Source organism: Methanothermobacter sp. THM-1, assembly GCF_009914355.1.
GTDB classification, from domain to species: Archaea; Methanobacteriota; Methanobacteria; order Methanobacteriales; family Methanothermobacteraceae; genus Methanothermobacter; species Methanothermobacter wolfei.
This window is the reverse complement of record NZ_CP044013.1, coordinates 320722-370000: the sequence shown is the minus strand read 5'-3', so window position 1 is coordinate 370000 and position 49279 is coordinate 320722. Positions and strand designations below refer to the sequence as shown.

The window sequence follows — 49279 nt, the reverse complement described above, 5'->3', positions numbered from 1 at the left end:
AATTCATGAAAATAATCAGATTAAACGCCGGGGACGGGATTTGAACCCGCGAGATCCAAAGGATCATTGGCTTAGCAGGCCAACGCCGTACCAGACTGGGCCACCCCGGCCTTGAGTTAATCTATCTGTGTTCCCTGTTATAAATTTTTCCTTCAATAAATAGTTTGCCCTTAATGAATGGGCACGTCCAGGGGTTGACTGGCCTTCCATTCGCCGGTGATCCTGAAGACCAGCTCCACCCCGTTAATCCACAAGCATCGGCTGTCCATGGTAGAGCTGCTCCTTTCCAGGCCTGACCCGTTCCCATGGCTAAGATGGTTTACCCTGACCCTCCAGTCAGGGCCCCATCACCACCAATCCTGTGGGACGAGGCTTCGACACCAGCCTCCAGGGCCGGCGAACGGTTAGCCAGCCGTCCCCTGAACTTCGACCGCGCCGTATAGGGGATTTGCGCTTACAGAGGACCCCTAACCCTCCAGTCTAGCCCATTCTATTCATTGGATAAACTGGTATTTTAATGTTTCCCTGGTAAAGACAATCATATGAACAATATCAGCCACCTAAAAGAGACTTGACTGATGAGATATGTAATTTTAATCCTTAAACAGAACCAATAGTTCAGTGTACTTCCAGTAACAGCACATCCCTCATCCATGAGAACAGAATTATAATACGGGATCCAATAATAATTTATGGATACCTTGATGATCATAAGTGTTGTTTTAAGTCTTTACATGGCATTCAACCTTGCTGCAAATGATATAGGTAACTCTGTGGGTACCGCTGTGGGGAGCGGCTCCCTGAAAATGAGAAGGGCTCTCCTGATTGGTGGCATATTTGTCCTTATAGGTGCCCTCTTCTTTGGAGGTAATGTAATAAAGACAATCAGTGAGGGGATAATTCCCGCTGGCCTTTTCAGTGCACGTGCAGCCCTTGTGGTTGTCTTAACCTCTTCGATCTGGATAACCTTCACGTTAATGAAAAAAATACCGGTTTCAGGTTCTGATGCCATTGTGAGCTCAGTCCTTGGAACCGGGATAGCGAGTATTGGGCTAAGCAACATCAGGGTTGATGTCCTTGGATTCATAGTTCTAAGCTGGGTTTTATCTCCCATCCTGGGTTTTTTATCGGGATTTATAATCTATTATTCTCTTAGAACCATTTTACTTAAACCCGCCAATAATATCGGCTTCAGGGATCGTCTTGAAAAGGTCTTTTCGTATCTGCAGATTTTCAGCTCAGCGTTCTCAGCCCTTAACCTCGGCGCCCTTGACATAGCCGTTGCAACGGGTGTGGTATTTGCAGCTGGAGGTTTCGGTGGAAATGAAATCCGTTTGCTGGGTGCTGCAGGCCTCCTGACCGGGATACTCATTGCAGGTAATCGGGTTACAGAAACAGTTGGGAGAAGAATAACCGATCTTACACCCAGCAGGGGCTTCTCAGCCCAGATGGCTGCAGCTACTGTTGTATATTTATTTCTGGGTTATGGTATGCCCATATCCCCCACGCAGACCCTCGTTGGATCCGTGATAGGTGTTGGGATTGCCCATGGAACATCAACCGTCAAATATGATGTTATAAAGGATATAGCCTATACCTGGATCGTAACCATACCTGTATGCCTTGTTATGGCAGCGGCCATCTATACACTGACAGGTATCCTATGATACCCTCCTAAGGGAAGGCAGTCAAGTTAAGGACCACGAAGACCGATACAGGTATCCTCTGATACCATCTCAAGGATCATGCACCGTACCATGATCCCTCAAAACCAGGGAATCATATATCTCTGAGGGCCCTTATTATGTCCCCATCAGAGATGATGCCCATCATTTTTCCATCCTTTACCACAACAAGCTGGTTGATGATACCATCATCAGCGTATTCATTCATTTTTTCAATGGCATCTGCAAGGGTTTCTGATGGCTCCACAGTCGCAACATCCTTAACCATAACCTCACCGACTGTTGTTCCAAGTTCATAGTTGTCAAGTATGAGGTTATGGCCGAGATCCGATGCCGTGACAATCCCAACAAGCTCATCATCCTCAATTACTGGAAGTGCACTTATCCTGTGCTTCATCAGTTTTTCGAATGCGAACACGACATCTTCAGATGGTTCGACAGTTATAACATCATCTGTCATCACTTCTCCAATACTAATCTCATTCAGTTTCTTCAGCAACCTCTCTGCCTCCTTTAACACTGGTTTTTGTGAGTGATTTTATGATCGAATCAATCGTCGTAACAACATCTATGTTTTCGATGACAGGCACATTGTGTTTCTTTGCCTGACTCTCAATGTATCTGTGGATTCTTCTAATGGCCCAGAAGTAACTTATATACCTCTTCAAGGGCCTCCTGGCCCACATCTGCCTGCAGCGGGAATAGAATCTGCCCTTATGTATGTTCTCATCCGAAACTGTCAGGACAAACATTGCAACGTTTTCCTTGTTAACAAGATCCTCCCTTATGAAACCGGGCACTATGTGGACTCCTTCAATAACTATGCTTATGCCCTCTGTAAGGGCCCTCTCAATTACAGCCTCAACACCTATACTTACACTGTCAACATGGTCCCTGAAGCCTATGAGCACCTCGTCCAGTTCGGGTGGTGGGGGTATGCGCAGGGACTGGTATGCCGTGTAGCTGGATTCATAGATTGATGGGAGAAGTTCCCTTGAGACTATCTTACGCATAACCTCCCTTATCATGTCGGTACTTATCATGTTCCTTATGCCAAGACGGTTTGCCACCTCAAAGGCGATGGATGATGTTCCAACACCTGAAGCACCGCCTATAAGTATTATGAGGGGCTCCTTGCACTGTCTTATCCGTCTCCAGAGCATGTATTTCTCTACGACCTCAGGGTCCTCCTCCTTGAGGTGCCTTGATACAACCTCAACGAGTTCATCTATTGTGATAAGATCGACCTTCTTCTTTTTAAGGTGAGCCTCTATCATTGAAGCGAAGGTGTATGCCTTGTTGGGATCCATTTCTGCTCTGGTCAGTGAACGTGCCAGCACACCCTTTGAGAAGGGTTCTGTGTATTTTTTTCCGCTTACCTCTCCCTGAACCATTATCATTTTTACTCACCTCAAAAAGAGTCCGGTAATAATCTGAAATCAGAGTTTTATATATTTAACTGGACTTAAGGTTGCATCTTTAGAGGGACCTTCAACCCCTGCCATGGTTCTATACATTTAACTGGACTTAAGGTCCAGGATTTCGGCCGTCACAGAGCCGTCTTCTGAAATTTCAATAAGGGCTGCTCTTCCATCTGAGAGCTGTCCCGGGTTTACGATGACCGTCCTCCCAATTCTGTCCACCCCTGGAGATTCATGTATATGTCCGCAGATATTGACACATGGCTCATGTTTTTCTATTATATTCCGTACAGCGGTGCTTCCCACGTTATCGCCTGATGGTATCCTGTCAACTTCCGTGGCGTGGGGTGGTGCATGGGTTACAAGTATGGAGATCTCATCATTCATGCCGGGCAGGAGGTTATCCAGCTCCCTCTGGATCTCATCCTCACTGAATTCAAAGGGTGTGTTGAATGGTGTGGGATTGGATCCCCCGAGACCGCAGATCCTCATGTTCTTTATGTTAAGAGCCCTTGCATGGAGGTTAAGGGCCTTTGAATTTTCTATCTTCTCCAGGGTGCCGTGGGGATCACAGTTCCCTGGCACTGCCAGAACCGGTATATTGTGGGATGCCAGGTCATTAAGCAGTTCCTCAACAAGTTCGGAAGGCCCGAAGTTTGTTATGTCCCCTGCAACGACTATCAGGTCCACCCTGTTGTTTCTGAGGTACCTGTGGAGTTCCGGGATTCCTGAGCCATGGAGATCACTAACAGCAAGGATTTTCATTTGAATTCCCTCCTTTTATTCCCTGAAAAAGGAGCCTATCTCTTTCAAACCCTTCTTTATATCCTCTGAATCGCCGTAAACAGCTATGAGGTCATCTTCTTCAAATTCTATTATCAGGCTGTGGGTTTCGGCGATGTCCTGAACCCTGTCTTCTGCAAGGGGTTCCTTAAGATGTACCCTTGCTGCTGCAAATCCTGGTGGAGCACCCACAATGAACCTGGATTTTGTTTCGGGTGGTTTATGGACTTCCTCTCCGCGCGCGGCTCTCTTCAATTTTTCAATCCATTCCCCTGGATAGTCAGGATCAAGGTTCTCGGCAAGGTCAAGGAGCTCTTCTTGAATTGAGTTCAGCATGTCATTTATCCTTTTAAGCTCCTTAATCATTTCAGGGTTTTCTGTGTCTGTCTTGTAAAAGTTTATTGATGTCCTGACAAGTCTTATGTCCTCTGTTACAGATACCGGGACTTCCACGTCCCTCTTTCTCAGGTCAGTTAAAAGTTCAACAAGCACAAACCATGTCTGTTCAACAGGGAGTGTCATAGGTGTCCTTCCAGAATTTTTAGGGTTGTGTGGTTTATCTTAGCACCTGCTTCTTCAAGTTCCCGGCGAATTTCATCTACGCTGCTGTATGAGTCCAAGAAGAGTACATGATTACTCTGGGTGCCCTTTATGGATATTATGGCTATCTCATCGTCATCTGATAACTTCTTTTTTTCAAGGCCTGCCTTATAGTCCACAAACGGGCGGAATTCTTCAGGAAGATCCTTCAGGGTGAATATTCCCTTTAAGGTAGCTATAAACAAAAAAACACCTCAAAAAATTTATTTACGGGAGATGGTGCTCCCTCTAAAAATGAATAAACTGGTTTATCCGCTTCCAGGTGCAAGGCGGTCGAGTTCCTCTAGTTTTTCAAGGCACTCGTCTACACATACCTGGTGTGCGTCAACCACAAGGTCCTCCTTCGGAAGACCCATTGCAAGTCCAAGGAGCTGTGCCAGGTGAAGCACGGGGATGTCGAATTCTTCGCCGAATTTGTCCTTGATTTCCATCTGTCCAACGTCAAACTGTAGGTGGCAGAATGGGCAGACGTTCACTATGGCGTCGACACCTGCTTCCTTCATGTTGGTGAGTTTTTCCCTTGTGAAGTCAAGGGCAACGTCAAGGTCCCTTGATCTTACTCCACCACCGGCACCGCAGCACATCATCTTGTCTTTGTAGTCAATGGATTTTGCGCCGGTAACCTCGACGATTTCATCGAGGATTGTTGGTCTTTCAGGGTTGTCTATGTTTATTTCGTCGCTTGGTTTGAGGAAGTGGCATCCGTAGTGCACTGCCACGTTAAGGTTGAGTGGTTTTTCAACTATCTCTGCGAGTTTGTCAAGGCCCACATCGTTGTAGAGGACTTCTGCAAGGTGTCTTACGTTGACTTCGCCCTTGTATTCCCTTCCTGCTTCTTTGAGGATCTCGTTGATCTTTGCCTTCATTTCCTCGTCTTCTTTGAGGAGGTGGTTTGTTTCGAAGAGTGAACCGAAGCATCCGTTACATTCTGTCATGATGTCCATGCCCATGTCTTCGGCGATTGTTATGTTCCTTGCTGCTATTGCAGCCCATGTGGTCTTGTCGAATGACCCGAATACACCGGGTGCCGGGCAGCAGGATGCTCCTTCCATGTCCTTGAGTTCTATTCCGAGTTTTTCAAACAGCACCCTTGTTGCCTTTTCAATTCCAGGGTACCTGTTGTTCATGATACATCCTAAAAAGTATGCGATTTCCATTTCAATGCCTCCTTATTCAAGTTCACCTGTTTCCCAGTTGTATCCTATTAACTGGTCAAAGCCTGTTGCCTTGATGATCTTCTGGACCTCTTCGAGGGCTTCAGGGAACTGATGTGTTGTTGGTGGTAGTTCTCCAAGACCAACAGCCTTCCTTAATTCCATTGTGGCATCGTTTATTGGCACGCCGTGACCTGTTTTTATAACGAAGGATCCGACTGCCTTGTGGGCCGGTGCCATGAATCCTGCCTTAGCTGCCTCGTTCCTTGCAAGTTTCACGACGTCCACGATTTTAACCTTACGGGGACATCTTTCCTGGCAGGAGTAGCAGGTTGTGCACATCCAGAGTGTTGGGTCTGCTATTATTTCATCCTTTAATCCCACGTTTGCCTTTCTTATTATCTGACGCACCCTGTAGGGTGTTCTCCTTCCGGATGGGCAGGATCCTGTGCAGGTACCGCACTGGAAACAGTATTCAAGGCTGTCTCCACCGGCTTCCTTTATTTTTTCAGAGAATTCCTTGTCAATATTACCCTTTCTGATTATGTTTTCTTCTCGCTCTAGTAGGGTCATTATACCACTCCTTTCACCTTTATCCTCTTCCTCTGATTCATCCTCAGAAGTTTCTGATTCATCTTCAGAAGAGGGTTCGTCCTCAACAATCTCCTCGGTTTCATCGGAGGTTCCTTCAGTTTCTTCAGACTTAACATCCTCACCTGCAGACTCCTCTGATTCATGAACATCAGCAGCCCCTGAAGGTTCCTGAACACCAGGAACATCGACTGCGTCATCTACGGGTTCTGCAGGTTCCGGAGGTTTTTCTGAAGTTTTTTCAGGTTGAGGTTTTTCACTTTTCTCAGCTGGTTCGGTTGTAGTCTCAGTCTTCTCTGCTTCACTGTCCTCTTCCTTCTTTTCACCCATCAGGATTTCTTTTAGGCGCTTTAGAACTGACATTGTTTCTCACCCTGAAAGATCGCTGGTTTGTTAAACCTCAGATTTTTCTTATTAGACTGTGACCCTTATGGATATATAAAGATTCCTAAAAATTGCCAAAGTGTAACCTTTTAGGTGACACAAATGGTTAGTAATTCCGCAGACTAACCTAATCAGCAGACGGTGTTAAGATGAAGGTTGATGACTACCAGATAAAAATCCATGATGGACCTGCAAGGTACGGGATGGTCGGAGGTGCGGAGACACCCCTCCTCCTTAAACATGAAGAGATGGAAATTGCAGAATATGAGACACTCCCCTACAGCATCCCCCGGGAGCTTGCAGAATGGGGTGTTGCCGAAACCCTGAGGATGGCTTCAGGCTCAGATGCAGAATATGCATTCATCCATGGCTCAATGTACAGGGACCTCAGGGTAAAATGTGCCCTTGAACTTGAAGATCTTGGTTTCAGGAGACTCATAGTGGCAAACATGGATGAACTTCTGCAGAGGCCCAGGGACCTCGTTGAAACTGTCACATCACTCCGTGAGGCCCTTAAACCCGACACACTCCTCTGTTCAACATTTTCACACCCTGCATTCATTCCCCTCCTTGCCTACATGGGGATGGATATATTTTCCGATGCCCTGGCAGAGTTCTACGGAAGGTTAAACGTGTTCCTTACAGAGACACATACCTACCCCCTCAATGAGTACCGTTTATATGAAATGGGCGCTGAAGAACTTGTGGAGGAGAACAGGAGGACCCTTAACCTTGTCATTAGAGAGGTCCGTGAACGTATAAAGAAGGGGACCCTGAGGAACCTTGTTGAGGAGCGCGCCGCATCATCCCCTGTGAACATGTCAGCCCTCAGGATACTTGACCATGAAAAACAGGATTTTCTCCAGAAATACACCCAGCTCTACTGAATTATCCTGAAAAAATCCCTGAGGCCCCACCCACCGTCCGAAAAAATACACCCGGCTCTACTGAGATCATCCTCAGGGAACAGGCGATGCAATGATCATGTAATGGTAGGGGCCCGCATCAAGGACATCACGTACATTGAATCCATGCTCCTCAAGTATCTCCCTGACCCGGTCCTCAGATAGCCTTATATCCATAGGGGGTCCTGGAGTATCGGGTATCCTCTTGAAGTCAACGATTGCAAGTTTACCATCCCCCCTGAGGAGCCTCCTTATCTCAGCCATGAGGGGTTCGACCTCATCATTGGCCACCGTACCATGGAAGACATTTGCCATGAAGTAGAGGTCAACCGTTGAATCATCAATGGGCATTTTCCGGGTTATATCAGCAACTAGAGGTGTTATATTCGTCCTGTCCCCTATCCTGGCCTTAAGTTTCTCAACTGATTCAGGGTAGATGTCAACTGCAATGACCATCCCTCCGTCACCAACCACCCCTGATGCCTCAATTGAAATGAATCCATCTCCACAGCCAGCATCAAGGAAGGTGTCTCCACTTCCAAGTGGCAGGAGCTTCATAAGATCCTCTGCATCAATAAGGTCCCTTGTTGATTTTCCTGCATGGACATGGCCCATTACTTCACCTCCCCTAAGTTTATACCCTGTATCATGGGACTCCCTGTGAATCCCCTGAAGGATATATAGGGAGGGAGAGAGATATAATACTGTGGTGTTTTTTATGATTGATAAGATGGAGCTCACCATGACAAATGGAACGGTTCATCACTTCAGGAGGGGTGAATTCGGGGTGGAGGCCATAATGGTTGATAAGGATAAATGCTTCATAAAGGTTAGTTTTAAAGAGAGAGAATTCGGAAAAAGGGAGATGATCATACCCCTCCAGAATGTTGAAAAATGCGACTACATCATCAAATAATTGAAATAAGGGGTTCGCTGGTGTTTAAAGTATCATCCCCTTAACAAGATCCTCGGGGCTCCCGCAACCTCCACCAGGTACTCTGCCTCCACGAAGTGAAGTCCCGCCGGGATAACAAGGCAGTGGAGAGGATCCCCTAAGTCCTCATCAATGAGGTCCATTATACGGTCAGCCCTCACAAGAGGTTCCTCTGAACCAGCCCTTGCAATTACAACTGCAAGGGTGTCCCCCCCGATGGTGTCATCATCCAGTTCCCCTGATGCCTTCATCAGATAACTGAGGCCCTCATTTGCAGTCATGTACCTCTCCCTGTGGGCTTGTATATCCAGGAGGACAAGGGAATGGGAGCTGTTTTCAAGGTTAGCCCTGATGTTAAGGTAGGGGGAGAGGGGGAAGTAGTTATCCTCTGTGAAGGGTATGGTTATTATCCTCCCGAACTTGTAGGCCTGGAGCCCTGCAAGGCCTGGTGCTGCTGAGATTATCGATGATGAATGGATCACCCTTGTCTCAATACCCCTCCTCCTGGCATCCACCAGAATCTCCGTGTGTGTTGTGGCAATCAGGGGGTCCCCGGGGACAAGGAGGGCTACATCAACCTCCTCAGCCCTCTGAAGGGGTACCCTGTCCTCCTCAACCTCTTCCCTCCTCAGGACCCTTACATCCTTCCCTGTTAATCTTTCAATCGCCGAGAGGCTGGAGCCCTGAAGCATTGCAGTGTAAAATTCTGCGTAGACCTCATGGCAGCCTTTAACTGCTTCAAGTCCCTTCAGCGATATGTCCCTTTCATCGTAAAGTCCAAGTCCAATTATGTAGAGCATATATAAGACCTCTCATGATGGTGTAAGTAAATTTAACCCAAACAGCGGCAGATCTCCTTCCAAGGGGGAGCCGAAAATTTTTACATCAGTTATAATAGTAAATGTACTGATATATTATCCTTGCAGTAACCGGGCGGGTATGGAGAACACTGAACCTCAGGTAATTTTACAGCCTTTCCATACTTACAGCACCGGGAGTATGGGAAAACACTGAACCCAAAAAGGTCCCCTGCAGTTCCTGCAGATGGTGAATATCAGCGGACAGACAGCATCAGCCCCCCCCTTAAGTTAAACAGGGGGTTAAAGGGGCTGCGGGAAGATTCATGGGGGCCAGAAAGCCATGGTTTTCCCGTGATCATACCGAAATTAGAGGCAATAAGCGAGAGGGAAGTTCTCATTATGAAGGGATTGAAGGTTCCGAAGAAGATGGCCAATGAAATAATAAAGCTTCTTGTTGAATCATCGGTGATTAACCGGGACTACAGGATCAGGAGGGATGATGAACACGTCTACATACCCATCCTGGAAGATGCCGATGTCCCTGAAATTGATGGTGTGACAGTCATAGATGATTCCTTTGATGAAAGTAAAAGGTCGCCGAGGAGTTTTATTGACATACTCAGGGATGAAATTCCAGCTGAACTCCTTGAATCCATAAGGAGGTCCTTTGATATCATAGGGGATGTTGTGATCGTTGAGATACCCTATGAACTTGAGGATTACAGGTTCAGAATCGGGGAGGCCGTGCTTGAGTTCACAGGGAGAAGGGCCGTTTACATGAAGAGGGGGAGTGTAAGCGGCGTTGTGAGGACAAGGGAACTTGAGCTCATCGCAGGGGAGCCTGTATCCGAGACTGTCCACAGGGAGTACGGTAGCAGGATCCTTGTTGATGTCAAGAAGGTTTATTTCAGTCCCAGGCTGGCCAATGAAAGGGAGATTGTGGCGGGTCAGGTCAGGGATGGTGAAGTTGTCCTTGACATGTTTGCAGGGGCGGGGCCCTTTGCCGTTGCCATTACAAGGCACGGAAGGGCCTCAAAGGTGTATGCTGTAGACATAAACCCTGACGCGGTCCATTACATCAGAAAGAACGCGGAGATCAACCCCGGAGGGGACCGTATAGTTGCCATTGAGGGTGACGTCAGGGAGTTCCTGAGGGGAAGGGAGTCCTTCGCAGACCACGTTATCATGAACCTCCCCGGGACGGCCTGCGAGTTCCTTGATGATGCCGTGAGGGCTGTGAAGGATGGCGGGATAATACATTACTATGAATTCGCACGGGACTTTGAAACTCCCATGAAGCGTCTCAGTAAGGCCGCTGAACCCTTCAGTGTGGAATTTATTGATAAAAGAAGGGTGAAGTCAAGAAGCCCGGGGGTATGGCATATGGGAATTGATGCCAGAATAAAGAAAACTGAGAAATGAAAACACCATACAGGGATTAATTAAAAGATGGAGAAATAAAACCCCAACACAGGGAATTGATGCAAATAAAGAAGAGAAAGACCACTATAATGGATCAATAATACCATTCTCTGTTATTATCCCGGTTATGAGGTCTGATGGGACTATGTCAAAGGCCGGGTTGATGGCCCTGGTGCCCTGTGGCGCGATCCTGCAGCCGCCATAATACAGGACCTCTGAGGGATCCCTCTCCTCTATCTCAACATCGTAGATGGAATTTTCCCTGTCAAAGGTGCTGAGGGGTGCTGCAACATAGAAAGGAACCTCGAAGCGTTTTGCTGCAAGGGCGACCATCAGGGATCCTATTTTATTCGCCACCCCGCCGGTGGCAACACGATCAGCACCTATTATGACCTTGTCTATCCTTCCTGTCTGCATGAGGTACCCTGCAGCGACATCAGCAATGAGCCTGACGGGTATGCCCTCCTGCTGCATCTCCCAGACACTTAAACGTGCTCCCTGTCCAACGGGGCGTGTTTCATCACATATTACGGTTATATTCTTTCTCTGATCCCTTGCAGCCCTGACAACGCCCAGTGCTGTCCCGTAATCAACACAGGCAAGTGCACCTGCATTGCAGTGTGTCAGGATGGTGTCACCGTCATCAATGACCCCTGCTCCGTGTCTTCCTATTGCCATGTTCGTCTCCACATCCTCCCTGTACATCCTTAGGGCCTCCTCAAGGGGGGATTCAGAGTTCATGGCACGGTCAACAGCCCAGAACAGGTTGACTGCTGTTGGACGGGACGCCTTTATCTCATCTGCGGCCCTGGCGGTATCTTCTCCTGCCAGGTGGGCAAGTGCAACCCCAAAGGCTGCTGAAACACCGATGGCTGGAGCGCCCCTCACCACCATCTCCTTTATTGCGTATATCACGTCCCTGTACGTCCTGCATTCGAAGTATTCAAGGGAATCCGGGAGTTTTCTCTGATCTATAAGTACAAGCTTTCCGTCCTTCCATTCAAGGGTCTTCACCGTTACTCACCCAGGGGCTTCAATTTATCAGTAGTGGCTTGCTGGTGTCATGTCAAGGTGTTTGTCCGCGCCCTTTTTGCCGGGTATTCCATAGGCATCTGCACGGCACTGTGTGCAGGCCCGGAAGACGGGTATTATCTTCTCAACCTCTCCCCTGACCCTTTCAATCTGTTCACAGGTGGGTCTCGGGTAGTCCTTCATCTCCCCCATGGGTATGAGGGGTATTATGTTCATGAGGGATGCTCCCCTCCTTTTAACCTCCCTTGCAATGTCAACTATGTGTTCATCGTTGAGGCCTGGTATGAGGACGCTGTTGACCTTAACTATTACTCCCCTTTCGGCGAGTTTTTCAATACCCTCAAGCTGGTTCCTTGAGAGTACCTCAAAGGCTTCCCTTCCACGGTAGACCTTACCCCCGTAGATGACGAAGGAGTAGATCTTCTCGCCTATTTCAGGGTCAACCGCATTCACGGTTACCGTGACCGTGTTAACCCCCATCTCGGCAATTTCATCTGCCTTGTCAGGTAAAAGCAGCCCGTTCGTGCTCATACATTTAAGGAGGTCGGGGAACTCCTTGCTGGCCTTCTTGAAGAACTCGAAGGTTTCTTCATTTGCAAGGGCATCACCTGGCCCGGCAACCCCAATCACACTGATTGGCATCTCTGATCTGACCTTCTTTACATGTTCCACCGCGTCATCAGCCGTCATTACCCTTGCAGCGACGCCGGGGCGCATTTCACACTCATTTATGTCCCTTGTGCAGAATTTGCAGTGTATGTTACAGCGTGGAGCGATTGGCAGGTGGATTCTACCCACCTTATCATGTATTTTTTCATTGAAGCAGGGGTGAGCCTTTGTTATATGGGCAAACCTTGTCTGTCTCGGATTTGCGGGCATTAGGGGTGCCTCCTGATAGGTTTTACTGATATCATAATCTTCACCTTTTCGAGAAGTTCAGCTTCTCATATCCTTAATTATCTCCCTGGCCTTCATTATCCATTCATCCCTTATTGTCTCATCGGTGCATACCATGGCGATTATGCCATCCTCTGAGAGGTCCCTTATAACACGGAATCCCTCAGGTATTATCCGGAATATGGCGTCGTAGACCTTCTTGCGGAGGTTCATGGAGGGGTCATGGATTATCATGCCGCTTATATCTGATACAGGATCCTCAACCACAACCTCAAACCTTGATGGCTGGCGGACCCTTCCACGACCCTGTGTCTCCCATAACTTCTCCAGGAGCTCCGGCAGATATGTTTCATCCTTTATTCTCAGGTGAATTGCCCCTGTGGCTTTATCGGTTTCTGGTTCAGCCATGTCCTCAAGGTATACGGGTTCGGATGCCCTCTGGGTTTTAACCGCTATTATGAAGACGGGTCCCCTTGGATCCGCCCACACCCTGAGATCCTCCACTGACCTTACAAGCTGAAGGTCCTGGAGCACCTGTCTGGCGATTATTTCATAGACCGCAGCACCCTCGGGGTCATAACACTCAACCTTTATTCCCATCTGCTACCCCTCACCGGCTCCTCTCATTCCTGAAACAAGGAGGGCTGCGCCAACTGCTCCGATGTGCTGTGAGTACGGCGGTACTATCACATCGATCCCGCCGAGGATTTCGCTGACTGCACTTACAAGGCCCTCTATGAGGGATGTTCCTCCAACCTGTATGAGGGGTTCCCTCACGTCTATCTCCTGGAGCTGCTGCTCATAGACCTGTTCCGCCACAGAGTGGCATGCTGCAGCTGCGGCGTCCTCCCTTGATGTTCCTGCTGCCAGGGCCGTTACAAGGTCCTGTATACCGAATACTATACAGTAACTGTTAAGGAGGGCCTTCTTGTAGTCCCCCTTCATGGCCAGGCTTCCAAGTTCATCGATTTCAACCCCGAGCCTCCTGGCGGTTATCTCAAGGAAACGGCCCGATGCACCTGCACAGATACCTCCCATGGTGAAGTTGTCGGGTATGCCATCGTTGACCGTTATGACCTTATTGTCCATCCCACCTATGTCAAGGACCGTTGCCTCACCCTTCTGGTGGTCTGCAAGGAACACTGCCCCCTTTGAGTTAACACTGAGTTCCTCCTGTATGAGGTCTGCATTGTAGTGCTTTCCTATTGTGAGCCTCCCGTAGCCTGTGACGCCTATCCCTTCAAGGTCCTTCATCTGATAACCTGTTCCTGTCAGGGCCTCCTCTATTCCCTTCTCTGCTGACCCCAGCACATCCGTTGTTGGAACCCATCCGGTGCCTATAACCTCATTGTCCTCCATGAGGACCACCTTGGTTGTGGTTGAACCCGAGTCAATGCCCAGGGTCAGGCCCTCCTGTTTTTCCCTTGCAAGTATGCTCTTCCTTGCAACTATTGTTGCCAGTGCCTCCATTCGTATGAACAGCTCATCGGCCTTTGTCCGTTCTGTGAATGAATAGGTTACGACGGGCAGTCTCGTGTTCTGCTGTATGAATCTCCTTATCTCGTTCCTGACAAGGGCCCCCTCAGCGCATCTGAAACAGGTTGCTATGAAGACCGCGTCTGCATCTGTTTTACCCTCCACAAGGGACATCGCCCTTGCTATCATGAGTCTTATGCTTGAACTGGCGCAGTTGAATCCGAACTTTTCATAGGCCTCGTCTATGTAATCAAGGTCAGCCTCGGGGATCACTATCTCGGCGCCGAAGGTGCTTGCCGCCTTCTCTATTTCCTTCTGAACACCACTGTAGTCGGTTCCGCATGATATCTGGGCTATTTTAACCATTTTTAGCCTCCAGTTCATCAAGGAATTTGTTTATCCTGTTAACGACCTCTATCGTCTCCTCACGTGTTGTGGGATACTTGAGTTCGAGGGTTGGTATCCCCTTCTTACGCAGGTGGAAGACGCATAATTCATTGGTCCGTGCGCATCCGATGCATCCGAACCCGAAGGGTGCTTCCTCCATTATTATGGCTGCGTCTGCCTCCTCAATGAGCGGTCCGAAGATTGACATCCTCCCCCTGACTCCTGAGGGGACCTCTATGGCGGCGTACTTCAGGCCCTTTATGGGGTCCTCCTCTGTTATGTTGAAGGGTGGTGAATCTATCTCCGGATCGGTGACCTTCTTTTTTATCTCCTTCTGGATCACCAGGGGCTCATGTCCCCTTCTCTCAACAAGATCAGCCAGTATGAGTGAATTTGGTGGGAATATGGCTATCTTCAATAGAACTCCCCCCTGTCAACATCCTCGGGTCTTCTGGCTATTTCAACCATGTCTGTGAAGAGGCCCTTGGTGACGTCCACTATGCCTACGGCGCAGATCACCTCACCCTTCTCCTTGAGGGGGACCACGATCACTGGTGTGCCTTTGTAGGGGCCGCTTTCAGGTGTCTCACGTGCTATTTCCCCTGATTCAAGGACCTTTTCAAGGACTGGTCCGGTGTAGCTGTCATCCACCACCTTACCGTCCTCTATTCTGAGTCCAGGGGAATTTTTACTCCTTATTGTGAGGGGGAGGCGATTTACGAGTTCATGTATGCACATTCCAAGGTCCCTCAGTTCATCTCCACCTGATGATGCTGTTATTTTCATTTTATCAGTCCTCAACATTCTCCTTTGATTTTTTTCTTTCTTCTGCTATCATCCGGAATTCTTCTACCGGGACTTTGCCCTTCCTCTTTACGGTGACCTCAGCCGGTCTTTCTAGGGCTTCGCTTACATGGCCCAGGAGTTTGAATTCCTTCTCAAGCTGGTGGTATCCTTCACGGGCAGCGCCCCTGTGTCCCCTGCATCTCCTCGGGTCCCCTGGTGGGAATCCCCTCTCCTTGGTGAATATGTTGGCCGGGTCGATGCTCCTTATTTTTTCAATGGCTTCCCTAACGTCTTCTGTGTTTCCATGGATGAGGGCGCCGTAGCATGTTGATTTTATTGTAAGGGGAAGGCCGAGGAGGTGCAGTTTCTGGACAAGTTCAGATGAGCTGATACTTGCAGATGGGCTCAGGATTATCATCCTGGTTGAAGTTTCATCATTTTTTTCTTTCTCTGACATAAACCGTGTCCCCCTCCTTGAATTTTTCCACATTCTTAATGCCCCTTGTGATCCTGCCTATTATGTTGGTGCCGTTGAAGGGCTCCCCTGTGGGGCCGTATTCATCGTTGTCCTCAAGCCTCACACCAACCATTCCGATGTGTCTTCTTGACATGTTTGTTATGCCTATCTCCCCCTTCTTCACGCAGCCTTCAGGTGTGTTTTCAGGTACCAGACCCTTTGCCATTGACTTTTCACCCTCAAACATCACGACCTTCATCCCGGGGAAGGCGAAGTGCACCTTCATGGATCCTATTGGTGTGTCCAGGAGGCCCGTCATCCTCCTGAAGTACCATGAGGATCTCGGAGCCTGTGGATCCATCTCTATCTCAATGATCCTTTCAGGGTCTATGCCCACTGTTTTAACCTTTCCTTCCCTGAGTATTTCCATGGTGTATGCTGGGTCCTGGGCAACGACTATGGCTTCATCGTCCATGAGGCCTTCCCTTACCTGCTCTATACCGTAACTGCTGAGGTATTCCTCTGCTTCCTTCTGGGTCATTGAGACCGTCATTATCCTTCCGGGTTCGCTCTGGATGGTGATGCTGTCCCCTTCACCGGCTATGTCCACGAGTTCCATGCCCTCTGTAACATTCCCTATTATGTTATGGGATGGTGTTGAAACCCTGTCCTCCCTGTAGATGTAGACCCTTCCGGCTCCCCTACCTGTGTTTCGGAGCGTTACCGTGCCCCTCTTCCTTTTATCTATCCTTTCAGGGTCCTTCTTTATTCCCTGTAGTGAGTAGAACCCTATAAAGGAGTTTGCCTCATAGTCAACCCTTAATTTACCATCCTCCAACATTGTGAAGAAGTGTTCAACCGACTGGGGTGAATCCATTGATGCCTTAACCTTCACATAGGTGAATAACTGGTTACCGTCCTCAAGGGGTGTCTGGAGGTCGGTTACCGCGGCACTCTTCACTATGCTCCTTCTCTTAACAACAGGTTCCACGGATTTTATAACGTCTTCATCGGTTAATCTTTCAAGGGTTCTTCTTCCACCGGTTATCCTTGCAAAAACACCCCTGTTTTCATCTGGTGCACCGTAGACTGCCCTGTGATCCTCCTTTGAGAGTATTATATGGGTTGAATCCGGACTGAAACCTGAAAGGCTTATTACAACCTCGTTTTCATCGTAGCTGAACTCCTTCCTTGTTGGTTCAAGGTCTGTCTTCAGGGGGCCCATTGAAACCTCAGATGGGGTGGTCCATCTTATACGCAGATTTTCAAGTTTTCTGTAGATCCGTCTCCAGGTATCCACAAGTAGGGGTGCTTCATCTGGCAGGACCTCTATAAGGACACTTCCTGCTGTTGTCCTGATCCTGTAGGTGTCTATGGTCTCTTCAAGCTCCTGGGTACCCTTTATTACCCCTACAAGGGTCCTCTCCATGTGGGGTGCATCTGTGGCCCTTATTGCATCCTCAACGGTTGATCCATCCGGAAGCTCAACCTCAACTCCATTAACCTTAACTAACATCAGGTCTCCCCCATGATTTTTCTTCAGTCACACCCATTATCCTCTCCCTTTCAAGGTCAAAGAGCACTCCCTCCTCATCACCTGATCTTAGATAGAGTTTTCTTTCACCTATTATTTCACCCGCATCTGATGCCTCTATTCCCACGGATTCCAGGAGCTCCATGCATTCAGCCACCCTTTCCTCCTGTGCTGTGAGTACAAAACCTGAACCAGGGTACATCCTGAGCCAGTCCACCCAGTCCACTGAACTGTTCCTGGGGATGGATTCCATCTCAACCCTTGCCCCCACCTCCGATGCTTCAAGGAGCATTCCAAGGGTCCCCAGGGTCCCCGGGTTGCTTATATCCTTTCCTGCTGTTACAAGACCCCTTTCAGCAATCAAGGCCATTATCTCTATCTGGGCCTGCACATCCTCCGGTGTCTTGTGTGTTGTTGTATCCCAGTTTAGGGGGAAGGATGGGTGTGGCCTTCCATCAAGGTCTATCCCTATTATAACCCTGTCGCCGGGGCGGGCATCACAGCTTGTTATTATGGCATCCTCAGGGGCTATTCCTGCAATTGAAACATCCAAGGCATCGTAGGGTGTGTCGGGGTGGACGTGTCCCCCCACCATCGGAACCCCGAACTTCTCTGCACCGTCCCTTATGCCCTCCATTACACTGTAACAGGTCTCCCTGCTGTTTATTGAGAGGACGTTAACCATCCCTATGGGTTTACCCCCCATTGCTGCAATGTCATTCACGTTAACCAGCACCGAGCAGTAGCCGGCCCAGTATGGGTCCGATTCAAGCAGCCGCCCCCATATCCCGTCGGCTGCAAGTAGAAGAAGTTTTCCATCACCAATCCTTATGGCGGATGCGTCGTCGTCAAATCCAAGGTAGGTGTTGCCTGAAACATTGTATGCGTCGTTTAAAATAGAAACTATGTTCCTTATGGGTCGCTTCCTTGTTACACCCTCAAAATTCTTAAGGGAATGGATGATATAATCTAAATCCAATTCCACACCTCTTTTTATCGATTCAGGTGGATCTTATAGTGTAGCTGGCACCTATATTATCTATAATCTGTAGGAGATCCCTTTTAAAACTTTCCACATCTTCAGTTTCAAGGCTGTCTCTGCCCCTGAAGAGTTCCTCATGTATTTTCTTACCGACTATATCGTCCCATCCGCCTTCAAATTCTATTATCAATGAGCCCAGGCACCTGAAGCCCTCCCTTACCACCCTGTCTATGTCGCCATCGGTGATGCCTATTATGGGTACATCGAATCTGTAGAGGATATCCGCGGCTACAAGGGTGGTGTCATCGCCAACGGTCACGACGAGGTCGGAGCTGTGAAGCCGGTATATGTCCTCGGCTGCATGGTTCAGGAATGATACCCTGAATTTTTTCTTTTCTTTTTCCCTCCTTTTAACCTTCCTTGGTTTTACACTCGCCCTCCTGAGGAGTCCTGTCTTTACTACGGCTTCGCTGAGGTTTATCCTTCCAAGTTTTTCAACACCGTGCTCCTTTATCCTGCCCCCGATTATCTCTGTGATTACACCGTCCTCTGCCACCAGGGTGACCTCATCTGATGTTGAAACCCCTACAACGATGCCGTTGACAAAGATGTTCTCATTCTCAGAGACCCCCACAAGTCTGCGGTATTCTGTGCCGTTGGACTCCGTGTCCCTGCAGGGTTCGTCATGGAAGAGTTCACGGCATATCTCATCAGGATCTACGAGTTCCAGGTGGAGTTCCCTGGCAATTTCCCCTGCAAGTTCATGCACGGATTCTGTCCAGGGTACAACGCTTCCATCATCCTCACCTGGTCTCTCTATCTGGATGAGATCTGGTTTCCTCTTTGATCTTCTGAACACCTTGTATCCGAATCCATGCCCTGTCACACGGGATTTTCCATAGTTCATGAGGACGACAAGGTCAGCGCCCTCCTCTGCGAAGAGGTCCGCTGATTCGCTTGGTAGTCTCTTTTCTGATATGTCTATGGTGTCCTCAAGGTGGGCGTCGTAGACAGCGGTTCTGCCCATGGTTCCGCCGAGCCTTGCCCTTACTTCACCGTATTTTTTGAGGAACTCTATGAGTTCCGCTGCATAGCCAGAGTCCACTATCTGTGGTCCGTGCACAACCACGCCTATCTTCATATGATCCCCTCGTCATCTTCTTCTTTTCCGGACTATCCCGGACCCGCATACCTCACATTCTTCATGGGGGTAATCATCGGAGTATTCCCTTTTACATCCCCTGCATGTCCTGATCCAGGTGTAGGTCTCCTTTATCCCCTCTGTAAGGACGCTTCTGAACCTTATTCCAAGGAGCTTCAGGGTGTTCTGTATCGTGTAGTCATCTGTTATTACAGTAACATCATCCCTCCCTTTGAGTGAAACTGCAAGTCCTATGACCCTTTTATCCGTCTCTGAAAGCTTCAGTACGTCTCCTGATTCCCGCACCGCCTCCTGGACCATTTCCATACTTTCAGGGTCTGGTTCTTCTATCCTTAATTTACCCTCTTCAATGGCTTTTTCAAATACCATCCTGGATTTGAAGTCCTTAATCTCTTCAATAACCTGGTTGACCGTGTAATTATCCCTATCAGAGGGTATGTAACCGTTTATGAATGCCGATGCATCAAGAACCTTCTTCATGGAAATCACTCTACACTTGTTATGAAGGCAATTATCATATCTAATTTTCTGAGCCAGTTAGGAGGGTATGGGTCCAGGTTTTTTAAGGTGGCCTTCATGGTGAGCTGGCTGATGAAACCTCATTGATGACACCTGAGATCCAGATTAGAGTAGCCGTCGGGGATCAGGGGTACTGCACGGATGTCACAGGATAATCAGGGGGACCTTCAGGGTGGTAGCCTTCATGGATAATATCCGTGGCATGTTATGGATAATCTGTCGCCGGTTAAAAAGTATTACTAAAAAATTCAGTGAAATGGATCGGAACCTTCTTTTTTAGAAATTAAGGTTTTTCAGCCCATTTAAAGGTAATAGGATGCCATTTGATCCGTTTAAATTAACTGGCGAAAACTTTATAAATGGTGTTAATCATATATACTACTCGGGTAGGGTCCAGGACTTTTAAACTCATTCTGGTCTTTTAAATTGGAATTGAAACCGCCTCCAATCCAATATCAAACCCTACCCCAACCAAACTGTCACAAATTTTTATTACTTTTCTCCGGGTGTCAGAAAACCAGATATAAACCTTTTCAGTGACAGAAAAATCAAAAGACTTATAAACAGTGGCTGCAATAAATACTGTGTTACATAGAACATGTATTATTAATAAAGTGGCTGGTTAATATGAAAAGTCCGAGTATGGAGGAACACCGGAGGGATGCCCCCAGGAGCATCAGGTGCGGGGTCATAACCCTCAGCGACTCAAAGTATTCAGAATTTATGAAGAAAGGTGGAATCCCTGAAAGTGACATCTCAGGAAGAACACTGGTTGATGTCCTCTCTGAAGATTATTCTGTCATGGACCATATAATAATACCCGACGATGCAGACAGACTGGTGGCTACCATCAACCAGCTGATAGATGGTGGTGCCTCGGTTATCTTCACCACAGGGGGCACAGGTATAGGGAGCAGGGATATAACCGTTGAAACCCTTAAGGAACTCTTTGAAAAGGAACTTGATGGTTTCGGTGAGATATTCAGGCACCTCACCTTCAGGGAGCTCGGGGCCGGTGCAATACTTAGCAGGGCAACTGCAGGGGTCTACAGGAGGACCCTCATATTTGCACTCCCCGGCTCCCCAAACGCCGTTAAACTGGGAATTGAACTTGTGGTCTCTGAACTGCCGCACCTTGTAAAGCACCTGAGGGAATGATCATCTGAAATCAGAGACAGAAAGCAGGGGTACAAGTTCCAGTCCCCTCTCCCTGAATTTCTCCAGTGCTCCCTCCTCACGGTCCACCACAACAAATGCCCTTTCAACGATACCTCCGTTTCCGGTGATTGCATCAATGGCCTTAAGGAGGGATGCTCCTGTCGTTGTCACATCCTCCACAACAGCAACCCTGTCACCCTCCACAAGTTCGCCCTCAATGAGTTTTGATGTGCCGTAACCCTTCTTCTCCTTCCTTATCATAAGGAGGGGTTTATCTGACTCAAGGGATACTGCCGTTGCAATGGGCACCGCGCCAAGGGCGGGTCCTGCAACCCTGTCTATACCAATGAGTTCCAGGGCTATCATGCGGGCTATTACCCTGAGAACCTCAGGGTCCGTGACCGCCCTCTTGATATCAACATAGTAATCGCTCTCCCTTCCTGACGAAAGAATGAACTTCCCGTGTTTTATAACCTCCCTTTCATTGAGGAGTTTTATGAGTGTCTCTCTGAGCTTCTCTGAATTTTTGACCGGCATATTCTACAGACTCCCATATCTGCAATGTAACATTCTGAACACACGTTTGCACCGCAGAGGCGGCATGTGTGAAGAAAATCTGCCCTCCCGCAGAGGCTGCAGATACCCTTAAGATGCAAATTTCTTCACCCTTAAAAAAGATAAGGTTCTATTCCTCTCCTCCCTTGAGGAGTATCTTGTCACCTATCTTCTTAACCATCTCATAGGGCACTATTGTTTCACCCTTGGAGATGCCAAGACCCTCTGATATTCCACCCTTACCAAGAACCAGCGCCTCTATTGTCTGGGATTCGATGTCAACCTCAACATCCTTTACCTTGCCTATAACAGTTGCAGCACTGTCAAGAACCTCTTTACCTACTATATCTTCAACTATTCTCATGGTACCACCATCCAGATAACTAACTCATAATATTACTCTTGGTTTTCTGAGTATAAAAATCTAAGTCAAACCCAAGAGCCGTCGGGGTTCCTGAAAGCATGAGCTCCTCCTGAGGGAAACCTTTATATAGGTTGATGACCCTTAAACTTTTTCTTACAAAAATAAACTTTATTTTTTGGAGGCAGAGAATCCATGAGAAATGCCCTGAAAATATTCAGAAATGACCTGAAAACGGTAAAGAACAGTCCGGTTGTTCTCTTCGTCATTGCAGTTATAATATGTATACCGGCACTCTATGCTGTCTTCAACATACAGGCAACACTTGACCCCTACTCAAGGACATCAGATCTCAGTGTAGCTGTTGTAAATGAGGATCGCGGCGCGGTTCTAAACGGTGAACATATAAACATAGGCACAGAGCTTGTAGACGAACTCAGAAAAAACAGGAACTTCGACTGGCAGTTCGTTGACAGAGGAAAAGCAATGGGGACTTAAAAGCGGAGAATACTACGCTGTACTGATAATCCCTGGAAACTTCAGTTCAGATATCCTTTCAATTAAGAACGGCACCCCCAGACAGGCCAAGATCGAGTACATAGTAAACGACAAGCTGAACCCGGTTGCTCCGAGGATAACAAATGCCGGTGCAGATGCGCTCCAGGCAAAGATAAACAGTGAGATCGTTAAAACCATAGACGGCATCATATTCGGAAAGATAAGCAGTGCAGGTGAACTTGCAAGGGCAAACAAGGCCCAGTTCCTGAAGACAAAGAGTTTCATCAACGAACTCAATGGAAACATTCAGAATATAGATGAAACACTTAAAAGGGCCAATTCTGACCTTCAGACCGGGCAGAGCTTCTGGTCAGGTTTGAAGGGATATCTACCTGAAATAAGGGACAATTCAAACTTCGTAAGGGAAAAGTACAGTCTGCTTGAAAGTTACATTGGAAAGGACCCTGAAAAGGCACTTACCACAGTAGAGAACATGGAAACACACCTATCAGAGGCCATAACATCATTGAAGTACCTTAAAGCAGTTTTAAGTAGCCTATATTCTGCCACAGGCGATCCTCAGCTAAAAACAGCCATAAATCAGATAGACACCAATATACAGAAGGCCAGTGAAGTTCTGGGCATACTCCAGGCCATTGAATCCGACCTCAAAACAAAGAAGACAAGCAACCGTCTTGTGCAGCTTAAGGCATCGCTTGACAGGATGGACAGCGCCATCAACATGCTGATGGCAAATGAAGACCGGATCGACTCTTCAATGCGTGAAGCATCAGCGAAACTTGGCATTGCAAATTCAAAGTGGCCTGTTATCAGATCAGCGATCCAGGAGGCAAATCAGAAGCTGAACTCAATCAGCGAGGATGACATCGACAGCCTCATAAGGCTTGCAGATACGTCACAGAGTCCACTGTGAAGCCCCCCCTCCATTCAATCCCCCATCGACAGCCTCATAAGGCTTGCAGATACGGATCCCTCCGCAGTCAGGGAGTACTTCAAGAGCCCGGTTAAAATGGAGAAACAGCACATATATCCGGTTGAGAACTATGGATCAGCACTTGCACCATTCTATGTACCCCTATCACTATGGATAGGTGGTATAATCGCGGTTGCCATGATAACCATGCGTGCAAGAGGTAATTACAGTAGCATAGAGGTTTACCTTGGAAGGATGGGTCTCTTCCTGATAATCTCCATCTTCCAGGCCCTTGTGGTTGCAGCCGGCGCCATGCTCCTGAGGGTGCAGCTTACCAGCAGGTTACTCTTTGTACTCACAACCGTCTACATCAGTATCTGCTCCATGCTGATAGTCTACTCCCTGACATCAGCCTTGGGTAACGCGGGTAAGGCCATATCAATAATACTGCTGGTACTCCAGATCACAGGTACAGGCGGGATATTCCCTGTGGAACTTTTACCGCCATTCTTCCAGGCAATACACCCCTACCTTCCACTCACATATGCCGTTGGCGCCCTGAGGGAGGTTGTTGGGGGTGTGATCTGGAGCAGCTACTGGATGAACCTTGCCCTTCTCAGTGTCTTCCCGGTGATGGCCTTCTGCATAACGGTACTTGTCAAGGAGAAGATGGATAAAAGAGCCCACTGGATGGAAAGCAAACTCGAAGAAAGCGGTCTCTTCTAATTTTATTTTTTTTTATAGGATACTGAAAAATGTAAAAAACCGAATTTTACTTATCTCAAAAAAACTCAACCACATCATATGAAAAGAAAAGAACAGCACTGTCCAGAATATATGGATAGGCCATGCCTAGAGGCCCAGCTCATCCTCTTCCATTTTCCTCTCCTCTTCCTCCCATCTGATTTCTTCCATTATCTGTTCTTCCTCATCCTCCCCTCCACTGTTCCAGTTAAGGACTCCATAGATAACACAGAAGAGGGTTATGAGGATGCAGAGCAGATATGCGCTCCACACCCAGGGGTCAGGTATTCCAAGAACCATCCTTAACCACCACGCTCCCTTGAATTAAACTCCCTTTATTCCGTTGAAACATTTATCAAGGTGTTCCCTGGATGGTGGCTCAGTCATCAGACTCACAACCACAAGCATAAGAGCAGATACAGGAACACCCACCAGTATAGGATCCACAACAGGCCAAGGCATTGAAGATATGACAGGGCCTCCAAATATGACCCTGGTAACCCCCAGGGCCATTGCAGTCTTCTTGTATTCGAAGAGCAGCCAGAAGAGGCTTACAAGGGCGCCTGAGACCATCCCTGCAATAGCACCCTCCCTTGTAGCCCTCTTCCAGAACAGCGCCGCAGCATACACTGAAAGGAAGGACGCTGCACATATACCGAAGAAGAGGGCTGTTCCCTGCGCTATTATACTTCCAGGGAGGATGTACCCGAGGACAACCGCTATCAGGATGGCGATGATGATACCAACCCTTGTTATAAGAACTGACCTGTCACCCTTCCTCCTCATAATGGTCTCGTAGACGTCCCTTCCAATGGATGTGCCCTGAACATGGAACTGTGAACTGAGGGTTGACATGGCAGCAGAAAGAAGGGTGAGCATGAAGATGTATGAGAACCACTCTGGCATGGCGGAATTTATAAAGACAGGTATTGTCTTATCAGCATTTCCACCGGCAGCCTCAACAGCAATCATCCCCGCCTTTCTGAAGAAATACACATTCGACAGGGCTCCGACAACATAGGCGCTCCAGGTCATTACGAATATGAAGAGGGCCCCTATCAGTACACCCCTGTTGAGTTCCCTGTTGGACTTCACCGTCATGAACCTCACAATGAGCTGTGGCTGTGCAAGAACACCCACACCCACACCCAGGATTATCGTTGACAGAAGGGTCCACCAGTATGGACTGCCATAAACCGGCATACTGGTCCATCCAGTTGCACCAACAGCCTTTGCCTCCGCAGGTATGAGATTTGAAATCCCTGTGAGTGCCTGGTGGGCTTCAACAACCCCTCCCAGTATATAGTATGTTGAAACAACAAGGAATATCATTCCAAGGAACATTATGGTCCCCTGGAGGGCATCAGTATACATAACACCCTTTATACCACCCATAACCACATAAACGGCAACTATAAGTGCTATCAGTATAAGGGCTATCCCGAAGTCTATTTTCACCGTCGTCTCAAGGAACCTTGCAGCTCCTATGAGGACCACAGAGGCGTAGAGTGGCATGCCCAGAAATATTATCGCCCCTCCAAAGTACTGGAGAAAACGGCTCCTGAATCTTCTCCCGATAAACTCGGGGAATGTTAGGGCGGACATGTTATGCCCCATCTTCCTCGTGCGCTTACCAAAGAACACAAATGCTATGAATATACCGACGAGTATATTGAGGAACACAAGCCACAGGATACCCATCCCGAAGACACCGGCCATCCCGCCAAAACCAACTATCGCCGCGGTACTGATAAAGGTGGCGCCATAGCTCATGGCCATAATATAGGGGTGGGCCTTCCTATCGGCAACCATGTAGTCCTCAGAGGTCTCCGTCCTCCGCCAGGCAACATAACCCACATACCCGGTAAGAAGGAAGTATATGAGAACCACGATTGATCAGTTCGTCCAACAGGTAAGGGAGGTGGAGACACGGTAAGAAGGAAGTATATGAGAACCACGATACCAAGTATTAAAAGATCCATCCTAAATCCTCCTTCAGTCCATTAAATTATAATTAATGATGATGACAATTAGCATATAAGTCTTTATAAACAGATTCCAGAGAAAGTTGATTTAAGGCGATTGAAATGATATGGAACCCTGAAGCAGAATGCATGGACCCTGAAGAAAGACAGGAACTACAGCTTAAAAGGCTCCAGAAAACCGTTAAAAGGGCCTATGAGAATGTTCCTTATTACCATAAGCGCTTAACAGAAGCGGGCGTGTTTCCTGAGGACATAGAGACCCTTGAGGATATCTCTAAACTGCCATTCACAACAAAGAATGACCTGAGGGAAGCCTACCCCTTCGGTATGTTCGCGGTGCCTGATGAGGAGATAGTGGAGGTGCACACATCATCAGGGACCACCGGAAAACCCGTTGTCTCAGGGTACACGAAGAAGGACCTTGAGATATGGTCTGAGGTGATGGCCAGGGCCCTTACAATGGGTATGGCGACGAAAAAGGATCGTATACAGAACTGTTATGGTTACGGATTATTCACCGGTGGTCTTGGAGTTCACTACGGTGCCCAGAGGATCGGGGCGACTGTCATACCCATATCTGCAGGGAACACGAAGAGGCAGATTGAGATAATGCAGGACTTTGGCACAACGGTGATAACATGCACACCATCCTACGCCCTCTACCTTGCAGAGGTCCTTGAAAATGAAGGTGTCGACATAGGGGCCCTTAACCTGAAGTCAGGGATATTCGGGGCTGAAATGTGGACAGAGGAGATGAGAAATGCTATAGAGGAGAGGCTGGGCCTTACCGCCCTCAACATATACGGTCTTACAGAGATAATAGGGCCCGGGGTTGCTCAGGAATGCCCTGAAAAGAACGGTCTGCACATATTTGAGGACCACTTCTACCCCGAGATCATAGACCCAAAGACCCTTGAGAAACTCCCCTACGGGAGGAAGGGTGAACTGGTACTCACAACACTCACAAGGGAGGGTATGCCCATCTTGAGGTTCAGGACAAAGGATATAACCGCCCTGAGGAATGAAGCATGCGGCTGCGGACGTACACTCGTCAGGATGGACAGGATTACCGGTCGAAGCGATGACATGCTGAAGATAAGGGGTGTTATTGTATTCCCATCCCAGATCGAAAGGGCGCTGCTTGGAGTGAAGGGCCTTGAACCCCACTACCAGATAGTTGTCACTAGGCCAGAATTCCTTGATGAACTGGAGGTCAGGGTTGAAGCGTCACCGGAGCTCTTCTCTGATGAGGTCAAGCATGTGGAGGAAGCCAAACGCATGATAGAAAAACATATCCACAACGAAATCGGTTTAAGGGTCAACGTGACCCTGGTTGAACCGGGAAGCCTCCCGAGGAGTGAGGGCAAGGCTGTCAGGGTTATAGATAAAAGGAAATTTGATTAAATAAATATATGAGGTGCTCTCTATGAAACTCAAACAGATATCTGTTTTCCTTGAGAATAAAAAGGGGAGACTGAAAAACGCTATACACACCCTTTCAGAGGCCGGGATAAACATCCGGGCACTTTCAATCGCGGATACCTCCGAGTTCGGGATACTCCGCATGATAGTCTCAGACCCGGTGAAGGCAAAGGAGGTTCTGGAAGAAAACAACTTCGTTGTAAGGGTCAATGATGTGATAGCCGTTGAGGTCCCTGATGAACCAGGGGGACTTGACGGGATACTGGCTGTCCTGACAGACCATGACATAAACGTTGAGTACATCTATGCCTTTGTTGAGAAGAAGGGTGAAAAGGCGGTTGTTGTCATCAGGACAGAGAACGTGGATGATGGCATAAACGCCCTTGAGGATGCAGGAATACCGGTACTCTCATCAGAGGATATATACATCCTCTGATGCTCTTTTTTACTGTTTCCGTATCAGAGAACCACAGCCCCTGAAACCAGACAGAATGGAAATAAAAAATCATAGACCCTGGAATATGGATCTGGAGGAATGTCTTTATCCTCCAGACATCAAACCATTTATTCTTCATTTCATCATTTCACCGAAGCCCTCATTGAAGGCCCTCACGTTCACATCAAGCAGCCCTGAGGGAAGGTTCTCCTTCATTGAATCCATGATCACATCCCTATCAATGGGGAGTTTCCCTGTGGCTGCCGCCGCACCCAGCATGACCATGTTGAGTGACATTATATGGCCTGCCTCCACAGCTATCCTTTCAGCATCGAAGGCCCTGACGGTCCCTGCCCTTTCATTCAGGGCCCCAACTATCTCCTCAACCGGGGGGTAAGGGTGTAGGCTGTTGACCAGGTTGAAGGGAGGTATCATCGATGTGTTCATGATGACATCTGAGCCACCTGAGATCTTTGGAATCGCCCTCAGGGCCTCCAGTGGCTCGAATGCTATCACAAGGTCCGCCTCTCCATCGGGTATGATTGACCCCTTAACATCACCTATCCTGATTTCGGTGGAAACTGCGCCACCCCTCTGGGCCATTCCATGTATCTCACTCATAACCACGTTCATGCCTTCCTTCATGGCTGCCTCGCCGATTATCACAGATGTCTTTATGATTCCCTGACCGCCAACTCCACATACGTATATGTTGTACATTCTAATCCCTCCCTGATGGTCTTATGGCTCCCCTCTTGCATATCTGGAGGCAGACACTGCAGCCACGGCAGTAGAGGGGATCTATAAACACCCTTCCATCCCGGCTGACAATGGCGGGGCATGCCAGTTCCCTGAGGCAGTCCATGCAGAGGTCACACCTCTCCTCATGGACCTTCATTGGCCTTCCGCGCACAGCTCCCCTGGAGAGCATGCATGGATACTTTGATATCACCACGGCAACTGATTCATGTTCAAGCGCCCCTTTAATTGTCTCCACCGATCTCTTGAGGTTCATGGGGTTTACCGTTTCCACGAATTCAACCCCCGAAGCCCTTACAATGTCATCTATGGATATCTCCGGCGCCTCATCACCCATCCCATCAACGGGCAGTCCAGGGTGTGGCTGGCCCCCTGTCATTGCAGTTGTCCTGTTATCAAGGATGACCACCACGAATCTCCCCTTATTGTGGACCGCGTTTATGAGAGGAGGGATACCCGCATGGAAGAATGTTGAGTCCCCGATAAATGAGATTATCCTCTGGGATGTTGCGGCTGAAAATCCGCAGGCGGTCCCTATGCTTGACCCCATGCTTAGTAGGTAGTCCGCTGCAGAGTATGGGGGCTCTATCCCCAGGGTGTAGCACCCTATATCTGTGGGAAAGATGAGTTCATCGGGACCCATGCCAAGCTCACCGGCGGCCCTTCTGACAGCATAATATACCGCCCTGTGAGGACACCCCGGGCAGAGTGCAGGGGGCCTTTCAGGTATCTGAGGTGCCTCAAAGGTCTTCTCATGGACCTTAATGCCTGTGAAGCCTCCTATGGCCCGGCGGAGTATGTCCTCGTTGTACTCGTATATCTCAGGAAGTGTGCCGTCAAGTTTTCCATGGACATCCACATCCAGGCCCTCAGAACCGGCAACCGCAACCACCTCCTTCTCCATGACAGGGTCAACCTCCTCCACAACGAGGACATGGTCCCGTCCTGAGATGAACTCGGAGACCTTCCCTGAAGGGAATGGGTAGGTGAATCCAAGTTTGAGTATGGGTACCTTCATGCCCAGGCTCTCAGCCGCATCATATGCATAGTTAAAGGCTCCCCCTGATGCTATTATACCGAACCCTGAACTGCTTTCCCCATTGAACACCATGTTAAGATCTGAGTCGTTAACAGTATCTTCCAGGGCCTTCATCTTCTCAATGAGTTTCCTGTGCATAACCCTTGCTGTTGCAGGTACGGGCACGAAACGTGAAGGGTCCTTTCTGAAGAATCCCTTCTGAGGTTTCATCCGCCTTTCACCAACCTCCACAACGCCCCTCATATGGGACACCCTTGTGGTGGTTCTTAAAAGGACCGGTACCCCGTACTCCTCCGAGAGTTCAAAGGCGAAGTTCATGTAATCAAGCACCTCCTGGGGGCTGGAGGGTTCAAGAAGGGGGACCCCTGCAAGTCTTGCGTAGTGTCTGTTATCCTGCTCATTCTGGGATGAAAACATTGAGGGGTCATCCGCAGAGAGGACAACCATACCTGCCCTGACACCCGTATAGGCTGCGCTCATAAATGAGTCTGATGCCACATTGAGTCCCACATGCTTCATGAAGGTGAATGATCTAACACCGGAAGCTGCAGCAGCAGCCGCCACCTCCAGTGCAACCTTTTCATTGATGGAGAATTCAAAGTATATCCCTGCATCCCTTGCAATTTCTGATAAAACGTTACCTATTTCAGATGACGGTGTGCCAGGGTAGGTGCTTGCAACACCCACACCTGACTCTACCGCAGCCCTCACGGCAGCCTCATTGCCAAGGAGGAACATTCTATCGCCCTTCCGGGCATCTACAATATCCTCTAATTCCATGATAAATCACCTTTAATTCATCGTATTGTCCTGCTGATTATGTGAAAATTCAGAGAATTTCCCTTCATTGGAGGATACTCCCACACTTTTATCTGCTGTGTAATGTGAATCTACTGGGCGGACCTTAACCCACTAATTCACCTCCAATCTACAGACCTAAGGCCTTAAGATACTTTGCATGGATTCTATAAAATATATTTTGCAAGAACCATCACAAACCTTAATATATACTGTGGACAATAAGAATTTAGTTCCTTCTAAGTTTTTCATATGAATCAGCATGGAGATGGAAATGATAAAGGTCAGGGTTTTAAGATTTGAACCAGGTGTAGATGAGAAACCACACCTTGAAGAGTACACCATACCCCACAGGAAGGGTATGAAGGTCCTTGACGCTCTGAACATGATAAATGAGAAGTACAGGGCCAACATCGCATTCAGGAGTTCATGCAGGGCAGGGCAGTGCGGTTCATGCGCCGTTAAGATGAATGGGAGGGTTGTCCTTGCCTGTAAGGCTGAGGTGGAGGACGGTGCAGTCATTGAACCGGTTGACCTCCCGGTTATACGGGACCTCATGGTTGACAGGAGCGAAATAGAAAACAAGGCGCGTTCGATGCGCCTTTACCTCGAATCATCATCCGAGGGCATCCAGAAGATTAAACCAGATGATTACCTTGATTCAAAAAAACTGAGGGGCTGTATAGAGTGTTTCTCCTGTATAAGTTCATGTCCGGTTATAAAGGAGAGCACGGAGTACGCGGGTCCCTACTTCATGAGGTACCTCTCCAAATTCGCCTTTGACCCCCGTGATGAGTCAGACAGGGCCCTTGAGGGCTTCAGGGAGGGCCTCTACTGCTGCACAACATGCGGGACTTGTGCAGAGGTCTGTCCAAAGGAGCTCAATGTTCCAGGGGATGCCATTGAGAAATTGAGGGCACTCGCCTGCAGGGAGGGTGTGGGTCCCCTTGAAGCCCACAGGAAGGTTAAAGAGTTAATCTCAGGGACCGGAAGGTCAGTTGAGAAATTAAGGGAGGGTTTCATTGAATCAGTGAAGGCAAAGCCAGGGGCCAGTATAGGGTTCTTCACAGGATGCCTTGTGGATTACAGGATGCCAGAGGTTGGATACGCACTTCTCAGGGTCCTGGAGGAGGAGGGGTTCGATGTGGATGTCCCTGAGGGCCAGGTATGCTGCGGATCCCCCATGATAAGGACCGGGCAGCTCGACATTGTTAAGGACCTTGTGGAAAGGAACAGGGCAGTCCTTGAAAAATATGACACCATAATAACCGTCTGCGCCGGCTGCGGGGCCACCCTGAAAAAGGATTACCCCCGGTACGGGGTTGAACTCAATGTACTTGATATAAGTGAATTTCTGGCAGATAAGCTCGACAGCACCATGATGAAGCCAGTTAAGATGAGGGTAACCTACCATGACCCCTGTCACCTTGCCCGTGGCCAGGGTGTGAGGATTGAACCCCGGGAGATACTGGGGAAGATACCGGGCCTGGAATTTGTTGAGATGGAGAAACCCGACCAGTGCTGTGGATCCGGTGGTGGTGTCAAATCCGGGAAACCAGAGCTGGCCGGAGCCCTTGGTAAGAAGAAGGCCCGTATGATAGGGGAACTGGATGTGGATGCTGTGATAACAATATGCCCCTTCTGCCAGCTTCATATAAGGGAATCCCTTGAAAGGGAGGGTTTCGGGGATGTTAAGGTTATGAACATCCTGGAACTCCTGGATATGGCCTTCTCCGAGGACTGAACCGGTGATATCCATGGATAAATATGGGATGCTCTGTGAAAACATCATGGTTGTCTTCGTTGAACCGGAAACCCCCGGGAACATCGGTTTCCTTGCAAGGACCATGAAGAACTTCGGGATGGAGAGGCTCATACTAATAAACCCTTGCAGACTGGAGGATGAGGCCTACTATCATGCCATGCACGCCAGGAGCATCGTTGATAACGCTGAGGTATACCCCTCCCTCAAGGAGATGCTGAAAGCCCTGAATCCTGACTTCCTTGTGGGGACAACCGGTGTTCCTGGTGGAAGCTACAACGTTGAAAGGATCCCGCTAAGACCATCCCAGCTTTCAGAGTCCCTGAATCCCTCTGCATCCACCGCAATACTCTTCGGACGGGAGGGTGACGGGCTTTCAAACAATGAGATTGACCTCTGTGACGTGGTTGTGAGCATCCCAACATCCAGGGAGTACCCTATAATGAATATAACCCATGCCGCAGCCATAATATTCTATGAAATCTTTCGTGGGAGGGAATTCCCCTGCGAGGGTCTTGAAGAGGCGTCGGGACTGGAAAAGAACCTCCTTATAGATGAAATGGATAATGTTCTATCACTTGTTGATATGCCGGAGCACAAGAGGCGTGTTGCAGCAAGGGTCTTCAGGAACATCCTTGGAAGGGCATTCATAACTGCCAGGGAGGCCCACACACTTAAGGGTGTTCTCAGGAGGATCAAAAACCATCTGAAGGATGTTTAAAGTTTAGGGAGGGTTCTATCTGGTTTACGGGTTGAGGATTATTGATATTGCCGGTGTGCTCATCTTCATCATCCTCATAATATTCCTGCCCATCATCATGAGGATGCGGATCTATGCATCCATTGAGGGCGCCATAGCCGAACTTACCGGTATGGTGGGGGACGCTGAGGAGCTGATCCTTGAGCTCAGCCAGGTTAAGGAGAGGGAACTCCTTGAAGGCTGCCTTGAATTCTTCATCGTGCCCCCGGCAGACGTTGACCCCCATGGTGTTGCTGAGAAATTCCGCAGACTACTGGAGATGGGTGATGAACGCCTTGAGAAGATGGCCGGGAAACTGGCCCCTGGAGCTGACCCTGAACTGAGGGCAAGGATAGTCATGTGCCTGAAGATAGGCACCGGCCTTAGGGGTATCCTTAAGTTCCTTAATCACAGCCTTGAAACCGCAAGAAAAACCGGTAACCTCCAGATGCTCCTTGCACTCCAGATGAACCTTGCACTGATAATGAGAACTGCAAGGGCCTACATGGATGGTTTAAGGGCCATCTCATCCTGTTTACCCATCGGTGACGGTGCCGGCCCCCTTACCGCGGGTATGCTAATAGATGAGGGGGATGAACGTGAATACATCCATGACATGGTACATGTGCGGAAAAGCTACCATGGGAAGGATCTGAGCATCCTGAGGCCCCGCGGACCCGGGCCACGCCTTGGGAAAATTGTCAGGGCCCTTGAGGAGATACTTGATGAGAGGGAATTTGACAGAATAATAATGGTTGATGCGGCAGCAAAACTTGAAGGAGAGGAGACAGGGACCGTTGCAGAGGGTGTTGGTGTTGCCATTGGAGGAAGCGGTGTTGAAAAATGGTTCATCGAAAACATGACCCTTTCATCGGATGTCACTGCTGTCATAATAAAGATGGGTCCTGAGGAGGCCCTTGGACAGATGACCGGCAGGATACTTGAAGCATGTTCAGCGGCCCTTGAAACCATAAAAAGGATCATGGATGAATCAGATGCCGGTTCCGTACTCTTAATAGGTGTGGGTAACAGCAGCGGGATACCCAATGCTGTGGAAGACCCCCTGAAATTGAAGATAAAGAAGGATAAGGAGAGGAATTAATGGCCATACTCAGTGACAGGGATATAAAAAGATACCTTGAGGAGGGACTTATCACAATAGACCCCCTCGATGATCCTGAAAGACAGATACAGCCTTCATCAGTTGACCTTAGAATAGGGAACGAGTTCAGGGGTTTCAGGGTGATAAGGAAGCCCTGCATCGACCCCAAGGACCCCTCTGATATTGATTCATACATGGAGTCCTTCCATGTGGATGAGGGTCCCTTCATAATACATCCAGGGGAGTTCGCCCTTGCAACCACCCATGAGTATATCGGTCTTCCCGATAACCTTGTTGCACGGGTGGAGGGACGCTCATCCATCGGGAGGCTGGGCATAACCATGCATGTGACCGCAGGCTACATTGACCCTGGTTTCCATGGACGGATAACCCTTGAAATATCAAATATAGGGAAGATGCCTGTGGCCCTCTATCCGATGCAGAGGGTGTGTCAGATCGTCTTTGAAACCATGACATCACCCTCAGAGAAACCCTACGGTCATCCTGCCCGTGACAGTAAATACGTGGGGCAGACAAGGCCTGAGACAAGCCGGATAAAGGATGACTATGAAATCAGGAATTCAAGACTCTGATACGGATTTAATGGAAAATACAGGAGGGATCACACTGAATCATGAAAAAACGATGACGATTGCAAGGAAAAGAGGATTTTTATGGTCTTCATTTGAGATCTATTCAGGAGTTGCAGGTTTTGTTGATTACGGCCCCCTTGGAGCCACCCTCAAAAACAAGATAATGAGCAGGTGGCGTGAATACTACGTTGTAAGGGAGGGCTTCTATGAGATAGAGTCACCCACCATAATGCCTGAGGAGGCCCTGAAGGCATCAGGACACGTCGATCACTTCAATGACCCCATGACGCAGTGCAAGGAATGTATGGATGTCTACAGGGCGGATCACATAATTGAGGATGCCACCGGACGTGATGTTGAGGGCCTTGAAAACCAGGAACTGACAGAGATCATCTCCTCTGAGGGTATCAGATGCCCCCGATGCGGCGGCCATCTTACACATGTCTGGAGCTACAACCTCATGTTTCAGACACTTATAGGTGCCAAGGGAAAGAAGACAGGTTACCTCAGACCCGAAACAGCCCAGGGGATATTCATACCCTTCAAGAGGCTTCTCAGGTTCTTCAGGAACAGGCTCCCCTTCGGTGTTGTGCAGCTTGGAAAATCCTACCGTAATGAGATATCTCCAAGACAGGGCGTTATAAGGCTCAGGGAATTTACACAGGCAGAAGCAGAGATATTTGTGCATCCAGAGGACAAAACCCACCCAGACTTCGAATCTGTAAGGGACGATGTCCTGAGGCTCTACCCTGCAAGCAGCCAGGAGGAGGGCTTGGAACCATTTGAGATAACGGCTGGTGAAGCCCTTGAGAGGGGAATAATCTCAAGTGAAGTTCTCACATATCACCTCTGCCTTGCAAGGAGGTTCCTGATGGACATTGGGGTGCCTGAAGAAGCCCTGAGATTCAGGCAGCACCTTCCCACCGAGATGGCCCATTACGCCATTGACTGCTGGGATGTTGAGGCCCTCACAGACGCCTACGGATGGATAGAGATCATCGGGATAGCTGACAGGACAGACTACGACCTTAAATCTCATGCCGAGCACAGCGGGGAGGACCTGAGGGTCTTCATAGAATATGATGAACCACGGAAAATCAGGAAACGTGTCGTTAAAGCTGAGATGGGCAGGCTGGGTCCAAGATTCAGGAAGGACGCTGCAAGGATAGTTGAGGCCCTGGCTGAAAAGGACCCTGAAGAGATTGAAGAGGCCCTGATGAAGGAGGGTAAATACCTCCTTGAACTTGACAGGGAATTTGAAATATTACCCGATGACGTGACCTTCCAGGAGGTTGAGGAAACCATAACAGGGGAGAAGGTGTACCCCCATGTGATAGAACCATCCTTCGGTATTGACCGTATAATCTATACCCTGCTTTTACACTCCTGTGTCGAGGAGGAGGATCGAACCTACTTCAGGCTGCCTCCACACGTGGCCCCTGTTGAGGTGACTGTGCTCCCCCTTGTAAACAGGGATGAGATGGTGGATGTTGCAGTGAAGATAAAAAGGGATCTCAGAAAGAACGGGTTTATAGCTGAATTTGATTCATCAGGTACCATCGGGAGAAGGTACGCCCGCTCAGATGAGATAGGCGTCCCCTTTGCAGTTACAGTTGACCATCAGACCCTTGAGGATGGAACGGTGACCCTCAGAAGGCGTGATGACTGCAGCCAGATAAGGGTGGGGATTGATGATTTAAAATCAACCCTCATGGACCTCATCAGGGGCTGTTAACCCCTCCTTCTCATCCATTGTAAGATCACCAGCCATAATATCATCAACGTTGATCCTGGAGGACATCCCCCTGTGGTGGTTAAAGAGGCGTTTGCCCCAGTCAAGGATCTCCCTTTCGTGGCCTATCATGATCCTTGATGGATCATAGGCCACGGTCTCATTGAAGAGTCCCATTGAAAAGAAGTTATCAGAAAGCATGTATGATAGTTCCTGTTTCCCATTTATAATCCTAAGGCTTAAAGATCCCCTTTCAATGTTATTTTTAACTTCACTGAGTCCAAAGTCCCTGATAAATTCCCTGTATGCTTCAGGTGTCAGTATAACCTCAACTGATGCTTCTCTGGCCAAAAGTTCTTTTATGGCCCTGATGTGTCTCGGGAAACAGACTGCAAGGAGCGCCTTAAGGTGCCCTGTGGAGTCCAGCATTTCATGATAGGATGCGTGGGGTCTGTGAAGATCTTCAAGGGTGGCCTCAATAACCTTCGCCCTTCTGAAAACATTTATATTCATGAAAAGATCATCTGGGATTGATTTAATGGAGTGGTCATTCCAGAAGTCCCTGTGGACTCGGATAGAGTCAAAGGAACCTATGAACCTTAAAAGCACGGTCCCCATGAGTCTTCCCTTCGAGGTCAGAACGCATGACTCTGATGCCCTCTCAACAAGATTTTTTGATTCGAGCTCCCATAGTGAGTGTGCTATGGTTGATGCCGGTGCCCTTATGCTTTCCTTGAGTTCTGATGAACTCTTCCGGCCCTCTAGAAGTTCAAGCAGTATCTTTGCCCTGACCCTGGAACCTGCCAGGAATCCTACTTCACCCAGTAATTCCTGAACATCCCTCAACATACACACCTGCCGCTGTGACGATTATATGTCTTAAAGCCACCATACCCTCAGGTATAGTTAAATATTGAGCATTATCCTTGTAAAGTTGCCTACACCAAGTTTCTCAGACCTTTCACGGTAATATTCATACAGCCTGAAGCCCCATTCAATAGCCCTTCTATCCGTGCTCATTATATCCCTGTTCTGGTCATAAAGGCCATCACTTCCAAATAGGCCCATCGAAAAGAACCTGTCAGTTACCGTGAATGCAACCTTCAGGTCCCCCCTAAATCTTCTTATTTTCAGACTGCGGCGTTTGATGGCTGTTTTAAGAAGCTGGATATTTGCATTTAAAACCGTGTTCTTTATTATCTCATCCGTTAGAACCAGTTCCACCGGGACGCCCCCCTCAAGGAACCCCTCGTATATATCAATGAGGTCCATCTGTGAGATGGGTGATACTCCATAAACTTCATTAGAACCCATTATAAGTTTCCTGTATGTCCTCTGGGGCCTGTATATATCTGTGGGGGTTGACCTGACAAGTTCAGCATCCTTTAACCAGTCAATGTCCTCAATAAGATCATCAGGTATCCCGCTTATGTCATGATCAAGCCATATCTCCTCAAATCTGCTTATAACATTCACAGAATCCAGTAACTTCAGGGCGGAAAGTATTTGAAGGGTTGCTTCATGTGATAGGCTGTAAAGACTGCCAGACCTTTTTACAAGGCCCTCCTCCAGGAGTAACCTGATGTTGCTGTAGACTGCAGGCATGCTGACTCCCGAACTGTTCCTTATCTCCTCAAGGGATCTTGGAGATTCCAGGAGAGAAAGGAGTATTTTAAACCTTGCAGCGGATTTCAGAAAAAACTGTACGTCTTCATGAAGGTATTCATAGATATCTGAGGATTTCTCCAGGTACATGGAAGGGGCCTCCTGAGATCAGAATAAATTATAATACTTCAGGGTTAAATATTTTGATGCAGACAAACTCTTCAGTTATTCTGCAGGAGGATCTAACTTGATAGACAGCCATATCCATGCAGATACAAGACCCTTTGAAGACTTTGAAGCCATGGCGGTTAGCGGTATACGGGAGGCGGTCACCTGCGCACATGACCCCCTTGAAATGTTATCCTCAGATGTCGTCATGGCCCACTTCAGGAGGATCCTTAAAGTGGACCCTCATAGGGCTGCCCTTAATGGCCTGAAGCTGCACACAGCACTTGGAGTACATCCCAGGGCCATCCCCCATGATTACATGAAGGTCCTTGAAGAACTCCCCGAACTCCTCAGTGACCCGTCTGTCGTTGCAGTAGGGGAGATAGGTCTTGATTCAGGTTCTGAAACTGAAATGAATGTGTTTATTGAACAGTTAAGGATCGCTGATGAAACAGATAGGAGGGTGATTGTCCATACACCCCGCAGCGGGAAGGAAGAGATCACTCCGCTTATAGCGGATTTACTGAGCCAGCACATCGATGAGAGGCGCGCGGTAATTGAACATGTTAACATGGATGTAATCCCCCTCCTTATTGAATCCGACTTCATGCTGGGGCTTACGGTCCAGCCAGAAAAGCTCACACCCCAAGAGGCTGTTCAGATCCTTAAGGAGTACGGGACAGACAGATTCGTCCTTAACAGTGACATGAGCTCGTCCCCCTCTGATCCCCTTTCTGTTCCAAGAACCGTGCATAGAATGAGGATCTCAGGGTTCGGTGAGGGGGACATAATGAGGGTGTCTGAGAAAAACATCAGGAAATTCCTTAAAATCAAAAACTAGAATGCCCCCATCCTTGAAATTGCCCTGGTGGCTGTTTCATGACCTGCCTCAAGGCACCTGAGGGGTTCGGAGCCGCCGAGCCACTCCACCATGAACCCCGCTGCAAAGGCGTCCCCTGCACCTGTTGTGTCAGTAGCCCGGACCCCCCTAACCTTCAGGTTCTCCCTGACTCCCCTTGAAAAGAAGGATGCGCCTGATGGTCCATGGGTTACAACAACATTACCGGCACCGTTCTCAATGAGTCCAAGGGCTCCTGAAGGAACAGAAAGGCCTGTAAGGCTCCTGAGTTCATCATCATTAAGAAACATCATCTCGGTCTTCTCAACGACGGGTTTAAGGGCCTTCAAACCGTACCCTGCAAGTAGTGTGCCCGGGCTGAAGGAAATGTCCTCTGCTATCCCTGCAACCGATAATGCCACTTCAATGTAGCATCCTGTAAGGTGAACCTTTCCTGCTGATTCAATATACCTGCATTCCTCCTCGCCTATTTCAAGTTCTGCGTTGGCACCCGTGTAGGAATAAATGGACCTTCTTCCTGCTGCATCCACCGATATGAATGCCATGCCTGTGGGTTTATCACCCCTTGAAAGACCACCAGTGTCAACACCCACCGATGCAAGTCTGTCCCTTATGATTTTCCCGTAGTAATCTGAGCCCACCACTGAGACTATGCCTGAATGGAGCCCGAGGCTTTCGGTCCATGCAGCAAAATTGAAGGCTGACCCCCCTGGTGTTACACATACTTCCTCAATGTTCATCTCACTGTCGGGTCTTACAAAGGATGGGACGCGAAAAATAAAATCCATGTTACAGGTCCCTACGCTGACGGTTTCAATCAAAATAAATCACCATGGGGTGATTATCTTCGCCCCATTAAACCACTTATAAGTTTTGCAATTACACCCTGCTTGTCGGGTTCGATGGGCTGGTACTCCTCTCCGATAAGGTCAGCTGCCAGCTTCATGAGGGCGTTGCTTGCAGGTGACTTCGGATTTTTAATAACTATCGGTTCACCGAAGGCCGCTGCCCTGCTGACCTCAGGGTCGTCGGGTATCACCGCTATGACCGGGACTTCAAGGATGGTTTCAACCTCATCAACGCTCAGGAAGGTCTTGTCGTACTGTTCCCTGTTGATGACCACACCGATTATGTTTATGTCAAGCTTGCTTGCCACGATTTTTGTTTTGAGGGCGTCGCTTATTGAGGGAACCTCCGGTGTGGTTACAAGGAGAAGTTCATCTGCAGCGGCAAGTGCTGCCACGGCATCCTTTTCAAGACCTGCCGGTGCATCTATGAGCAGTATGTCCGTATCCTCTATCAGGTAGGTGAGGGCATCCTCCAGCCTGTCCAGTTTAACGTTCCTTAAGCCCTCCAGGGATATTCCTGCAGGCACAACCCTCACACCGTTCGGACCATCATACACCGCGTCCTCAATGGAAGCATTACCTGCAAGGACGTCATGCAGGGTGACTGATTTTCCCTCCATGCCAAGAATAAGTTCAAGGTTTGCCATTGCTATATCAGCGTCAAGGACGACAACCCGCTCACCATAGGTTGAAAGGGCGACACCAAGGTTTGCTGTTATGGTGGTCTTTCCCACACCTCCCTTACCTGATGCGACTGTGATCACTCTCGTCATTCATAATACCTCCACATAGATAATACAGCTATCCAGATATAAATACTGATATCATCAGCGTATCTCAATGCTGACCTCAAAGTTATCGACTATTTCAGGGAAATCCCTGAATGTCTTTCTGAGCTCCATTTCCACTATATCCATTATATGGAACTTCAGATTCTCTTCCTCCTTTGAATCACCCATGATCCTTGAGAAGAGACCTTTACCCTCATGTTCAACCATTATCTTGATCCTGCCGCTTAGGTCAAGGGAATTATCCAGGAATACTATGACCTCGGCACCCTTTATTTTGGGTATGCCAAGTATTGACATTTTAATTTTATTCATAAGTGTGAATTCAACCCTCTCAGGGTCAATGTCAGTTATCGCACCACCCTTATATGTCTCAAGGACCTTTTCAACCTCCTCTTCCTCAATGTCCCTGAGACCGTATTTCTTCATGAGTTCATCCCTGCTCAGGGGTTTTTCAGGTTCCTCCATGGTTTCATCAGCTGCTGAACCGGATTCTGATTCATGGACCTCTCCTTCAGCAGACTCCGCAGCACCGATCTGAGCATCACCCCCAACCTCCCCTTCAACAGATTCAGGTTCAGGGACAGTAGATTCTATTTCACCGGCTTTCTCGGGTTTTTCAGGTTCCTCCATGGCCTTATCCCTGTCACTGCCGGGCTCCTCCATGGTCTCATATCCTGATGTTTCACCGGATACTGGCTGTCTGTAGCTTACTTCCTGTGGATTGAAATATGGTTCATCAGCAGGTTCATTCACCGGTTTTTCAACGGATTCTATTCTGTAAATCCTGTTTATATCCATGAGATAATCTATCTGGGACCTTTTAAGATCAAAGAGTTCTATGAGGGTGTCTGTCTTATCCGCCACCTTCATTATCTCTTCAAGGGCTTCCTCCTTCATTGCCCGACCATAGGATGCTGCCACGTGATAGCCATCCATGAATAGTATGTAGCCTTCATCAGATGCATGCGTGACCCTTATGAAGCCATTATACCCCTCTGCTCTCAGCTTATCAAGAAGCTCCATGAAATCAATCTCATCACCATATGAAATCTTTGATGGTTTGGTTATTGGAAGCTCCATGAAAGCACTACCCCTTCCTGATGAGTTTAATCTCCCTTGGAGTGATTATAATAACATTCTTCTCCCTGTTGCAGAGAAGTATGGCTTCAACCCCCCTGTTTTCCCTGAGGTCCTTTATACGCTCACCCACCTCCGTGAACTCAGAAGGATTTTCCCTCCGGATCTCTGTGAGGTCAAGTATCACCGGGTTCTGCTCCTCAGTAACCTGGGACAGTGCATCCTCCACATCCTCAAGGTTTTTTGCCTTTAAAAGGATTATCTCATAGAATGAATGCTCTGGCACTATTATGGTCTCTGTTTCCTGAGATTCCTCAGGTTCATCATCCAGCCCCACACTCTTCTTCAGCATCTCAATAACGTCTCTCACCTAGATCTCCCCTATGCAGTCCATTATAACATCCATCAATCGCGAAGAACCCCCATTTTTAACATCCACTGCTGGAAGCCCGAACCTCTCCTCATATCTTTTAATTACTGTTCTGTCCTTCATGTTTCTTAAGTTTAAGGAAATGCCTATAACCCTTGTTGGTTCGATTGCTTCAATTGCCCTTATCTCCTCTGAGACCCCCCTGGGCTCCCTGTAGGGGTGGTTAGGTCTGTGGCATAGAACAGTGAACTCTGGCATGGCTCCTATGAGTATTGAAGCTGAAAGCCCCCTAGGGTGGGGGTTTCCCCTCTCTGTAAGGCTTGACTGTCCCTCCACGAATATTATGTCGGGGTCCTTCTCCTCCTCAAGGTAGCGCATTGCACCCATTATCGCTGCCGCGACGTCCATGACAGAGAGGCTCCCTGCCCTGAAGTTGATATCTACGGGCTGCTCAAGGCCCATCTCATCCGTTGATATGACTCCGACCTCAAGACCCCTTTTCATTGCCTCCTTACCAAGCAGCCTTGTTGTTGTGCGTTTACCGCATTCCTGTGAAGTCCCCCCTACAAATACAACCGGGGCCCTGTGCCTGTAATTTATCTTGGGAAGAACTTCAGTGCAACGGGAAGGTGCGACTCCGAATATCTTCTTTATATTATCAAGTCGTGGACTTATCTCCTTTATCTTAACGTTCATCTGTTCTGAAAGTTTAATGAGGGACGTGTTTTCAGAGAGCGGGAGTGATCTGAAGGATGTCACAACGTTCTTGCCCTCACTTATTGCCTGGACAGCATACTTGAGGGCCGCGCCCTCCGCACCTATGGGGAGCATTATTGCAACGCTTCTGGCGTCTGTCCTGTCGATAAGGTCCAGGAGGCTGGATGAGACCGTGCATCCGCAGAACTCAGTCCCATGTTTTCTGGGGTCGTCGTCTACAAAACCAACAGCTTCAACACCCTCAAAATTTGCGAATTTTTCACCACCACCGCCACAGCCAATAATTATGAATGGGTTGAGTTCCTGAAGTTCCTCCACAGAAGATAATATGTGCAAAGAATCACTCCCTTTATACTCTTGCTGGAATCAAATAGAAACTGTTAATTAGTTAGTCATACTCATTTAACTAATAAATACTTAAAGCATATATAGTTTGGGTAGGAATACTCTGTTATGGAGGCATAGTATGATAGCAAGAATACTTAAAGATTTAGGTAGGATCAATGGGGTTAACGGTTCCCTTGTTGTTGGAAAGGATGGTCTTGTCATTGAAAGCGAGGTTCCATCTGATATCGACGGGGAACTGGTGGCTGCAATGGCCTCAGCGGTTTTCGGTACCGCTGAAAGGTCTGCAGAGGAGATAAAACATGAGCCTCTTGAACAGGTCATGATTGAGGGTAGTCGTGGTAAGACACTCATGATAGACGCAGGGGAGGGAATTCTTGTACTCATAACAGATGTTGACATCAATCTTGGCCTTATACGTATCGAGATGAGGAGAAGCGCTGAACGCGTTAAGGACCTCCTGACATAACATTTTTCCCATGGAGAGTATATTTTTGAGAAAACCCTACGTGATACTCATAGGGAGCGCATCCGGAATCGGGAAGTCAACTGTTGCATCTGAACTTGCAAGGGAACTCAGTATAAAGCATCTCATTGAAACCGACTTCATAAGGGAAATAGTGAGGGGTATCATAGGGCCAGATTATGCTCCCGCTCTCCATAAATCTTCATTTGATGCCTACACAACCCTCAGGGATAAAGACCGGTTCCGTAACAACAATATTGACTCCCTTATATGTGCGGGCTTCGAGGAACACGCTTCCTTCGTGATTCCCGCCATAGAGAAGGTTATTGAAAGGGCCGTTGCAGACTCTGATGATGTTGTAATTGAAGGCGTGCATCTCCTCCCGGGGCTCATTGACACCGAGAAGTTCAGGGAGAATTCTTCAATCCACTTTTTTGTTCTTTCTGCAGATGAAAACGTTCACAGGGAAAGGTTCGTGAAGAGGGCCATGGAGGTCAAGAGGGGTGGTAAGCACCTTGAGTACTTCAGGGAGAACCGTGTCATCCATGATTATCTTGTCAAAACTGCAAGGGAGCATGATGTGCCCGTTATAAACAATGAGGACATGAAATGCACTATTAAGAGGATGCTATCATTCATAAGGGAGAACTGTGCTGAGGTCACCCTCCAGCATCCCGTTGATCGTCTGGGGGATGTCATCGATATAATCATAAAGAGGCATGGTGGAAGGATAGTTGATGTGTCCTACCCAATACCCGGCTTCTCCCAGCCACTCAAGCGGGAAGTGAATGTCTACGACCCGAGAGAAGTCGATAGATTTATAAAGAGACTCAATGAGAGTCCTAAACGGAAAAGGGACCTTGAAAGACTTTACACCCTCTCCAATAACGTCCACAGTCACAGGATATGTGCGCCTGATCCCGAGAGTCTCCAGGAAATACTCAGGGAACTTGAGGAAGCAGGGTTAATATACAGGGAAACCGATGAATAATCAGAAATCATGAACAGAGAGGTGACGGTGATGAACCAGCAGGGAATGAAAATAGACTGTCCTGTATGTCAGAGGAAAAAATCCATGACCGCCATCAGCAGGGTGGAGAAGATACCCTACTTCGGGGAGATAATGGAGTCAATACTGATATGTGATAGCTGCGGGTACCGGAGTACAGACATAATATGCCTAGAACAGAAGGAGCCGGCAAGGTACATCATCGAGGTTAAGGATAAAACCCTCAATGCAAGGGTTGTCAAGTCACAGTCTGCCACCATAAGAATACCCGAACTCGGCCTCAAGGTGGAACCCGGACCCCGCTCAACAGGTTACATCTCAAATATAGAGGGTGTTGTTGAAAGGTTTGAGACTGCTGTCAGGACTGCCATCAACCTCTTCGAGGAAGAAGAATCAAGGGAAAAGGCATCTGAGATTCTGGAAATGCTTCAGGAAGTCCGTAAAGGTGAAAGGAGTGTCACCGTAATCCTGGAGGATCCCTTCGGGCAGAGTTTCCTGGGGCATCCTGAGGCCGTGAAGGAAGAACTCTCAGAAGAAGAGATAAAGAACCTTAAGACAGGATTTCTGATGTTTGAAGGAGATGATGTTGATTGATGAGGATTATTCCTCATCAACGTCCCTGAGTTTAAGTGTGCGTTTAATATCCATGCCCATGGCATCACAGTCGGCCTTGATTGCTTCAAGGTGTGCCAGTAATCGTTCCTTTTCCTGGTTTATTCTATCAATGTTTTTGTAGGGGTATATACACTCCTTAAGCATCTCGTATTCGACTGTGGAGTAGGGGTACTGGTTTAACTGCTTGCATACCCTTTCAAGGATTTCACCAAGGAATTTGTTCATTTCAACCTTGACCCTTTCACGTATCATCTTGTCACTGTCAAGGTGCTGCTTCATAAGCCTTACAACTTCTGCCTTTGCAAAGGGTAACTCCTCGGTTTCCTCTTCGTTCTCATTGATCTCATTATTATTCTGGAATTCTTCGTTTTCCATGAATTTCTACCTCCAGATGACTATATCATGCTCGGAGTATATAAATCTATCCATATAATGAAAGAAACCATCAACCAGAATGGGGGTGAAGCCATGATCAGCAAATAAAATTTGCGTCAAAAGTACAGAGAATCAAAGTTCATGTAGATGCCCTTATTTCAAGGCTGAGGTCAACAGGTTGCGCCGAATTTGTTATAAACCCCATGGATATAACATCAACTCCTGTGGATGCGTACCGATCAATATTTTCAGGTTTTATTCCTCCGGAAGCCTCAAGAATCACACGATCCCTGAGGCCGCGCCTTTTCAGTTCACCCACAATATGCTCTATAACCTCCGGGCTCATATTGTCAAGGAGAACTATGTCTGCACCTGCCTCTGCTGCTGTCACCGCATCCTCAGGTGACTCAACCTCAACTTCAACCTTCTTTGTGAAGCTCACATGTTCCCTGACACGTTTCACAGCCTCCTCCACGTCCCCAACAATTGCAATGTGGTTGTCCTTAATCATCGCACAGTCATCGAGTCTAAAGCGGTGGGTGTCTCCACCTCCAATCTTAACGGCCTGTTTTTCAAACCACTGAAGCCCGGGTGTTGTCTTCCTTGTGGCTGCAATCCTGACCTTCCCGCTGTATCTCCTGGCCCTCGAAAGGACCCTGGCAGTGAGGGTGGCTATGCCGCTCATCCTCATCATAAGGTTAAGCATGGTCCTCTCGATTTTAAGTATGTCATAGGCACGCCCCTCAAGGGTTAAGATCCTGTCACCCTCTTTTATAGTGTCACCATCGTGCTTCCATTTAATGATTTCAATTCCAAAGTCAAGGACCATGACCTCAGCCACATCAACACCTGCCAGAACACCCTCTTCTCTGGAGATGACATCTGCTTTAACTGTCATGTCCCTGTCAATGAGTGCGTCGGTTGTTATGTCCTCGAATCCAACGTCTTCCCTGATCATCTCCCGGATCACGTCGATCATAAAAATCCCCTAAACTTAATATAATAAGGAGAATTATAAATTTTATGTTCAGATGTCATATAAGATCGGTAAGGAGAATTATAAATTCTATCCCACGGTCCATATAGAATAAAGTCTCCTCAAGATCATGTCCAGATGTGATCATCACAACCTTATGGTGCTGTAATTGAAAGATCATGGTACGTGAACAGAAAGAGGGATACAATGGAAGTTACATTTCTCGGTACATCATCGGCGGTTCCTTCAAAGATGAGAAACCATACCTCAATAGCCCTCCGTATCCCAGGGGAAGTGTTCCTCTTTGACTGCGGCGAGGGAACCCAGAGGCAGATGGCCCTTGCAGGTATCAGTCCAATGAAGGTTACAAGGATATTCATCACACACCTCCATGGGGACCACATCCTCGGGATACCCGGCATGATACAATCAATGGGCTTCAGGGGCAGGGAGGAACCCCTTGAACTCTATGGACCCCCAGGAACCCTTGAAGTCTATGAATCAATGATGAAGGTGGGTTACTTCTCACTGGACTTTGAAATCCAGGTCAATGAGATAACTGAAGGTGTTGTTGTTGAGGAAGATGAATACCTTGTCAGCTGCGCCAGGGGATCCCATTCAGTAACCAACCTTGCATACTGCTTCCAGGAGAAGAAAAGACCCCGCTTCCTAAGGGAAAAGGCCATCGCCCTTGGACTTAAACCAGGCCCCGACTTCGGGAGGCTGCACCGGGGGATACCTGTCAGGGTCGGTGACAGGGTTATAATGCCTGAGGAGGTTCTCGGCGAACCCAGGAGGGGTGTTAAGATCTGTTACTCTGGAGATACCCGCCCCTGCGAATCCATCGTGAAACTTGCAAGGGGCGCGGACCTCCTTATACATGAATCAACCTTTGAAGCGGGTAAGAAGGACAAGGCCGCTGAAAGCGGTCATTCCACCGCAGCAGAAGCAGCGAGAGTTGCCAGGGATGCTGAAGTCCGACGGCTCATCCTCACCCATCTAAGCACCCGTTACAGGAGGAGTGAGGTCCTTGAAGAGGCTGCCAGGGAGATATTCCCCGAGACGGTTGTTGCTGAGGACCTGATGACGCTGGAGGTGAACGCAGTTGAACCCCATGATGATGGCTGAAACCCTTCTCATAATAACGGTCACCGTAATGGCAGCCCTGCTCTTTGTGAAATGGGCTTCCTACTTCTTCAGGAAATCTGCGAGGAAGTGGGACCTTGACCTTACACTTATCCAGGTCCTTAACGACATAATAAAATACAGCGTATACCTCCTTGCAGCCAGTATAATCCTCAGGGAGCTTGGAATAGATATAACCGCCATAGCAGTGAGCCTAGGTATAGCTGGTGTTGCGGTGGGTTTCGCGTCAAGGGACCTCATATCCAACTTCATCTCAGGGATGTTCATACTTGCAGATAAAAGCTTCAGGGTGGGTGACACCATAGAGGTGTCAGGCAACAGGGGTAAGGTTGAAAGGGTCGGGTTTAGAACAACAACAATAAAAACCCCTGATGGAAAAATAATAACAATACCCAACTCTTCATTCGCAAAAACACCCTACCTGAACTACACTGCAGAGGACAGAAGAAGGGTTGAGCTCAGGGTAAACATTGACTACAGCATCGACCCTGGGGAATTCGAATCCCGAGTGAAGGATAAGCTCCTGGAAATCCCCGGGATACTCCCTGACCCCGAGCCCCGCCTCCTCCTCCTCGAGCTCAAGGATACCGGTATTGACGGGAAGGTGACGGCATGGATATCTGATCCGGGTATGGTGAGCAGGTGCCGGTCAAAGATGGCCATTCAGGTGAAAGAAATCCTCAAAGAACTCTTAAATGGTTAAAATGAATAACCCAAAACTATATGCTGGAGTACTCTGTCTTCTCTTCATTTCAATCAGCTCCGGCATTGCAATCAAGACCCTGGAGGATTACAAGGCGCTTGAAAGGTCCAGGGCAGCTCTTGAAAATTATAAAAACGCTCCCAGGGAACTCTTAAATCCTGAAACAGACACATATACCATCTATGCGGGTTCCGTCATAGGTAAACTCATCATCCCCAGGATAGGTCTTGAGTGCTGGATAAGGGAGGATACCGTTAATGCATACGATTCAGTCTACCATTACCCTGAGAGCGTGATGCCAGGGCAGGGGGGTGACTGTGGAATCCTAGGGCATCGAACAACCTATTCAGGACCATTTAAGAGGATTGGAAGGCTTAAAAGGGGAGACAGGGTTATTATTGAGGATTCTGTATCCTCAAAGCGTTACATATACACCGTAACCTCAAATGGGGAGGATATACGGTGGGATTATAAAACAAATCCAGTTAGGTTTTCCCAGGGCGGGGAGGCCCGTCTGATGCTCATAACATGCTATCCTCCTGGAAAGAAGGAGGCGGCGTGGATAACACACTGCAGACTACTTAAGACTGAGGATATTTAGAGGGGGTCCTATTATAATGAGGGATATTGCCGGTGAACTTAAAGAAATGGAAGGTGTTGAGGGAGTTATGGTTACAGATA

At 48.2% G+C, this 49279-nt stretch carries 58 protein-coding genes, 1 tRNA gene and 1 other RNA gene (1 of these 60 cut by a window edge); 23 read left to right on the top strand and 37 right to left on the bottom strand.

Annotated elements, in window-relative coordinates:
* Positions 1 to 25: 25 nt before the first annotated feature.
* Together FZP57_RS01975 and ffs are read right to left on the bottom strand one after the other, a co-directional pair.
* Positions 26 to 110 (bottom strand) — tRNA-Ser (locus tag FZP57_RS01975).
* Positions 111 to 175: 65 nt separating this feature from the next.
* An RNA gene (gene ffs / locus FZP57_RS01970) (signal recognition particle sRNA) lies at positions 176 to 491 on the bottom strand.
* Positions 492 to 704: 213 nt separating this feature from the next.
* Between ffs and FZP57_RS01965 the strand changes: the two genes are divergently transcribed.
* Positions 705 to 1667, top strand: a complete 963-nt coding sequence (locus FZP57_RS01965) for an inorganic phosphate transporter (RefSeq protein WP_315901941.1) — start codon at positions 705 to 707, stop codon at positions 1665 to 1667.
* Positions 1668 to 1779: 112 nt separating this feature from the next.
* On the opposite strand, the gene FZP57_RS01960 is transcribed toward FZP57_RS01965, so the two are convergent.
* From FZP57_RS01960 to hdrC, 7 genes are all read right to left on the bottom strand, one after another.
* Positions 1780 to 2145: a CBS domain-containing protein gene (locus FZP57_RS01960; protein ID WP_074359707.1), complete on the bottom strand. Its 366-nt coding sequence runs from the start codon at positions 2143 to 2145 to the stop codon at positions 1780 to 1782.
* Between the two features lie 19 nt (positions 2146 to 2164).
* Positions 2165 to 3085, bottom strand: coding sequence for a 2-phosphoglycerate kinase (locus tag FZP57_RS01955; protein ID WP_074358536.1), 921 nt, complete (start codon positions 3083 to 3085; stop codon positions 2165 to 2167).
* 117 nt (positions 3086 to 3202) lie between these two features.
* Positions 3203 to 3871, bottom strand: a complete 669-nt coding sequence (locus tag FZP57_RS01950; protein ID WP_074358535.1) for a metallophosphoesterase — start codon at positions 3869 to 3871, stop codon at positions 3203 to 3205.
* Positions 3872 to 3886: 15 nt separating this feature from the next.
* Positions 3887 to 4411 carry a DUF2096 domain-containing protein gene (locus FZP57_RS01945; protein ID WP_191216377.1) on the bottom strand — a complete coding sequence of 175 codons (525 nt, stop codon included), beginning with the start codon at positions 4409 to 4411 and terminating at the stop codon, positions 3887 to 3889.
* Positions 4408 to 4674: a DUF749 domain-containing protein gene (locus tag FZP57_RS01940; protein ID WP_074358533.1), complete on the bottom strand. Its 267-nt coding sequence runs from the start codon at positions 4672 to 4674 to the stop codon at positions 4408 to 4410. Before FZP57_RS01940 ends, FZP57_RS01945 begins: the two co-directional genes overlap by 4 nt.
* A gap of 63 nt (positions 4675 to 4737) precedes the next feature.
* Positions 4738 to 5646, bottom strand: a complete 909-nt coding sequence (gene hdrB / locus FZP57_RS01935; protein ID WP_074358532.1) for a CoB--CoM heterodisulfide reductase subunit B — start codon at positions 5644 to 5646, stop codon at positions 4738 to 4740.
* Between the two features lie 12 nt (positions 5647 to 5658).
* Positions 5659 to 6597 (bottom strand): CoB--CoM heterodisulfide reductase subunit C, encoded by a 939-nt coding sequence (gene hdrC / locus FZP57_RS09295; RefSeq protein ID WP_238337959.1) that lies wholly within the window; start codon positions 6595 to 6597, stop codon positions 5659 to 5661.
* Positions 6598 to 6767: 170 nt separating this feature from the next.
* On the opposite strand from hdrC, the gene FZP57_RS01925 reads away from it, so the two are divergent.
* A complete protein-coding gene (locus FZP57_RS01925; RefSeq protein ID WP_074358530.1) occupies positions 6768 to 7505 on the top strand; it encodes an archaeosine tRNA-ribosyltransferase in 738 nt (245 codons plus the stop codon).
* A 72-nt stretch (positions 7506 to 7577) separates the two neighbouring features.
* On the opposite strand, the gene FZP57_RS01920 is transcribed toward FZP57_RS01925, so the two are convergent.
* Positions 7578 to 8138 (bottom strand): class I SAM-dependent methyltransferase, encoded by a 561-nt coding sequence (locus FZP57_RS01920; RefSeq protein ID WP_074358529.1) that lies wholly within the window; start codon positions 8136 to 8138, stop codon positions 7578 to 7580.
* A 103-nt stretch (positions 8139 to 8241) separates the two neighbouring features.
* Here FZP57_RS01920 and FZP57_RS01915 point away from each other — a divergent pair, with 103 nt between their 5' ends.
* Complete coding sequence (locus FZP57_RS01915) at positions 8242 to 8439, top strand: hypothetical protein (protein ID WP_191216376.1); 198 nt, start codon at positions 8242 to 8244, stop codon at positions 8437 to 8439.
* A gap of 32 nt (positions 8440 to 8471) precedes the next feature.
* Here FZP57_RS01915 and dph5 read toward each other — a convergent pair whose 3' ends face one another.
* Positions 8472 to 9257: a diphthine synthase gene (gene dph5 / locus FZP57_RS01910; protein WP_191216375.1), complete on the bottom strand. Its 786-nt coding sequence runs from the start codon at positions 9255 to 9257 to the stop codon at positions 8472 to 8474.
* Between the two features lie 399 nt (positions 9258 to 9656).
* On the opposite strand from dph5, the gene FZP57_RS01905 reads away from it, so the two are divergent.
* Positions 9657 to 10679 carry a class I SAM-dependent methyltransferase family protein gene (locus FZP57_RS01905; protein ID WP_074359706.1) on the top strand — a complete coding sequence of 341 codons (1023 nt, stop codon included), beginning with the start codon at positions 9657 to 9659 and terminating at the stop codon, positions 10677 to 10679.
* A gap of 84 nt (positions 10680 to 10763) precedes the next feature.
* Here FZP57_RS01905 and mtnA read toward each other — a convergent pair whose 3' ends face one another.
* The 11 genes from mtnA to FZP57_RS01850 are packed head-to-tail and all read right to left on the bottom strand — an operon-like array spanning position 10764 to position 19872.
* On the bottom strand, positions 10764 to 11693 hold the full coding sequence (gene mtnA, locus FZP57_RS01900) for an S-methyl-5-thioribose-1-phosphate isomerase (protein WP_191216374.1): 930 nt from the start codon (positions 11691 to 11693) through the stop codon (positions 10764 to 10766).
* Between the two features lie 27 nt (positions 11694 to 11720).
* Positions 11721 to 12590 (bottom strand): FeMo cofactor biosynthesis protein NifB, encoded by an 870-nt coding sequence (gene nifB / locus FZP57_RS01895; RefSeq protein WP_074358526.1) that lies wholly within the window; start codon positions 12588 to 12590, stop codon positions 11721 to 11723.
* A 57-nt stretch (positions 12591 to 12647) separates the two neighbouring features.
* Positions 12648 to 13208 (bottom strand): methanogenesis marker 17 protein, encoded by a 561-nt coding sequence (locus tag FZP57_RS01890; RefSeq protein WP_084531139.1) that lies wholly within the window; start codon positions 13206 to 13208, stop codon positions 12648 to 12650.
* Positions 13209 to 13211: 3 nt separating this feature from the next.
* On the bottom strand, positions 13212 to 14450 hold the full coding sequence (locus FZP57_RS01885; RefSeq protein ID WP_074358525.1) for a methanogenesis marker 15 protein: 1239 nt from the start codon (positions 14448 to 14450) through the stop codon (positions 13212 to 13214).
* Positions 14443 to 14889, bottom strand: coding sequence for a methanogenesis marker 5 protein (locus tag FZP57_RS01880; protein ID WP_074358524.1), 447 nt, complete (start codon positions 14887 to 14889; stop codon positions 14443 to 14445). The genes FZP57_RS01885 and FZP57_RS01880 overlap by 8 nt, the downstream gene beginning before the upstream one ends.
* On the bottom strand, positions 14886 to 15257 hold the full coding sequence (locus FZP57_RS01875) for a DUF2111 domain-containing protein (RefSeq protein ID WP_074359705.1): 372 nt from the start codon (positions 15255 to 15257) through the stop codon (positions 14886 to 14888). Before FZP57_RS01875 ends, FZP57_RS01880 begins: the two co-directional genes overlap by 4 nt.
* Before the next feature lie 4 nt (positions 15258 to 15261).
* Positions 15262 to 15714 carry a methanogenesis marker 6 protein gene (locus FZP57_RS01870; RefSeq protein WP_074358523.1) on the bottom strand — a complete coding sequence of 151 codons (453 nt, stop codon included), beginning with the start codon at positions 15712 to 15714 and terminating at the stop codon, positions 15262 to 15264.
* Entirely contained in the window at positions 15692 to 17230 is a 1539-nt protein-coding gene (locus tag FZP57_RS01865) for a methanogenesis marker 3 protein (RefSeq protein WP_074358522.1), read from the bottom strand. Before FZP57_RS01865 ends, FZP57_RS01870 begins: the two co-directional genes overlap by 23 nt.
* A complete protein-coding gene (locus tag FZP57_RS01860) occupies positions 17220 to 18227 on the bottom strand; it encodes a methanogenesis marker 2 protein (RefSeq protein WP_191216373.1) in 1008 nt (335 codons plus the stop codon). Before FZP57_RS01860 ends, FZP57_RS01865 begins: the two co-directional genes overlap by 11 nt.
* A gap of 22 nt (positions 18228 to 18249) precedes the next feature.
* Entirely contained in the window at positions 18250 to 19371 is a 1122-nt protein-coding gene (locus FZP57_RS01855) for a DUF2117 domain-containing protein (protein WP_074358520.1), read from the bottom strand.
* A gap of 12 nt (positions 19372 to 19383) precedes the next feature.
* Positions 19384 to 19872 carry a type II toxin-antitoxin system VapC family toxin gene (locus tag FZP57_RS01850; protein WP_074358519.1) on the bottom strand — a complete coding sequence of 163 codons (489 nt, stop codon included), beginning with the start codon at positions 19870 to 19872 and terminating at the stop codon, positions 19384 to 19386.
* A gap of 666 nt (positions 19873 to 20538) precedes the next feature.
* On the opposite strand from FZP57_RS01850, the gene FZP57_RS01845 reads away from it, so the two are divergent.
* Positions 20539 to 21069, top strand: a complete 531-nt coding sequence (locus FZP57_RS01845) for a molybdenum cofactor biosynthesis protein B (RefSeq protein ID WP_074358518.1) — start codon at positions 20539 to 20541, stop codon at positions 21067 to 21069.
* Here the strand turns inward: FZP57_RS01845 and pyrE are convergent, their stop codons facing one another.
* Positions 21070 to 21606, bottom strand: coding sequence for an orotate phosphoribosyltransferase (gene pyrE, locus FZP57_RS01840; protein ID WP_074358517.1), 537 nt, complete (start codon positions 21604 to 21606; stop codon positions 21070 to 21072). It abuts the gene before it with no gap.
* A 148-nt stretch (positions 21607 to 21754) separates the two neighbouring features.
* Positions 21755 to 21988 carry a PRC-barrel domain-containing protein gene (locus FZP57_RS01835; RefSeq protein WP_074358515.1) on the bottom strand — a complete coding sequence of 78 codons (234 nt, stop codon included), beginning with the start codon at positions 21986 to 21988 and terminating at the stop codon, positions 21755 to 21757.
* Positions 21989 to 22180: 192 nt separating this feature from the next.
* On the opposite strand from FZP57_RS01835, the gene FZP57_RS09290 reads away from it, so the two are divergent.
* The 3 genes from FZP57_RS09290 to FZP57_RS09280 all read left to right on the top strand — a co-directional run bounded on the left by FZP57_RS09290 (position 22181) and on the right by FZP57_RS09280 (position 24143).
* Positions 22181 to 22483: a YhgE/Pip domain-containing protein gene (locus FZP57_RS09290; RefSeq protein ID WP_238337958.1), complete on the top strand. Its 303-nt coding sequence runs from the start codon at positions 22181 to 22183 to the stop codon at positions 22481 to 22483.
* Positions 22455 to 23417, top strand: a complete 963-nt coding sequence (locus tag FZP57_RS09285) for a YhgE/Pip domain-containing protein (protein WP_238337957.1) — start codon at positions 22455 to 22457, stop codon at positions 23415 to 23417. The genes FZP57_RS09290 and FZP57_RS09285 overlap by 29 nt, the downstream gene beginning before the upstream one ends.
* 96 nt (positions 23418 to 23513) lie before the next feature.
* Positions 23514 to 24143 (top strand): YhgE/Pip family protein, encoded by a 630-nt coding sequence (locus FZP57_RS09280; protein ID WP_238337956.1) that lies wholly within the window; start codon positions 23514 to 23516, stop codon positions 24141 to 24143.
* A 126-nt stretch (positions 24144 to 24269) separates the two neighbouring features.
* Here FZP57_RS09280 and FZP57_RS01825 read toward each other — a convergent pair whose 3' ends face one another.
* Together FZP57_RS01825 and FZP57_RS01820 are read right to left on the bottom strand one after the other, a co-directional pair.
* On the bottom strand, positions 24270 to 24461 hold the full coding sequence (locus tag FZP57_RS01825) for a symporter small accessory protein (protein ID WP_074358514.1): 192 nt from the start codon (positions 24459 to 24461) through the stop codon (positions 24270 to 24272).
* A 24-nt stretch (positions 24462 to 24485) separates the two neighbouring features.
* Positions 24486 to 26051: a sodium:solute symporter gene (locus FZP57_RS01820; RefSeq protein ID WP_238337955.1), complete on the bottom strand. Its 1566-nt coding sequence runs from the start codon at positions 26049 to 26051 to the stop codon at positions 24486 to 24488.
* A 197-nt stretch (positions 26052 to 26248) separates the two neighbouring features.
* Here FZP57_RS01820 and FZP57_RS01815 point away from each other — a divergent pair, with 197 nt between their 5' ends.
* Both FZP57_RS01815 and FZP57_RS01810 read left to right on the top strand, forming a co-directional pair.
* Positions 26249 to 27550, top strand: coding sequence for a phenylacetate--CoA ligase family protein (locus FZP57_RS01815; protein WP_074358512.1), 1302 nt, complete (start codon positions 26249 to 26251; stop codon positions 27548 to 27550).
* A gap of 22 nt (positions 27551 to 27572) precedes the next feature.
* On the top strand, positions 27573 to 28004 hold the full coding sequence (locus FZP57_RS01810; protein WP_074358511.1) for an ACT domain-containing protein: 432 nt from the start codon (positions 27573 to 27575) through the stop codon (positions 28002 to 28004).
* Between the two features lie 135 nt (positions 28005 to 28139).
* Here FZP57_RS01810 and iorB read toward each other — a convergent pair whose 3' ends face one another.
* Entirely contained in the window at positions 28140 to 28724 is a 585-nt protein-coding gene (gene iorB / locus FZP57_RS01805) for an indolepyruvate ferredoxin oxidoreductase subunit beta (RefSeq protein ID WP_074358510.1), read from the bottom strand.
* 1 nt (position 28725) lies between these two features.
* Complete coding sequence (gene iorA / locus FZP57_RS01800; RefSeq protein ID WP_074358509.1) at positions 28726 to 30582, bottom strand: indolepyruvate ferredoxin oxidoreductase subunit alpha; 1857 nt, start codon at positions 30580 to 30582, stop codon at positions 28726 to 28728.
* A gap of 292 nt (positions 30583 to 30874) precedes the next feature.
* Here iorA and tfrB point away from each other — a divergent pair, with 292 nt between their 5' ends.
* From tfrB to glyS, 5 genes are read left to right on the top strand one after another with little or no spacing between them, the layout of a single operon-like run.
* A complete protein-coding gene (tfrB, locus tag FZP57_RS01795) occupies positions 30875 to 32344 on the top strand; it encodes a fumarate reductase (CoM/CoB) subunit TfrB (RefSeq protein ID WP_074358508.1) in 1470 nt (489 codons plus the stop codon).
* A gap of 13 nt (positions 32345 to 32357) precedes the next feature.
* Positions 32358 to 33083, top strand: coding sequence for a TrmJ/YjtD family RNA methyltransferase (locus tag FZP57_RS01790; RefSeq protein ID WP_074358507.1), 726 nt, complete (start codon positions 32358 to 32360; stop codon positions 33081 to 33083).
* 31 nt (positions 33084 to 33114) lie between these two features.
* On the top strand, positions 33115 to 34203 hold the full coding sequence (locus tag FZP57_RS01785) for a DUF1512 family protein (protein WP_191216372.1): 1089 nt from the start codon (positions 33115 to 33117) through the stop codon (positions 34201 to 34203).
* Positions 34203 to 34796, top strand: coding sequence for a dCTP deaminase (dcd, locus tag FZP57_RS01780; RefSeq protein ID WP_074358505.1), 594 nt, complete (start codon positions 34203 to 34205; stop codon positions 34794 to 34796). The genes FZP57_RS01785 and dcd overlap by 1 nt, the downstream gene beginning before the upstream one ends.
* A gap of 34 nt (positions 34797 to 34830) precedes the next feature.
* On the top strand, positions 34831 to 36531 hold the full coding sequence (glyS, locus tag FZP57_RS01775; protein WP_074359703.1) for a glycine--tRNA ligase: 1701 nt from the start codon (positions 34831 to 34833) through the stop codon (positions 36529 to 36531).
* On the opposite strand, the gene FZP57_RS01770 is transcribed toward glyS, so the two are convergent.
* Both FZP57_RS01770 and FZP57_RS01765 read right to left on the bottom strand, forming a co-directional pair.
* Positions 36499 to 37377 (bottom strand): winged helix-turn-helix domain-containing protein, encoded by an 879-nt coding sequence (locus FZP57_RS01770; RefSeq protein WP_074358504.1) that lies wholly within the window; start codon positions 37375 to 37377, stop codon positions 36499 to 36501. The two genes, glyS and FZP57_RS01770, sit on opposite strands and share 33 nt — an antisense overlap.
* 57 nt (positions 37378 to 37434) lie before the next feature.
* Positions 37435 to 38283, bottom strand: coding sequence for a winged helix-turn-helix domain-containing protein (locus FZP57_RS01765; RefSeq protein ID WP_074358503.1), 849 nt, complete (start codon positions 38281 to 38283; stop codon positions 37435 to 37437).
* A 97-nt stretch (positions 38284 to 38380) separates the two neighbouring features.
* Here FZP57_RS01765 and FZP57_RS01760 point away from each other — a divergent pair, with 97 nt between their 5' ends.
* The gene (locus tag FZP57_RS01760) at positions 38381 to 39142 is read left to right on the top strand and encodes a TatD family hydrolase (RefSeq protein WP_074358502.1); all 762 of its coding nucleotides are present in this window, start codon (positions 38381 to 38383) and stop codon (positions 39140 to 39142) included.
* Here FZP57_RS01760 and FZP57_RS01755 read toward each other — a convergent pair.
* From FZP57_RS01755 to FZP57_RS01735, 5 genes are read right to left on the bottom strand one after another with little or no spacing between them, the layout of a single operon-like run.
* Entirely contained in the window at positions 39139 to 39981 is an 843-nt protein-coding gene (locus FZP57_RS01755; RefSeq protein ID WP_074358501.1) for a carbohydrate kinase family protein, read from the bottom strand. The two genes, FZP57_RS01760 and FZP57_RS01755, sit on opposite strands and share 4 nt — an antisense overlap.
* Positions 39982 to 40001: 20 nt before the next feature.
* Positions 40002 to 40781, bottom strand: a complete 780-nt coding sequence (locus FZP57_RS01750; RefSeq protein WP_074358500.1) for a septum site-determining protein MinD — start codon at positions 40779 to 40781, stop codon at positions 40002 to 40004.
* Positions 40782 to 40835: 54 nt separating this feature from the next.
* Entirely contained in the window at positions 40836 to 41879 is a 1044-nt protein-coding gene (locus FZP57_RS01745) for a DUF2226 domain-containing protein (protein WP_191216371.1), read from the bottom strand.
* Between the two features lie 7 nt (positions 41880 to 41886).
* Positions 41887 to 42246, bottom strand: a complete 360-nt coding sequence (locus FZP57_RS01740) for a cell division protein SepF (RefSeq protein ID WP_074358498.1) — start codon at positions 42244 to 42246, stop codon at positions 41887 to 41889.
* Positions 42247 to 43299, bottom strand: coding sequence for a DUF1611 domain-containing protein (locus FZP57_RS01735; RefSeq protein ID WP_191216370.1), 1053 nt, complete (start codon positions 43297 to 43299; stop codon positions 42247 to 42249). It lies immediately after the preceding gene.
* 130 nt (positions 43300 to 43429) lie between these two features.
* Here FZP57_RS01735 and FZP57_RS01730 point away from each other — a divergent pair, with 130 nt between their 5' ends.
* Genes FZP57_RS01730 through FZP57_RS01720 form a run of 3 tightly spaced genes read left to right on the top strand, consistent with a single transcriptional unit; the run spans position 43430 to position 45377 of the window.
* Positions 43430 to 43777: a roadblock/LC7 domain-containing protein gene (locus FZP57_RS01730; RefSeq protein WP_074358496.1), complete on the top strand. Its 348-nt coding sequence runs from the start codon at positions 43430 to 43432 to the stop codon at positions 43775 to 43777.
* A gap of 25 nt (positions 43778 to 43802) precedes the next feature.
* Positions 43803 to 44765 carry a 3H domain-containing protein gene (locus FZP57_RS01725; RefSeq protein ID WP_191216369.1) on the top strand — a complete coding sequence of 321 codons (963 nt, stop codon included), beginning with the start codon at positions 43803 to 43805 and terminating at the stop codon, positions 44763 to 44765.
* A 30-nt stretch (positions 44766 to 44795) separates the two neighbouring features.
* Entirely contained in the window at positions 44796 to 45377 is a 582-nt protein-coding gene (locus FZP57_RS01720; RefSeq protein ID WP_084531133.1) for a ZPR1 zinc finger domain-containing protein, read from the top strand.
* A 6-nt stretch (positions 45378 to 45383) separates the two neighbouring features.
* Here FZP57_RS01720 and FZP57_RS01715 read toward each other — a convergent pair whose 3' ends face one another.
* Both FZP57_RS01715 and nadC read right to left on the bottom strand, forming a co-directional pair.
* Positions 45384 to 45773, bottom strand: coding sequence for a hypothetical protein (locus FZP57_RS01715; protein ID WP_074358493.1), 390 nt, complete (start codon positions 45771 to 45773; stop codon positions 45384 to 45386).
* A 139-nt stretch (positions 45774 to 45912) separates the two neighbouring features.
* Complete coding sequence (nadC, locus tag FZP57_RS01710; RefSeq protein WP_074358492.1) at positions 45913 to 46752, bottom strand: carboxylating nicotinate-nucleotide diphosphorylase; 840 nt, start codon at positions 46750 to 46752, stop codon at positions 45913 to 45915.
* Positions 46753 to 46956: 204 nt separating this feature from the next.
* Between nadC and rnz the strand changes: the two genes are divergently transcribed.
* The 4 genes in view from rnz to FZP57_RS01690 are tightly spaced (at most 16 nt apart) and all read left to right on the top strand, a layout consistent with a single transcriptional unit that may run on beyond the window.
* Complete coding sequence (gene rnz, locus FZP57_RS01705) at positions 46957 to 47877, top strand: ribonuclease Z (protein WP_191216368.1); 921 nt, start codon at positions 46957 to 46959, stop codon at positions 47875 to 47877.
* Entirely contained in the window at positions 47864 to 48598 is a 735-nt protein-coding gene (locus tag FZP57_RS01700) for a mechanosensitive ion channel family protein (protein WP_145924551.1), read from the top strand. The genes rnz and FZP57_RS01700 overlap by 14 nt, the downstream gene beginning before the upstream one ends.
* Before the next feature lies 1 nt (position 48599).
* On the top strand, positions 48600 to 49199 hold the full coding sequence (locus tag FZP57_RS01695; protein ID WP_074359700.1) for a class E sortase: 600 nt from the start codon (positions 48600 to 48602) through the stop codon (positions 49197 to 49199).
* Between the two features lie 16 nt (positions 49200 to 49215).
* Positions 49216 to 49279, top strand: the beginning of a protein-coding gene (locus FZP57_RS01690; RefSeq protein ID WP_191216367.1) for a roadblock/LC7 domain-containing protein. 1016 nt of this gene lie beyond the right edge of the window; 64 of the gene's 1080 nt are visible here — the first part of the coding sequence; the start codon lies at positions 49216 to 49218; its stop codon lies off the right edge, out of view.

Coding starts and splice junctions, on each gene's coding strand:
- nadC (WP_074358492.1), bottom strand. CDS start 46,752: ATGATCGACGTGATCCGGGAGATGATCAGGGAAGACGTTGGATTCGAG.
- iorA (WP_074358509.1), bottom strand. CDS start 30,582: ATGGAATTAGAGGATATTGTAGATGCCCGGAAGGGCGATAGAATGTTC.
- FZP57_RS01815 (WP_074358512.1), top strand. CDS start 26,249: ATGATATGGAACCCTGAAGCAGAATGCATGGACCCTGAAGAAAGACAG.
- FZP57_RS01750 (WP_074358500.1), bottom strand. CDS start 40,781: ATGACGAGAGTGATCACAGTCGCATCAGGTAAGGGAGGTGTGGGAAAG.
- FZP57_RS01905 (WP_074359706.1), top strand. CDS start 9,657: ATGAAGGGATTGAAGGTTCCGAAGAAGATGGCCAATGAAATAATAAAG.
- FZP57_RS01915 (WP_191216376.1), top strand. CDS start 8,242: ATGATTGATAAGATGGAGCTCACCATGACAAATGGAACGGTTCATCAC.
- dph5 (WP_191216375.1), bottom strand. CDS start 9,257: ATGCTCTACATAATTGGACTTGGACTTTACGATGAAAGGGACATATCG.
- FZP57_RS01835 (WP_074358515.1), bottom strand. CDS start 21,988: ATGAGAATAGTTGAAGATATAGTAGGTAAAGAGGTTCTTGACAGTGCT.
- FZP57_RS01715 (WP_074358493.1), bottom strand. CDS start 45,773: ATGGAAAACGAAGAATTCCAGAATAATAATGAGATCAATGAGAACGAA.
- FZP57_RS01745 (WP_191216371.1), bottom strand. CDS start 41,879: ATGGAGCTTCCAATAACCAAACCATCAAAGATTTCATATGGTGATGAG.
- hdrB (WP_074358532.1), bottom strand. CDS start 5,646: ATGGAAATCGCATACTTTTTAGGATGTATCATGAACAACAGGTACCCT.
- FZP57_RS01870 (WP_074358523.1), bottom strand. CDS start 15,714: ATGTCAGAGAAAGAAAAAAATGATGAAACTTCAACCAGGATGATAATC.
- FZP57_RS01810 (WP_074358511.1), top strand. CDS start 27,573: ATGAAACTCAAACAGATATCTGTTTTCCTTGAGAATAAAAAGGGGAGA.
- FZP57_RS09290 (WP_238337958.1), top strand. CDS start 22,181: ATGAGAAATGCCCTGAAAATATTCAGAAATGACCTGAAAACGGTAAAG.
- FZP57_RS01885 (WP_074358525.1), bottom strand. CDS start 14,450: ATGGTTAAAATAGCCCAGATATCATGCGGAACCGACTACAGTGGTGTT.
- FZP57_RS01855 (WP_074358520.1), bottom strand. CDS start 19,371: ATGAAGATAGGCGTGGTTGTGCACGGACCACAGATAGTGGACTCTGGC.
- FZP57_RS01700 (WP_145924551.1), top strand. CDS start 47,864: ATGATGATGGCTGAAACCCTTCTCATAATAACGGTCACCGTAATGGCA.
- tfrB (WP_074358508.1), top strand. CDS start 30,875: ATGATAAAGGTCAGGGTTTTAAGATTTGAACCAGGTGTAGATGAGAAA.
- FZP57_RS01875 (WP_074359705.1), bottom strand. CDS start 15,257: ATGAAAATAACAGCATCATCAGGTGGAGATGAACTGAGGGACCTTGGA.
- FZP57_RS01925 (WP_074358530.1), top strand. CDS start 6,768: ATGAAGGTTGATGACTACCAGATAAAAATCCATGATGGACCTGCAAGG.
- FZP57_RS01770 (WP_074358504.1), bottom strand. CDS start 37,377: ATGTTGAGGGATGTTCAGGAATTACTGGGTGAAGTAGGATTCCTGGCA.
- FZP57_RS01955 (WP_074358536.1), bottom strand. CDS start 3,085: ATGATAATGGTTCAGGGAGAGGTAAGCGGAAAAAAATACACAGAACCC.
- FZP57_RS01850 (WP_074358519.1), bottom strand. CDS start 19,872: ATGAAGAAGGTTCTTGATGCATCGGCATTCATAAACGGTTACATACCC.
- iorB (WP_074358510.1), bottom strand. CDS start 28,724: ATGTACAACATATACGTATGTGGAGTTGGCGGTCAGGGAATCATAAAG.
- nifB (WP_074358526.1), bottom strand. CDS start 12,590: ATGCCCGCAAATCCGAGACAGACAAGGTTTGCCCATATAACAAAGGCT.
- rnz (WP_191216368.1), top strand. CDS start 46,957: ATGGAAGTTACATTTCTCGGTACATCATCGGCGGTTCCTTCAAAGATG.
- FZP57_RS01730 (WP_074358496.1), top strand. CDS start 43,430: ATGATAGCAAGAATACTTAAAGATTTAGGTAGGATCAATGGGGTTAAC.
- FZP57_RS01890 (WP_084531139.1), bottom strand. CDS start 13,208: ATGGGAATAAAGGTTGAGTGTTATGACCCCGAGGGTGCTGCGGTCTAT.
- dcd (WP_074358505.1), top strand. CDS start 34,203: ATGGCCATACTCAGTGACAGGGATATAAAAAGATACCTTGAGGAGGGA.
- FZP57_RS01865 (WP_074358522.1), bottom strand. CDS start 17,230: ATGTTAGTTAAGGTTAATGGAGTTGAGGTTGAGCTTCCGGATGGATCA.
- FZP57_RS01965 (WP_315901941.1), top strand. CDS start 705: ATGATCATAAGTGTTGTTTTAAGTCTTTACATGGCATTCAACCTTGCT.
- hdrC (WP_238337959.1), bottom strand. CDS start 6,597: ATGTCAGTTCTAAAGCGCCTAAAAGAAATCCTGATGGGTGAAAAGAAG.
- FZP57_RS01765 (WP_074358503.1), bottom strand. CDS start 38,283: ATGTACCTGGAGAAATCCTCAGATATCTATGAATACCTTCATGAAGAC.
- FZP57_RS01945 (WP_191216377.1), bottom strand. CDS start 4,411: ATGACACTCCCTGTTGAACAGACATGGTTTGTGCTTGTTGAACTTTTA.
- FZP57_RS01845 (WP_074358518.1), top strand. CDS start 20,539: ATGAAAAGTCCGAGTATGGAGGAACACCGGAGGGATGCCCCCAGGAGC.
- FZP57_RS01790 (WP_074358507.1), top strand. CDS start 32,358: ATGGATAAATATGGGATGCTCTGTGAAAACATCATGGTTGTCTTCGTT.
- FZP57_RS01960 (WP_074359707.1), bottom strand. CDS start 2,145: ATGACAGATGATGTTATAACTGTCGAACCATCTGAAGATGTCGTGTTC.
- FZP57_RS01695 (WP_074359700.1), top strand. CDS start 48,600: ATGAATAACCCAAAACTATATGCTGGAGTACTCTGTCTTCTCTTCATT.
- pyrE (WP_074358517.1), bottom strand. CDS start 21,606: ATGCCGGTCAAAAATTCAGAGAAGCTCAGAGAGACACTCATAAAACTC.
- FZP57_RS01825 (WP_074358514.1), bottom strand. CDS start 24,461: ATGGTTCTTGGAATACCTGACCCCTGGGTGTGGAGCGCATATCTGCTC.
- FZP57_RS01920 (WP_074358529.1), bottom strand. CDS start 8,138: ATGGGCCATGTCCATGCAGGAAAATCAACAAGGGACCTTATTGATGCA.
- FZP57_RS01950 (WP_074358535.1), bottom strand. CDS start 3,871: ATGAAAATCCTTGCTGTTAGTGATCTCCATGGCTCAGGAATCCCGGAA.
- FZP57_RS09280 (WP_238337956.1), top strand. CDS start 23,514: ATGGAGAAACAGCACATATATCCGGTTGAGAACTATGGATCAGCACTT.
- FZP57_RS01720 (WP_084531133.1), top strand. CDS start 44,796: ATGAACCAGCAGGGAATGAAAATAGACTGTCCTGTATGTCAGAGGAAA.